Origin of the sequence: Thiopseudomonas alkaliphila (genome assembly GCF_001267175.1) — a bacterium.
Taxonomy (GTDB): Bacteria; Pseudomonadota; Gammaproteobacteria; order Pseudomonadales; family Pseudomonadaceae; genus Oblitimonas; species Oblitimonas alkaliphila.
In genome coordinates, this window is sequence record NZ_CP012358.1 from 468568 (window position 1) to 526238 (window position 57671).

44 protein-coding genes, 1 tRNA gene and 1 pseudogene (2 of these 46 only partly in view) are annotated in these 57671 nt (G+C 47.1%); 28 read left to right on the forward strand and 18 right to left on the reverse strand.

What is annotated here, in order from left to right:
* The 7 genes from AKN87_RS02340 to pdxH all read left to right on the forward strand — a co-directional run.
* Window positions 1-1317, forward strand: partial view of a heme lyase CcmF/NrfE family subunit gene (locus AKN87_RS02340; protein ID WP_053102331.1) — the 3' portion only. 678 nt of this gene lie to the left of the window's left edge; only the last 1317 of its 1995 coding nucleotides appear in the window; its start codon lies beyond the left edge, outside the window; the stop codon is at window positions 1315-1317.
* The gene (locus tag AKN87_RS02345; RefSeq protein WP_053102332.1) at window positions 1310-1849 is read left to right on the forward strand and encodes a DsbE family thiol:disulfide interchange protein; all 540 of its coding nucleotides are present in this window, start codon (window positions 1310-1312) and stop codon (window positions 1847-1849) included. Before AKN87_RS02340 ends, AKN87_RS02345 begins: the two co-directional genes overlap by 8 nt.
* Window positions 1846-2346: a cytochrome c-type biogenesis protein gene (locus tag AKN87_RS02350; protein ID WP_053102333.1), complete on the forward strand. Its 501-nt coding sequence runs from the start codon at window positions 1846-1848 to the stop codon at window positions 2344-2346. Before AKN87_RS02345 ends, AKN87_RS02350 begins: the two co-directional genes overlap by 4 nt.
* Window positions 2343-3587: a c-type cytochrome biogenesis protein CcmI gene (gene ccmI, locus AKN87_RS02355; RefSeq protein WP_053102334.1), complete on the forward strand. Its 1245-nt coding sequence runs from the start codon at window positions 2343-2345 to the stop codon at window positions 3585-3587. The genes AKN87_RS02350 and ccmI overlap by 4 nt, the downstream gene beginning before the upstream one ends.
* Window positions 3588-3606: 19 nt before the next feature.
* Window positions 3607-4566 (forward strand): putative 2-dehydropantoate 2-reductase, encoded by a 960-nt coding sequence (locus AKN87_RS02360; protein ID WP_053099483.1) that lies wholly within the window; start codon window positions 3607-3609, stop codon window positions 4564-4566.
* 199 nt (window positions 4567-4765) lie between these two features.
* Window positions 4766-5329 (forward strand): OmpA family protein, encoded by a 564-nt coding sequence (locus AKN87_RS02365; RefSeq protein ID WP_158487761.1) that lies wholly within the window; start codon window positions 4766-4768, stop codon window positions 5327-5329.
* A 34-nt stretch (window positions 5330-5363) separates the two neighbouring features.
* A complete protein-coding gene (gene pdxH / locus AKN87_RS02370; protein ID WP_053103605.1) occupies window positions 5364-5993 on the forward strand; it encodes a pyridoxamine 5'-phosphate oxidase in 630 nt (209 codons plus the stop codon).
* A 5-nt stretch (window positions 5994-5998) separates the two neighbouring features.
* On the opposite strand, the gene AKN87_RS02375 is transcribed toward pdxH, so the two are convergent.
* Window positions 5999-6259, reverse strand: coding sequence for a hypothetical protein (locus AKN87_RS02375; protein WP_053099485.1), 261 nt, complete (start codon window positions 6257-6259; stop codon window positions 5999-6001).
* A gap of 74 nt (window positions 6260-6333) precedes the next feature.
* Here AKN87_RS02375 and AKN87_RS02380 point away from each other — a divergent pair, with 74 nt between their 5' ends.
* Window positions 6334-6795: an outer membrane lipoprotein gene (locus tag AKN87_RS02380; RefSeq protein ID WP_053102336.1), complete on the forward strand. Its 462-nt coding sequence runs from the start codon at window positions 6334-6336 to the stop codon at window positions 6793-6795.
* A 78-nt stretch (window positions 6796-6873) separates the two neighbouring features.
* Here AKN87_RS02380 and AKN87_RS02385 read toward each other — a convergent pair whose 3' ends face one another.
* The gene (locus tag AKN87_RS02385; RefSeq protein ID WP_053099487.1) at window positions 6874-7794 is read right to left on the reverse strand and encodes a universal stress protein; all 921 of its coding nucleotides are present in this window, start codon (window positions 7792-7794) and stop codon (window positions 6874-6876) included.
* A gap of 226 nt (window positions 7795-8020) precedes the next feature.
* Here AKN87_RS02385 and AKN87_RS02390 point away from each other — a divergent pair, with 226 nt between their 5' ends.
* The 4 genes and pseudogenes from AKN87_RS02390 (at window position 8021) to AKN87_RS02400 (ending at window position 11046) form a co-directional block, all read left to right on the forward strand.
* Window positions 8021-8971 (forward strand): sulfurtransferase, encoded by a 951-nt coding sequence (locus tag AKN87_RS02390; RefSeq protein ID WP_053102337.1) that lies wholly within the window; start codon window positions 8021-8023, stop codon window positions 8969-8971.
* A complete protein-coding gene (locus AKN87_RS02395) occupies window positions 8968-10059 on the forward strand; it encodes a YeeE/YedE family protein (RefSeq protein WP_053102338.1) in 1092 nt (363 codons plus the stop codon). The genes AKN87_RS02390 and AKN87_RS02395 overlap by 4 nt, the downstream gene beginning before the upstream one ends.
* 184 nt (window positions 10060-10243) lie before the next feature.
* Window positions 10244-10561: pseudogene (gene tnpA / locus AKN87_RS12055) on the forward strand (IS200/IS605 family transposase); the annotation flags it as partial.
* A 215-nt stretch (window positions 10562-10776) separates the two neighbouring features.
* On the forward strand, window positions 10777-11046 hold the full coding sequence (locus AKN87_RS02400) for a DUF2789 domain-containing protein (RefSeq protein WP_053099490.1): 270 nt from the start codon (window positions 10777-10779) through the stop codon (window positions 11044-11046).
* Between the two features lie 62 nt (window positions 11047-11108).
* Here the strand turns inward: AKN87_RS02400 and metH are convergent, their stop codons facing one another.
* The gene (metH, locus tag AKN87_RS02405) at window positions 11109-14804 is read right to left on the reverse strand and encodes a methionine synthase (RefSeq protein WP_053102339.1); all 3696 of its coding nucleotides are present in this window, start codon (window positions 14802-14804) and stop codon (window positions 11109-11111) included.
* A gap of 134 nt (window positions 14805-14938) precedes the next feature.
* On the opposite strand from metH, the gene AKN87_RS02410 reads away from it, so the two are divergent.
* The 7 genes from AKN87_RS02410 to AKN87_RS02440 all read left to right on the forward strand — a co-directional run bounded on the left by AKN87_RS02410 (window position 14939) and on the right by AKN87_RS02440 (window position 26940).
* A complete protein-coding gene (locus AKN87_RS02410) occupies window positions 14939-17230 on the forward strand; it encodes a fatty acid cis/trans isomerase (protein ID WP_053103606.1) in 2292 nt (763 codons plus the stop codon).
* Entirely contained in the window at window positions 17231-17479 is a 249-nt protein-coding gene (locus tag AKN87_RS02415; protein WP_053099492.1) for a glutaredoxin family protein, read from the forward strand.
* Between the two features lie 87 nt (window positions 17480-17566).
* A complete protein-coding gene (locus tag AKN87_RS02420) occupies window positions 17567-18340 on the forward strand; it encodes a ferredoxin--NADP reductase (RefSeq protein WP_053099493.1) in 774 nt (257 codons plus the stop codon).
* A 166-nt stretch (window positions 18341-18506) separates the two neighbouring features.
* Window positions 18507-20882 carry an insulinase family protein gene (locus AKN87_RS02425; protein ID WP_158487775.1) on the forward strand — a complete coding sequence of 792 codons (2376 nt, stop codon included), beginning with the start codon at window positions 18507-18509 and terminating at the stop codon, window positions 20880-20882.
* A gap of 77 nt (window positions 20883-20959) precedes the next feature.
* Window positions 20960-23134 (forward strand): bifunctional 23S rRNA (guanine(2069)-N(7))-methyltransferase RlmK/23S rRNA (guanine(2445)-N(2))-methyltransferase RlmL, encoded by a 2175-nt coding sequence (rlmKL, locus tag AKN87_RS02430; RefSeq protein WP_053102341.1) that lies wholly within the window; start codon window positions 20960-20962, stop codon window positions 23132-23134.
* 182 nt (window positions 23135-23316) lie between these two features.
* Window positions 23317-24450 carry a 23S rRNA pseudouridine(2605) synthase RluB gene (gene rluB / locus AKN87_RS02435; protein ID WP_080995480.1) on the forward strand — a complete coding sequence of 378 codons (1134 nt, stop codon included), beginning with the start codon at window positions 23317-23319 and terminating at the stop codon, window positions 24448-24450.
* A 159-nt stretch (window positions 24451-24609) separates the two neighbouring features.
* Entirely contained in the window at window positions 24610-26940 is a 2331-nt protein-coding gene (locus tag AKN87_RS02440) for a membrane-bound PQQ-dependent dehydrogenase, glucose/quinate/shikimate family (protein WP_173568169.1), read from the forward strand.
* Between the two features lie 66 nt (window positions 26941-27006).
* Here AKN87_RS02440 and acnB read toward each other — a convergent pair whose 3' ends face one another.
* From acnB to AKN87_RS02490, 9 genes are all read right to left on the reverse strand, one after another.
* Window positions 27007-29616 (reverse strand): bifunctional aconitate hydratase 2/2-methylisocitrate dehydratase, encoded by a 2610-nt coding sequence (acnB, locus tag AKN87_RS02445; RefSeq protein ID WP_053102342.1) that lies wholly within the window; start codon window positions 29614-29616, stop codon window positions 27007-27009.
* 286 nt (window positions 29617-29902) lie between these two features.
* The gene (locus AKN87_RS02450; RefSeq protein WP_158487638.1) at window positions 29903-30463 is read right to left on the reverse strand and encodes a 4'-phosphopantetheinyl transferase family protein; all 561 of its coding nucleotides are present in this window, start codon (window positions 30461-30463) and stop codon (window positions 29903-29905) included.
* A 221-nt stretch (window positions 30464-30684) separates the two neighbouring features.
* Window positions 30685-31656, reverse strand: coding sequence for a tRNA dihydrouridine(20/20a) synthase DusA (dusA, locus tag AKN87_RS02455; RefSeq protein WP_053102344.1), 972 nt, complete (start codon window positions 31654-31656; stop codon window positions 30685-30687).
* A gap of 136 nt (window positions 31657-31792) precedes the next feature.
* Window positions 31793-32955, reverse strand: a protein-coding gene (locus AKN87_RS02460; protein WP_096334862.1) for an IS3 family transposase whose coding sequence is annotated in 2 segments (ribosomal slippage) — window positions 31793-32700 and window positions 32700-32955 — 1164 coding nt in all. Because the reading frame shifts where the segments join, the coding sequence is not laid out codon by codon here.
* Window positions 32956-33592: 637 nt separating this feature from the next.
* On the reverse strand, window positions 33593-33979 hold the full coding sequence (locus tag AKN87_RS02470; RefSeq protein ID WP_231692557.1) for a S16 family serine protease: 387 nt from the start codon (window positions 33977-33979) through the stop codon (window positions 33593-33595).
* Between the two features lie 477 nt (window positions 33980-34456).
* Window positions 34457-34546, reverse strand: a tRNA-Ser gene (locus AKN87_RS02475).
* Between the two features lie 62 nt (window positions 34547-34608).
* A complete protein-coding gene (locus tag AKN87_RS02480) occupies window positions 34609-35001 on the reverse strand; it encodes a hypothetical protein (protein ID WP_053099502.1) in 393 nt (130 codons plus the stop codon).
* The gene (locus tag AKN87_RS02485; RefSeq protein WP_053102346.1) at window positions 34998-35369 is read right to left on the reverse strand and encodes a phage holin family protein; all 372 of its coding nucleotides are present in this window, start codon (window positions 35367-35369) and stop codon (window positions 34998-35000) included. Before AKN87_RS02485 ends, AKN87_RS02480 begins: the two co-directional genes overlap by 4 nt.
* A 2-nt stretch (window positions 35370-35371) precedes the next feature.
* The gene (locus AKN87_RS02490; RefSeq protein WP_053099504.1) at window positions 35372-35686 is read right to left on the reverse strand and encodes a DUF883 family protein; all 315 of its coding nucleotides are present in this window, start codon (window positions 35684-35686) and stop codon (window positions 35372-35374) included.
* 150 nt (window positions 35687-35836) lie between these two features.
* On the opposite strand from AKN87_RS02490, the gene recC reads away from it, so the two are divergent.
* From recC to AKN87_RS02515, 5 genes are all read left to right on the forward strand, one after another.
* The gene (gene recC / locus AKN87_RS02495; RefSeq protein ID WP_053103607.1) at window positions 35837-39298 is read left to right on the forward strand and encodes an exodeoxyribonuclease V subunit gamma; all 3462 of its coding nucleotides are present in this window, start codon (window positions 35837-35839) and stop codon (window positions 39296-39298) included.
* A gap of 1 nt (window position 39299) precedes the next feature.
* On the forward strand, window positions 39300-43040 hold the full coding sequence (recB, locus tag AKN87_RS02500; protein ID WP_053102347.1) for an exodeoxyribonuclease V subunit beta: 3741 nt from the start codon (window positions 39300-39302) through the stop codon (window positions 43038-43040).
* A gap of 5 nt (window positions 43041-43045) precedes the next feature.
* Window positions 43046-45115 carry an exodeoxyribonuclease V subunit alpha gene (recD, locus tag AKN87_RS02505; protein ID WP_080995481.1) on the forward strand — a complete coding sequence of 690 codons (2070 nt, stop codon included), beginning with the start codon at window positions 43046-43048 and terminating at the stop codon, window positions 45113-45115.
* A 100-nt stretch (window positions 45116-45215) separates the two neighbouring features.
* Window positions 45216-45536, forward strand: coding sequence for a heavy metal-binding domain-containing protein (locus AKN87_RS02510; RefSeq protein WP_053099506.1), 321 nt, complete (start codon window positions 45216-45218; stop codon window positions 45534-45536).
* A 76-nt stretch (window positions 45537-45612) separates the two neighbouring features.
* Window positions 45613-45888 (forward strand): GNAT family N-acetyltransferase, encoded by a 276-nt coding sequence (locus tag AKN87_RS02515; RefSeq protein WP_053102348.1) that lies wholly within the window; start codon window positions 45613-45615, stop codon window positions 45886-45888.
* 44 nt (window positions 45889-45932) lie between these two features.
* Here AKN87_RS02515 and tal read toward each other — a convergent pair whose 3' ends face one another.
* Together tal and ygfZ are read right to left on the reverse strand one after the other, a co-directional pair.
* Window positions 45933-46850, reverse strand: a complete 918-nt coding sequence (gene tal, locus AKN87_RS02520; protein ID WP_053102349.1) for a transaldolase — start codon at window positions 46848-46850, stop codon at window positions 45933-45935.
* A gap of 97 nt (window positions 46851-46947) precedes the next feature.
* Window positions 46948-47895, reverse strand: coding sequence for a CAF17-like 4Fe-4S cluster assembly/insertion protein YgfZ (gene ygfZ, locus AKN87_RS02525; RefSeq protein ID WP_053099509.1), 948 nt, complete (start codon window positions 47893-47895; stop codon window positions 46948-46950).
* A 121-nt stretch (window positions 47896-48016) separates the two neighbouring features.
* Between ygfZ and AKN87_RS02530 the strand changes: the two genes are divergently transcribed.
* Together AKN87_RS02530 and AKN87_RS02535 are read left to right on the forward strand one after the other, a co-directional pair.
* Window positions 48017-48286 carry an FAD assembly factor SdhE gene (locus tag AKN87_RS02530; RefSeq protein ID WP_053099510.1) on the forward strand — a complete coding sequence of 90 codons (270 nt, stop codon included), beginning with the start codon at window positions 48017-48019 and terminating at the stop codon, window positions 48284-48286.
* Window positions 48270-48704: a protein YgfX gene (locus AKN87_RS02535; protein WP_331454210.1), complete on the forward strand. Its 435-nt coding sequence runs from the start codon at window positions 48270-48272 to the stop codon at window positions 48702-48704. The genes AKN87_RS02530 and AKN87_RS02535 overlap by 17 nt, the downstream gene beginning before the upstream one ends.
* Here AKN87_RS02535 and nadB read toward each other — a convergent pair.
* Window positions 48691-50331 (reverse strand): L-aspartate oxidase, encoded by a 1641-nt coding sequence (gene nadB, locus AKN87_RS02540; RefSeq protein ID WP_053102351.1) that lies wholly within the window; start codon window positions 50329-50331, stop codon window positions 48691-48693. The two genes, AKN87_RS02535 and nadB, sit on opposite strands and share 14 nt — an antisense overlap.
* 77 nt (window positions 50332-50408) lie before the next feature.
* On the reverse strand, window positions 50409-51197 hold the full coding sequence (locus AKN87_RS02545; protein WP_053102352.1) for an enoyl-CoA hydratase: 789 nt from the start codon (window positions 51195-51197) through the stop codon (window positions 50409-50411).
* 157 nt (window positions 51198-51354) lie between these two features.
* Here AKN87_RS02545 and AKN87_RS02550 point away from each other — a divergent pair, with 157 nt between their 5' ends.
* Window positions 51355-52254: a GNAT family N-acetyltransferase gene (locus AKN87_RS02550; protein ID WP_053102353.1), complete on the forward strand. Its 900-nt coding sequence runs from the start codon at window positions 51355-51357 to the stop codon at window positions 52252-52254.
* A 9-nt stretch (window positions 52255-52263) separates the two neighbouring features.
* Entirely contained in the window at window positions 52264-53694 is a 1431-nt protein-coding gene (locus AKN87_RS02555) for a PIG-L deacetylase family protein (RefSeq protein ID WP_053102354.1), read from the forward strand.
* Window positions 53695-53703: 9 nt separating this feature from the next.
* Here the strand turns inward: AKN87_RS02555 and AKN87_RS02560 are convergent, their stop codons facing one another.
* Together AKN87_RS02560 and AKN87_RS02565 are read right to left on the reverse strand one after the other, a co-directional pair.
* Entirely contained in the window at window positions 53704-55077 is a 1374-nt protein-coding gene (locus AKN87_RS02560) for a sigma-54-dependent transcriptional regulator (RefSeq protein ID WP_053102355.1), read from the reverse strand.
* Window positions 55078-55086: 9 nt separating this feature from the next.
* Window positions 55087-57671, reverse strand: the 3' portion of a protein-coding gene (locus tag AKN87_RS02565; protein ID WP_053102356.1) for a sensor histidine kinase. The gene runs 403 nt beyond the window's last position; the window shows 2585 of its 2988 coding nt (coding positions 404-2988); its start codon lies beyond the right edge, outside the window; it ends in the stop codon at window positions 55087-55089.

The window sequence follows — 57671 nt, forward strand, 5'->3', positions numbered from 1 at the left end:
ATAGGGATTGCATTAGGCTCTTGGTGGGCTTACTACGAACTGGGTTGGGGCGGCTGGTGGTTCTGGGATCCAGTAGAGAATGCGTCCTTTATGCCTTGGCTAGTAGGCACAGCCTTAATTCACTCTTTGGCAGTTACCGAAAAACGCGGCGTGTTTAAGAGTTGGACAGTATTACTGGCGATTGCCGCGTTCTCCTTGAGCTTACTGGGAACCTTTTTAGTCCGTTCGGGCGTATTAACTTCGGTGCATGCATTTGCTGCTGACCCTGAGCGCGGTGTCTTTATTTTAGTTTTCTTATTAGTGGTGGTAGGGGCATCTTTAACGCTATTTGCCTTACGTGCCCCCGTTGTTAAAAGCCATATCGGCTTTGGTTTATGGTCACGGGAAACCCTGCTGCTAATTAACAACATCATTTTAGTGGTTGCAACCACTATGGTGTTAATGGGTACTTTGTATCCTTTAGTTTTAGATTCTCTAACTGGCGCCAAACTATCCGTAGGTCCGCCGTACTTTAATGCGCTCTTTGTGCCATTAATGGGCATCTTGATGCTGGCACTGAGTGTTGGGGTACTGTTGCGTTGGAAAGACACTCCAGTGAAATGGATTAGCAAAATGCTGCTACCAGTTTTATTGCTCAGCGGCATAGCGGCTCTAGGTTTAGGCTATTTCACCGCAGACTTTAATTGGGCGGTGGTAGCGGTTTACTTCTTAAGCTTTTGGATTGCCTTTGCTGTAGTGCGAGATGTGCTGGATAAAACCCGTCATCGTGGCCTTTGGAGTGGCATGCGTAAGCTGACTCGCAGCTACTGGGGAATGCACTTAGCACATATTGGCTTAGCCGTTTGTGCCATTGGTGCAGTGCTCTCTACTCAGTTTAGCTCTGAGCGTGACCTAAAAATGGAAATCGGCGATAAGCTGAGTATGGGCGGCTATGAGTTTGTATTTGATGGTGCTAAGCACTTTGAAGGCCCTAACTATATTTCCGATAAGGGCACGATTCGGGTGTTTAAAGACAATAAGCAAATTGCCAAACTACACCCAGAAAAACGCTTATACATTGTGCAGCAAATGCCAATGACTGAGGCAGGTATTGATCCTGGTTTTACCCGTGACCTCTACGTAGCTTTAGGTGAGCCATTAGATAATGGAGCTTGGGCTGTTCGTGTTCATATTAAGCCTTTTGTACGTTGGATTTGGCTAGGTGGTTTTTTAACGGGTTTTGGTGGCTTACTTGCTGCTGCTGATCGACGCTATCGAGTTAAAGTTAAACGTAAAGTGCGTGAGGCTTTAGCAACAGGAGAAACAGCCAATGTCTAAAGGCCGTATAGCGGCAGTAGTCGCAATTTTATTAGGCGTGGCGGCCTTTGCTTGGGTAGCTATCTTTGGGATCCATAATGATCCATCAGAGCTGCCTTCAGCCTTAATTGATAAGCAGTTTCCTGCATTTGAGTTGCAGCAGGTGGATAATAGCCAAGTGCTAATTACTGAAAAAAGCATGCTAGGTAAACCGGCTTTAGTGAATGTTTGGGCAACCTGGTGCGCTGCTTGTAAAGATGAGCATCCGGTGCTGAATGACTTAGCTAAACAAGGCGTGGTAATCCATGGCGTGAACTACAAAGATGATAACGCCTCTGCACAAAAGTGGCTGCGTGACTTCCATAACCCTTATCAGCTGAATATTTTTGACCCTAAAGGTACCTTAGGTTTTGACTTAGGCGTGTATGGTGCGCCTGAAACCTTTATTGTTGATAAGGCAGGGAAGGTTCGTTACAAACTGGTAGGGGTAGTTACCAAGGAGGTTTGGCGTGAACGCTTAGCCCCGATTTATCAGGAGTTGCTAGACGAATGAGTAAGCGAATAAAAGCCTTAATTTTTGGCACCTCGCTTCTGGTTAGCAGTAGCTGGGCGGCAATTGATACGTTTGAGTTTGCGGATAAACAGCAAAATGAGCGTTTTCGAACCCTAACTGAAGAGCTGCGCTGCCCTAAGTGTCAGAATCAAAATATTGCCGACTCAGAGTCACCGATCGCTCTCGACATGCGGGCGGAGATTTATCAAATGCTGCAAGAGGGTAAAACCAATCAAGAAATTGAAGAGTTTTTGGTCGATCGCTTCGGTGAGTTTGTGCGCTATCGGCCACCGGTTACCAACAGCACATTGCTGCTATGGTATGGCCCAGCGGCTTTACTAGGCGCAGGATTTGTGATTCTTGGCGTAATTTTATACCGCCGTAAGCGTGCCAGCATTAAACAAGCCCAAGCCAATGCCGCTCATCTAAATAGCCAAGAGCAACAACAACTCGAGGCTTTGCTGCGTCAACAATCTCAAAATAAGAGTGAATCATGATAGGTTTTTATCTGGCGGCATTGAGCATGCTGCTTATTGCGCTACTGATATTTTTGCTGCCAGTGTTGCGGGTTCGCAAATATCAAGCAGAAGAAGATCGCACCGCATTGAACGTGGCGTTGTACCAAGAAAGTTTAGATGAGTTAGATAGCCAGTTTACCGCCGGAGCGTTATCCGCGGAACAGCTAGCTCAGGGGAAAGCTGAGGCTGCCCGCGTCTTACTGCAAGACACAGAAACCGGTACCCCAAAAAGTATTGGTGGTTTTGGTAAGGCACTGCCATTAATTGCTGCTTTACTGATTCCTATAGCAGGCTTTGGCCTGTATCAGCACTGGGGTGCCTATGACAATGTGAAGCTGGCGATGGATATGGCGGAGCCGCCAGAAAGTATGGCTGAAGTCATTGAGCGCTTACAAAAAGTAGTGGCAGTACAGCCTAAATCCTTAGATGCACTCTTTATGCTAGGCCGCACTTATATGAATGCTGAGCAGCCCCGTGAAGCTGCCCGCACCTTTAATGCAGCAATTGAGTTAGCTGGCCGCCAGCCAGAGCTACTGTCGCAGTGGGCACAAGCAGAGTATTTCGCTAATGGCAAACGCTGGAATGACGACTTGCAAGCAGCCGTTAATGAAGTACTGCAAGATAATCCTGATGAACCTACAGTACTGGGATTAATTGGGATTGCAGCCTTTGAGTCAGGCGACTTTCAGACCTCAATTAATGCATGGTCCCGTTTAGTGGCGAGCTTAAACACTGAAGACCCTTCAGTTGAGCCCATTATGATGGGTATTAAACAAGCCAGACAGGCACTTGATCAACAAGGCAGTACGCCACGTGGTCCGACCCCGGAATTTAAAGCGGATAGTGCCAATCAAGCAGTACAGGCCGTCAACCCTGAGTCAAAAGTAACCGTACAGGTGAGTTTAGGCAGTAAGTTGCAAGGTACCCTCGCAGCTGACGACAGTGTTTTTGTATTTGCCCGAGCTCAGCAAGGTCCGCCAATGCCGTTAGCGGTTAAGCGACTAACCGTAGCTGATTTGCCGGTGACCTTAGAGTTATCCGATGCCGATGCGATGCTAGATAACATGAAACTCTCTAGTTTTCCGAAGATCGCTCTGCAGGCTCGCATTTCAAAGCAAGGCAATCCAACAGAGGGTGAGTGGGAGAGTTTGCCACAGCCTGAAGAACTGCCAGTAACTGCTCCCGTGCAATTAGTGATTGATCAGGCGATTGAACCATAAAGCGTAGAAGGAAGAGGCAATGACTGCTCAGCAAGCAATTAAAGTCGGAATTATTGGCACTGGTGCTATTGGTGGGTTTTATGGAGTCATGCTGGCTAAGGCCGGTTATGAAGTGCATTATCTGTTACGCAGCGAATACCCAGCAGTTAAGCAAAATGGCTTAATGATTCAAAGTGATGTCTATGGCGAAATACATCAAGCGCAAGCCAATGCTTGGAATGATGCCAGCCAAATGCCTAAGTGTGATTGGTTATTAGTAGGTGCTAAAACCACTAGTAATCCAAGCTTAGTGCCTTTGATTGAGGCAGCTGCAGCGGATAATGCTAAAGTGGTGCTAATGCAAAATGGCTTTGGTGTAGAAGACGAGCTGCGGCCTTTGCTGTCAGATAAACTGCACTTATTGGGCGGCTTATGCTTTATTTGTGTGCACCGCGGTGCGCCTGGAATTATTTATCACCAGGCCTATGGCGGAGTGAATCTAGGCTATCACAGTGGTCCAGCTACTGCAGAGCAAGCGCTTGCGATCACCGAAGAGGGCGCTAGCCTGTTCCGTAACGCTGGTTTGGACTCCAAAGCCATGGCCAATATTGAGCAAGCGCGCTGGCAGAAACTGGTATGGAACATTCCTTACAATGGTTTATCCGTGTTATTAGACGCCACTACCGGCGAAATGATGAACAATCCTGATGCCCGCGCTTTAATTGCTGATTTGATGCAAGAAACCATTGATGCGGCGACGGCTTGTGGTCATCAGTTGCCCGACAACTTTGTACAAACCATGCTGAAAGCCACGGACAAAATGCCGGACTATCATCCGAGCATGTACCATGACTTTACCCACCAGCGGCCACTGGAATTAAAAGGAATTTATGCCGCCCCTTTAGCAGCCGCTAAGGAGGCAGGCTGCTCAATGCCTAAAGTGGAAATGCTGCTACAGAGTTTAGCCTTTAAAGTAAATCAACCAATTGCCGAACTATAAGTTAAACTATCTACCTAAGTAAGTCGCTGGCTTACTTAGGGAATATATTTTATTCGCAAGCCCTTTTAAAAAATATTGGGAAGAGTAGGCTAGTAGCTATTCATTTTGTTCACCCCTTTGACGATTTTTTGGGAAGACTATGCGCTTACATAAAGTTTTATGCGTTGCCTCTTTAGCTTTGCTATCCGCCTGCAGCTTTATGCAGAAAAAAGAAGAGCCAAAACCTTTAGTTAAAATGAAAACTGAATTGACGGCTGAAGAATATGCCGCATGGATGGCTGAGTATGAGCCTAAGCTTACCCAAGCCATTGCCGGCACACCGTTAGAGTTAACCCGTAACGCGCGCAGCTTTATGGTAACCCTGCCAGTCGATCAGGCGTTTAATAAAGATCGTCCAAAAATGTTAATGCCCGCGATGTTGGGGCCTATCACTAAAGTCACTAAGCTGCTTGAAAGTGATGCTAAAACTGGGGTAATTATTTTAGGTCACTCAGATATCAGTGGAAATACTGCATTAAATGCTCAGCTAAGCCAAGATCGTGCTAAAGCCGTCGCGGCGATTTTTAACTTAGGCGGCATCCGTCATGACCGTTTATTGTTACTAGGCATGGGCGAAGATAAGCCGCGTGCAGGACAAGCAACCGCTGCGCAACGTGCGCTCAACCGCCGGGTAGAGTTAATTATTACCCCCAAAGGCACCTTAACTAATACATTAGCTCAGTATCGTAGCGCACCTTATGGTGTACTTGCGGCGAATAAATAAGGCCTAATCTGTGTCTATTGAACACGTAGCTGCTATGCGCCGTAATTATCTGCGCGATGGATTACTTGAACACTCGGCGCCAATGGATCCTTTTGTCTTATTTGAGCAATGGTTTAATCAGGCGGTTGCTACTGAGCAAGCACCGATTGAGCCTAACGCTATGATGCTGGCGAGTGTTGATGCCAGTGGTCAGCCGCACTGTCGGGTGCTATTGCTTAAAGGAGTGACCGCTGAAGGCTTTATCTTCTTTACTAATTACGACAGTGCTAAAGGGCAGCAGCTTAGTGTTCAGCCTAAGGCAGCCATGACTTTTTTCTGGCCAACCTTAGAGCGCCAGGTACGTATTGAGGGTCAGGTAAAACAGGTGGAGCCTGCTGTATCTGATGCTTACTATGCTCAGCGTCCGTTAGGTAGCCGTTTGGGCGCTTGGGCTTCTGAGCAGAGTCAGCCGATTGCTAGTCGTGAGGTGTTAGAGCAAGCCATGCAGCAAGTAGAGCAGCGTTTTGCTGACAGTGAACCAACTCGACCCGCGCACTGGGGCGGTTTTTGTCTTGAGCCGCAGCGCATTGAGTTTTGGCAGGGAAGAACTTGCAGGCTGCATGACCGGTTAAATTTTGTGCGTGAAGCACAGGGCAGTTGGCGTCGAGAACGCCTAGCCCCTTAAGCACTTTAGCCGTTGCTTTGCTCCTGATCAAAGTCTTGGGCCGCTTGTTCTAGCCACTTAGGCAGCTGTTTATGAGCAACTTTTTGTTGCTGTGCTAACTCTAATTGTTTCAGCATGTAGTCACGCTTTAGCTGCTGCTGAGGGTGCTCATGGTCGACAAAGGAGAGCGCTAGGTCACGGTTAGACCAGCGCTTAATGCGCACATACAGCCACCAGTGAAAGTACAAGCCTGATAAAGTAGCAATAGCGATAATAAAGTAATCCATAATTTCCTCGTTGTGAGCAACTTATTTGATTCCGCGTGGTCTAATAGGCCAAGCAAAATTTAGGAGTAAAAAATATGCGTAAGTCTATTGTGCTTGCCGCTTCATTAACAGCAATTTCTTTATTGACCGGTTGTGCTTCAAGCTTAACGGGTGATAGTTATTCCCGTGCCGATGCACGTCAGGTACAAACAGTACGTATGGGCTCTATTGTTTCTTTACGTCCAGTTAAAATTGAAGGAACTAAAACCCCTGTTGGTGCAGGTGCCGGTACTGTTATTGGTGGAATCGCTGGAAGTGGTGTAGGTGGTGGACGTGGTAGCGCTGTGGCTGCTGTGATCGGTGCGGTCGCTGGTGGTTTAGCCGGTGCTGCTGCTGAGGAAGGCCTAACACGCACCCAAGGTGTTGAAATTACCGTACGTGAAGATGACGGCTCTACTCGCGCTTATGTTCAAGCAGTACAAAAGAATGAAATTTTCCGTGTCGGTGAGCGTGTGCGCATCGTTACGGTTAATGGTCAAAGTCGTGTGACGCACTGACAGTAATGCTGTATCGTTAAAAAGCCCCGCCAGTTTAAATAACTGGCGGGGCTTTTTGTTGCTTTTATTACTTAAATACTAAGCAAAGCGCTGATTTGGATGGCGCATAATTAATAGATCACAGTTGGCTTCTTCAAGTACTCGTTCAGCAGTATGGCCAATCAGCGCAGTTTCTAGGCTGCCACGGGCAATCGCGCCCATCACCAGCAAATCAACCTCTTCTTGCTCTACAAACTCTGGAATTGCATTTTCAGCAAAGCCTTCAATCAGATGTTTGCGCTCGTCAGCGACGTTGTAATTACTAAAGAGCTCGGCAAAGCGTTGTTTATGTTGGCTAATACCGGCGCTCACTTGCTGATCATAGGTAGCGGCCAGAGTAGCATCAAAAATTAAGGATTTAGGGAAGGGGGCATAGGTATGCAGATAATTGGCTTCCAACTTAAGGGTTTGCTCAAAATATTGAGCCACTTGAATTAAGTGGTGATCCAGTTCATTTTTCGTATCGTTTAAATGCCCTGGGTCTACCGCTGCACAAAGTTTCTTGCCGCGCCATTCAGAGTCACGAGATAGCCATAAAGGCACTGGGCAGTGGCGAATTAGCTGCCAGCTGGTGTTATTTAAAAATAAGCGTTCCAATAAACTATGGGTGGTGGCATCACGAAAAACAATATCTGGCTGTAGCTCTTTTACCCGCTGAATGACCATTTTAGATAGCGGCTTGCCCCAGCGCGACTCACAATTTACGGTAAGGCCTTTTTCTTTTAGTGGTTCAGCCAGCTTTTCTAGCCATTTTTTTCGGTTGGCTAGCAAAGAGTTACGTGCCTTTTCTTGGGCTGGGCCATCAAAGAAAAAACCACCTTCTAAAGCAGGGTTGTGCTCACAAACAATCAGCTCTAGCGCGGCCCCTGAGCGTTCAGCAACCCAAGCAGCGCGCTCTAAAGAAGGCTGCTTGTCTTCATGGGTGGGATCCAAAACAACGAGTAACTGCTTTAATTCCATTCCTAACTCCTTAGGTATTGCTAAACATAAATAATAGGTTCAGTAAATCCTGAAATCTACCAGGGGGTGTTGATAAGCGTCATGCGAACGAGGTTACACCGCTACAGCGTAAGGTCAATAGATTAAATAACCATATAACAATTAGTTATTAAATCATCCTTGGAATCTATGCCACTATCGCGCCCTTGTTGAATTTCGGAAAAACTTAGGTAGTCGGGTGGCCCTTATGTACCCAGTACAGCTGTTTATTATTACGCTTTTGTTATTTTGCCGTTTAGTTGCGGCTGAAGGATTAACGCCACTAATTGAACCGGAGCAGTTAGCAGCTTACGTTGCCAGCAAGCAACCGCTGACGGTGCTGGATATTCGGACTAAGGATGAGTATCAGCAAGGTCATGTGCAGGGCGCTGTATCTGCACCCTATGCTTTGTGGCGCGGGCCAGCTAATAATCCTGGGCAGCTATTAACGCAAACCCAGTTACAAGGCCTAGCTCAACAACTGGGACTAGTTGAGCAGCCCATTGTGATCTATTCTTCAGGCAGTGATGAAACTGATTTTGGTGCGGCAGCGCGTGTGTATTGGACCTTAAAATACATGGGCTTTGAGCAGCTCAGTATTGTAAATGGGGGCTTAGCCTATTGGCAAAAGCAGGGCTATCCATTGGATCAGAAACCAGTTCAGCCTCAGCCATCCACCACAGCTATTCAATTGCGCCCAGAGCTCGTGATTTTACAGCCCGAATTACTGCAAAAAGTGCAACAACCTTCTGCGTTGATACAACTGCTTGATGCGCGGCCGCGGTTGTTTTATCAAGGCACAGTCAAAGCGCCTACCGCCAGCGTGCCAGGCACTATTGCTAGTGCTCAGAGCCTTGAGTTTAGTCAGTGGTTTAGTGGTAAAGATAACCGCTTAAAAAGCCCGAGCGAAATTAAGCAGCTGATTCAGCACAGTGGATTAATGGCCGCTCAAGAAACCGTGTCATTTTGTAATACAGGGCACTGGGCAGCTACCAACTGGTTTGTACTTTCAGAGATTGGCGGCTTAACACAGGTACGTTTGTATCCTGCTTCATTGGCTGAATGGACACAAAGTCAGCAAGCATTACCGATGGAAAATACCCCTACACGGTTAGAGCAAATACACAGTAAGTTTAAGCAGTTGGTAGAGGCATTATGAAAAATCGTGCGTTATTGATCGTGTTATTTACCCTGTTTACAGGGTTCTTGTTTTGGTTCGTATCGATTAGGCAAAGCTTGTTGTTTATTGTGGGTATAGGTTTAGGCTTAGCATTGGCTGGTGCTCGCTTTGGCTTCACCACGGGTTGGCGCAACCTGATTGAGCAGCGCGATGCTAGTGGCGTTTTAGCGCAACTAGTTTTACTGGCCATTGCCGCAGGTATATCCATCCCTTTATTGGCTAAGTTTCCCACCGAGCTTAGTGCAGCCTTAGGCCCACCAAGTATCAGCTTGTTGATTGGGGCTTTGGTTTTTGGGGCGGCGATGCAAATTGCCGATGGTTGCGGCTCAGGCACTTTGTATAAAGCAGGGTTAGGTATTCCTCTTAATATGGCTATTTTACCTGTCTTTGCCTTGGGCAGCTTTTTAGGCTCCGCACACTTGGGCTGGTGGCTAGAGCTGGGTCATCTACAGCCGGTTGGCTTAGTCACAGAGTTGGGTGCCAGTAAGGCACTGCTGGTGACCTATATAGGGTTATTGGTGCTGGGATTAGCTGCCTGGGCCTGGTCGAAAACTGCAGGGCCCACACGACAGTTATTTAATAAAACTTTATTAGTTGGGGCGGTGGTTATTGCTTTATTGGCCGTTTTAAATTTGCTGATTGCTGGTCAGCCATGGGGGGTAGTCTATGGATTTGGCTTATGGGCAGCGAAAATAGCCCAAGCCACTCAATTATTTGATCCAACGCTCAATACTTTTTGGAGTCAGCCGGTGAATGCGGCAGCGTTAGAGCAGTCAATCTTTTTAGACCTGACCTCAATTACTAACCTAGGTATTTTAGCAGGAGCGTTATGGGTCTTTTCTCGTAGGTCGGGTCAAGCATCTCAGCGCTTAACTGCTAAGCAGTGGATGGTCGGGATTATTGCCGGTTTTCTATTGGGCTACAGTTCGCGGTTAGCCTTTGGCTGTAATGTGGGGGCCATGGTCAGCGGTATTTCAACTGGCAGTTTGCATGGCTGGATTTGGGTTGCGATGGCCTTTATCGGTTCCTTATTTGGCGTACGTATACGCCGATATTTCGGATACTAATACTATGAACATTCAAGGATCACTTCGTGTGGCTGTTTTTTGGATTGCTTTGCTTGGCTTTTTGAGTTGGGACTGGCTGCAGAGTCCGCCTGTCAATTTGCGCTTAGAGGCACCCATTATTGCTATAGGTTCTGGGCAGGCGCCTTCTGGAGGGCACTGCGCTACTTTTTAAGATGCACGTCCAGCGAAGTATCGCCGTAGAGTGTTCGATAGCGGGCTGCGTCCTCTCTTCATTAAGAGCAGTGCCGATTTCGAGGCGCAACTGATCGAGATAAATGGTGAGGACGACCATGTTCACCTGTTAGTGGAGTATCCGCCAACAGATGGCTATCTCCAACCTCGTGAACAGCCTGAAAGGTGTATCCAGCCGCTTGCTGCGTAAAGAGCGGCCAGGCATCTAGAGAAAGGCGTGCTGTAGTCGCTGTCCTGCTTCGCATCAAGCTGTGACGGGGCGCCGATCTCCATCGTGTGCCAGTACATTGAGCAGCAGATGCCACTCTGAAAACCGAAGACAAGGACGGCTACACCGTCCGCGCTATCTTTCCCCATCCTGAGCGGCGGGGCTTGCCGCACACCGGGTCAATTAGCTCTCTAGTAAAAAATTTGTGCGAGACAGTATGAGTAAAAACACTTGTGTTGTAGGTGAAAGCAAACTCTTTATGAAATGTTATGTCTTAAGTTCAACTAGTTTGTTATACCCAGTAAGGAGCACTAAGCATGAATACAGTGACTGAGCCGCGCATGACCACGCTTTTTTCCCAGCTAGGGCTTGAGGACTCGCCTGAGGGGATTAAAAACTTTATAGCAACCCATCAACTGCCCGCAGAAGTTAAACTTACAGAGGCGCCGTATTGGTCAGAAGCCCAGCGTCAGCTTCTTAAAGAGCTATTAGAAGAAGATAGTGAGTGGGCGCTGGTGGTAGATCAACTGAATGAAGCATTGCACAAAGGTGATATGGGCTTTTTAGAGGGACTGAGTATTTTCTGATTGTTCAAGCCTGTTTATCAAAGTCCCAGCGGTTATTGCCGCTGGGACTTTTTAGTGGTTGCTTATTCAGGATCATAGGCTAGGTTAGGCATTAACCAGCGTTCGGTTTGTTCAAGGTTTTGTTGCTTACGTGCAGCATAATGTTCCACCTGGTCTTTTTCTATTTTTCCTACCGCAAAATACTTGGCTTCTGGGTGAGCAAAGTACCAGCCACTGACAGCCGCTGTGGGGAACATCGCATAGTGCTCAGTCAGCCAAACAGCGCAGTTACCTTCTGGGTCTAGTAATTTAAATAAAGGACCTTTTTCAGTGTGATCAGGGCAGGCGGGGTAACCTGGCGCTGGACGAATTCCAGTATATTTCTCCCGAATCAGCGCTTCATTATCTAACGTTTCGTCAGGTGCGTAGGCCCAATACTGGGTGCGTACTTGTTGATGCAGCCATTCAGCACAGGCTTCCGCTAAGCGGTCGGCTAAGGCCTGGACCATGATGGCATTATAGTCATCGCCTTGGGCTTGATATTGCTTACATAGCTCATCCACACCGATACCGGCGGTGACAATAAAGCCACCAATATAATCGCTAATACCACTTGCTTTAGGCGCTACATAATCCGCCAAACAGCGATTTGGCCCTTGATCACGGATAATTGACTGCTGGCGTAAGTGATGCAGGCGCGAAAGTACGTTTCCCTCCGCGTCATACACTTCTAAATCATCGTAATCCACTTGGTTGGCGGGCCAAAAGCCAAATAGCGCTTGAGCTTGAATTAGCTGCTCGTTGATTAGTTTGTCGAGTAATATCTGGGCGTCATTAAATAATGACTGAGCCGCCTCGCCGACCACTTCATCTTGGAAAATGCGGGGGTATTTACCCACTAAGTTCCAAGAAATAAAGAACGGAGTCCAGTCGATGTACTCACGCAGCACATTTAAATCAATGTTATTTAACAGTTTGGTGCCAGTAAATGTAGGCGCAGGCGCTTGATAATTACTCCAATCAAGTTGCAGGCGATTATCAATGGCTTGCTGATAGGTTAAATAGTCTGTTTTAGCACCGCGATTAGCGGTTCTTTCACGCACCTTGGCGTATTCCTCACGAATACCCTGTACATAAGCAGGCTTTAACTCTTTAGATAACAGGCTAGTAGCTACCCCTACCGCGCGTGAAGCATCGGTGACATAGACTACGGCGTCATTGGTATAGTGAGGATCAATTTTGACTGCCGTATGCGCTTTAGAAGTGGTAGCACCACCAATTAATAGCGGTAGATGAAAATCTTGGCGCTGCATTTCTTTAGCCACATGCACCATTTCATCCAAAGAAGGGGTGATTAATCCGGATAAGCCAATAATGTCGCACTTTTCTTCAATTGCGGTTTTCAGAATTTTATCTGCCGGTACCATAACGCCTAAGTCAACAATATCGTAGCCGTTACAACCCAAGACTACGCCAACAATATTCTTACCAATATCGTGTACATCGCCTTTAACCGTGGCCATCAGGATTTTACCTTTAGCTTCAGGTGTATCGCCTTTTTCAGCTTCAATAAAAGGAATTAGGTGAGCAACCGCTTGTTTCATGACTCGCGCTGATTTCACCACCTGTGGTAAGAACATTTTGCCGCTACCAAATAAGTCGCCCACCACGTTCATTCCTGACATGAGCGGACCTTCGATGACTTCAATTGGACGGTTCATGCCTTGGCGGCACTCTTCAGTGTCTTCCACAATATAGGTGGTAATACCTTTAACCAATGCATGCTCTAAGCGCTTATCGACTGGCAGTGAGCGCCACTCTTCGTTTTCGACTTCTTTTTTGCTGCCATCACCGCGGTACTCTTCGGCAATTTCCAGCAGTGCTTCGGTGGCATGGGGGCTACGGTTGAGAATGACGTCTTCAACTTTATTCCGTAAGGCTAAAGGAATTTGGTCATAAATCTCTAGCTGGCCGGCATTTACAATGCCCATATTGAGACCATTTTGAATGGCATAATATAAAAACACAGAGTGAATCGCTTCGCGCACCGGGTTGTTCCCACGGAACGAAAACGACACGTTCGAGACGCCGCCAGAGGTTAATGCATGGGGCAGGTTATCGCGGATCCAAGCACAGGCATTTATGAAGTCTTGGGCATAATTGTTGTGCTCTTCAATTCCTGTGGCGACGGCAAAAATATTGGCATCAAAAATAATGTCTTCAGCAGGAAAACCTGCTTTATTGACCAATACATCGTAAGAGCGGGCGCAGATTTCAATTTTACGCTCAGCAGTATCTGCTTGACCTTGCTCATCAAAGGCCATGACCACAATGGCTGCACCGTAACGCCGGCAAAGTTTGGCATGCTCAATAAAAGCTTGTTCACCTTCTTTCATCGAAATGGAGTTAACAATGCCTTTACCTTGAATACATTTTAAACCTGCTTCTATGATTTCCCATTTGGATGAGTCAATCATGATCGGCACGCGAGAAATATCGGGTTCGCCGGCAATTAGGTTTAAAAAGGTTATCATGGCTTGCTTGGAGTCAAGCATGCCTTCATCCATATTGATATCAATGACTTGGGCGCCAGCTTCCACCTGTTGCAAGGCCACTTCAAGTGCTTCGGTGTAGTTTTCTTCGCGAATTAACCGTGCAAAGCGCGCTGAACCGGTAATGTTGGTCCGCTCACCGACGTTAACAAAAAGAGAATTACGGTCAATAGTAAAGGGCTCAAGTCCTGATAAACGACAGGCTTTGGGAATATCCGGAATATTACGGGGCGGATACTTGGCCACTACTTTTGCTATCGCTGCAATATGCTCTGGCGTCGTACCACAGCAGCCACCAACAATATTTAAAAAGCCGGAAGCAGCAAAGTCTTCAATTTGTGCGGCAGTTTGCTCTGGAGTTTCATCGTATTCACCAAAGGCATTAGGTAAGCCAGCATTAGGGTGTGCCGAAACGAAGGTGTCAGCTTTGGTTGATAGTTCTTGAAGGTAAGGACGTAACTCTTTAGCGCCTAGTGCGCAGTTTAAGCCAACTGAAAGAGGTTTACAGTGGCGGATTGAGTTCCAAAAAGCTTCGGTAGTTTGGCCTGATAAAGTACGTCCTGAGGCGTCAGTAATGGTGCCTGAAATCATGATCGGTAAAGTCACGCCTAACTCTTCAAATACGCCTTCAACGGCAAAGATGGCGGCTTTAGCGTTGAGTGTATCAAAGATGGTTTCAATCATGATGATGTCGGCACCGCCTTGGATTAAGCCGCGGGTCGCTTCGCTGTAGTTCTCAACCAAAATATCAAAGGTGACATTGCGGTAGCCTGGGTTGTTGACATCCGGTGACAATGAACAGGTACGGCTGGTAGGGCCAAGCACTCCGGCAACAAAACGAGGCTTATCAGGGGTTTCTAAGGTTTTCCCATCGGCCACTTCACGGGCAATGCGGGCGCCCTCAAAGTTTAGCTCATAGGCCAGTGCTTGCATGCCATAATCGGCTTGAGAAATACGCGTTGAGTTAAAGGTATTGGTTTCAATAATATCGGCGCCAGCATCAAGATAGGCCCGCTCAATTTTCTGAATTAACTGCGGCTGAGTTAGAATCAACAGGTCATTGTTGCCCTTAACATCCTGACTCCAGTCAGCAAAACGTTCACCTCTAAATTGCTCTTCAGAAAGCTGCTCATTTTGAATCATGGTGCCCATTGCGCCATCAAGTAATAAAATGCGTTGCGTTAATGCATGCAATAGAGCCTGATGGCGATCGCTTGGAGTGGACATGATAAAGGCTTCCTAAACAGACAAATCAACAAAAAGGTCATAGCATAGCAAAAGCGATGCCAAAGCGCCTTGAACCACTTATTCGTTTTATTTATATGAAATGGCGAAATTCGCCTTATTTTGAGCAAGGATTTATGCGAGTACTTTTTTCTTTGATCTTAAGCACGTTGCTTGTGTTGTTAGCGCGGGGAGCAACCGCTGAGGTCATTTCTTATCAGCAACAGATTCAGCCGATTTTTAATCAAAAATGTATTGCGTGCCATGCATGTTACGACTCGCCATGTCAGCTTAATTTAGGTAGCAGTGAAGGCGCTAGCCGTGGCGCACACAAAGACAGCGTATATAACGGCACTCGCTTAAAAGCTCAGGCTACCACACGAATATTTGTGGATGCGTTTGGCGCTGAGCAGTGGCGTGACAAAGGTTTTTACGATGTTTTGGCTAAAAATAATCAGCAAGCTGCGTTAATGCAGCAGATTATTGACTTGGGCGCCAAAAACAACCAATGGCAGCCTAATCAGTTATTACCGAAAAATTTGGACATTGGTATTTATCGCGCTAACCAGTGCGCCACACAAGCTGAATTTGCCAGTTATGCAGCAAAAAATCCCCATGGCGGAATGCCCTTTGCCGTCACGGGTTTAACAGCAGAAGAGCGGCAAATCCTTAGCCAGTGGTTGAATCAAGGAGCGCCTATGGATTGGCAGGATTGGCAACCCACAGCGATCGAGCAGCAACAAATTCTACAGTGGGAAAATTTGCTCAATGGCCGCTCACTGAAACAGCAACTGGTAGGGCGTTGGCTGTATGAGCACTTATTTTTAGCCCATATTTATTTTCCCGAAGGCGAGACCTCGCATTTTTTTCAGTGGGTACGTTCGCGCACGCCCAGCGGTGAGCCGATTGATTTGATTGCTACCCGTAGTCCAAACGAAGCAGTAGGTACGGATTTTTATTATCGTTTACGTCCGGTGGCGGATGTGTTGGTGCATAAAACCCATATTACCTTTGAGCTTTCTGCGGCTAAGTTAGCACGTACCCAAACATTATTTTTTACCCCGCAGTGGGAGGTTACGCAGCTACCTGGTTATGGTGCTTACCACCGCAGTAATCCGTTTGCCGCCTTTGAGGCAATTCCAGCTGAGGCGCGTTATCGCTTTATGCTAGAAAACGCTGAGTATTTTGTCCGTAACTTTATCCGCGGGCCAGTGTGCCGGGGGCAGATAGCGACCGATGTGATTCGCGATCAGTTTTGGGCGATGTTCCAAGCACCCGAGCATGATCTTTATATCACTTACCCAGAGTATCGGCAGCAGGTAACAGCGTTACTCGATATGCCGGGCCAACAAGATGAACTACTTGATTTGCTTGGCTTATGGAAGGTGTATAAGAAAAAGCGCAATGCCTATGAAGAGTTGCGAAAAAAAGCCTATGCGGAATCTGAGTTACCTGATTGGTCGCATATTTGGCAGGGCAATGACAATGCCTTGCTGACAATTTTTCGTCAACATGACAGCGCCTCAGTGCGTAAGGGTTTAATCGGCGATATTCCGCAAACCCTGTGGCTGATGGATTATCCTTTACTTGAGCGGACCTATTATCAGTTAGTGGTGAATTTTGATGTGTTTGGTAACGTCGCGCATCAAGCGCAGACTCGACTGTACTTTGATCTGATTCGCAATGGTGCAGAAGTTAACTTTTTGCGCTTATTACCGCCAAAGTCACGCAAAAAACTGCTGCATGGCTGGTACCAAAAAAGTGGCAAATTAAAGATGCTGATGGACTATACCCAAGTCGATAGCCATACCGAAACCAGGTTAGATTTGCCCAAAAAACAGGCAAAAGATGCATTTGCTGAGCAATTACTTGTGCGCTTGAGTGCACTGAATGCCAGACCTGATCGATTAAATCGTTGCCCAGATGGACAGCCCTGTTATCGCGAGAATGTGTCAATGGCTCAGCAACAAACGGATCAATTATTGAGTCAGTTAGCCAGTCGTCAGGCCGCGGACTTACCACTGATTAACTTTTTACCGGAAGCGACCTTACTGCGAGTAGCGTACAGTGACCAGCCGCGCGAAACCTATAGCCTGTTAAGAAACCGTGCCCATTCCAATGTAGCCTTTATGATGGGCGAGTCGTTGCGCTATCAACCGAAGCTAGACACATTAACCTTATACCCTGAAGTTCTTAGTAGTTATCCGAACTTTATCTTTAATATACCAGCCAACGAGATTGCTGACTTTGTAGTACAGGCCCAGCAAGTAAAGACTCAAAACGACTTCAGCCAATTAACTGAGCGTTGGGGTATACGCCGTACGCATCCAGACTTTTGGTACTATTTTCATGATGCTGCCGAGCAAATTAAACAGCAGCAGCCACGAGAATATGGCTTATTGGATATGAACCGTTATGAGAATTTATAAATGAATGAAGTTGTTGACTATCTATTTTATGCCACTGAAGGCTGTCATTTGTGTGAGGTTGCTGAACAACTTATCGCGCAAGTGATGACGCCCCGTGAAAGCATTGAATATGTAGAAATTGCACAATCTGATGCCTTAGTGGCGAAGTACGGATTAACCATTCCGGTTTTGCAATGCGTGCGTACGCAGCAGCAACTGATGTGGCCTTTTACTGCTGAGCAAGTGCAGTCGTTATTTACCGAGAGTTAAATTTCGTAATAGATTGCTTAATGAGAAAGCTTCTCAATAAGAGGGCTTTATTCTAAGCTGTAGACTCTGTTGTTTTAAAGGTGGCCCATGAGTAAGTTTTATCAAGAGAAAGTGACTGCTATCCATCATTGGACGGATCACTTATTTAGCTTTACCGCAACCCGTGACCCGGGCCTACGTTTTCGTAGTGGCCAATTTGTCATGTTAGGTTTGGAGGTTGATGGCCGACCGCTAATGCGCGCCTACAGTGTGGCGAGTCCGCACTATGCTGACGAGATTGAGTTTTTCAGTATTAAAGTGCCCGATGGCCCTTTAACGTCTCGCTTACAACATTTAAATGTGGGCGATGAAGTGCTAATTAGTCGTAAGCCGACCGGAACCTTAGTGCTGGATGATTTGCTGCCAGGTAAGCGACTATTTTTGTTTAGTACCGGTACAGGGTTAGCGCCTTTTATTAGCTTGTTACAAGACCCTGAAACCTATGAGCGTTTTGAGCAAGTGATCTTATTACATGGCGTGCGCTATGAAAAAGATTTGGCCTACCGAGAGTTTTTTACCCAAGAATTACCCAATAATGAATTTCTGGGTGAATTAGTTCAGCAACAGTTGGTGTATTACCCCTGTGTTTCACGCGAGCCTTTTAAGCATCAAGGGCGAATTACGAGCCTGATTGAAAACGAGCAGTTTTACCGTGATACGGGGCTGGAGCCACTAAACCCAGCCACTGACCGCGCGATGATATGTGGTAGTACCGCTATGTTGCATGACATTAAAGACATGCTTGAGGCGCGTAACTTTAAAATCTCACCGCGGATGGGTGAGATGGGTGACTTTGTAATTGAGCGTGCCTTTGCCGATTAAGTCCTCTAGAAACCTTGTTAGCCGACAGCACATCTAAGCAAGTGCTGTCGGTTTTTTGTGCTTAAACTAATCGAAACGATGAGTAATCTAGGTCCAAAGATGGGTTGTGCCACGTGCTTGTTTAGCTGATGATGCCAAAATCCTGACCAGCTAAGAAGCTATGGCTATGCCGGAAAACATTACATTAATTGAACAGCTAACTCTCGCCGCCAACGTGCAATTGAGTGTGTTAGAAGCTAATCAGTGTGAGCAAGCTGCACTAGTTATAGTCTGTGGCAGTGGTAGCCATCAAGAGCCTAAGGCTTGGCTAGGTCTGGCCCATTTTCTAGAGCACCTTGTGTTTCGTGGCAGTCAGCAGTACCCCGAGACCGACGGTTTAATGGCTTATGTGCAGCGGGTTGGAGGTAAAGTTAATGCACAAACCCAAGCCAATCTCACTTCATTTCACTTTGAGCTGGCGCCCGCATCACTACTACCGGCTACTGCACGCTTAGTTGATTTATTAGTGCATCCCTTGCTGCAGCCGACAGCTATTACTTCTGAGCGTGAAGTGATTGAGCAGGAATATCAGCTATATGCTCAGCAACCTGGCGCCTTGCAACAGGCAGCAGTGGGATTAGCATTAGCCGCCGAGCATCCGCTACAGCTATTTCGTTGTGGTAATCGGCGCAGTTTGGCACTTGAGCAGCCTGAGTTTATACGCCAGTTAAAAGCCTTTCATCAACACGCCTATCTGCAAAGTCCGCTGCGTATAGTGCTCTGCTGTACTGCTGATGATTGGCAGTTGCAAAAGTCAGCATGGCTGAGCCTACTCACGCCTTTGTTAACCTTGAGGCGACAGGCAAAACAGCCACCAACAAAGATTCAGTTATTGCCTAAGGCAGTTATTAGGCAGCATATTACTCAGCAAGCGCTGCCCCAGTTGGCCTTGTATGTGCCGATCGAGCCTGCATTACCCGATGGGCTGTGGTTAACCCAGGTATTTCAGCAGCAACTAGATCCTGCGCAGTTTTCATCAATCCAAGGTGTATGCCAAGCGGTGAGCGTGCAGCTGTTTTATCAGCAAGCCGGTCAAAGTATAGTGCTGATTAATTTAACCTTTAGTACCTTAGCAGTTGATGATCTAAGCGCGCTGTATCAACATTGCCAGCAGCAATTACAGCATGCCATACTTGTGCTTAGCGGTACTGCCGCTCGGCATGATCAGCAAGTGGCGAAGCGGCGACGGGCGTTAACGGCCAGTGCTATGCAGCAGGCGCTACAGTACAGTCAGCAAACGCAACCAGTGGATTATTTTTCCGCCATTGTGCAGCCATTACAAAAGCTACAGCAGCAGCTAGCAGAACAACAGTGCCTCGTGCAGTTAGTTAATCTGGGGCCAGTAACTGCTACTGTGGATGTAGGTTTAACACTGCATGCTGAAGTCAGCTATCAAAACTTAACCCAAGCCTCAGGGCTGCATCGGTTGCCGCAACCCGCCTCAGCAGAACAATCAGTACCCAGCTCTTCACTGGCGCCGCAGCTTAAAAGCTTGTTGCAGCCATTGACTTCAAGAGCTGTGGCACAGACGTTAGTCACGGCTTATCTTGGCTGGTCGTTAACCTCATTATCCATTTCGCCTTATTGGGCTTTACGCCATGCTGAGCAGACATTACAGTCCTTAGTGGCTAGTTTGGCCTATCAAGGGGCGAAAGTTCGTTGTTTAGTGGCTAATCAGCAGCTATTTGTGCAGCTAACGACACCGGCTGATTATTTAATGCAGGCGCTTGCCATAGTGGAATGGCAGCTTGCGAAATTTGATCAACTGAAGTTGACCAATAAGCCACTGAAAGCGGCGGGACTTAGGGCCTATTTGGCGCAACTTGAGATGCGGCTGTTAACTGAGGCCTCTTCAGTCGCGCCGAGCTTAACCTTAGCTATGCCGCCCGATCATTGGTTGCTGTTTGGGCTTAACCTTAAAACTCAACAAAGAGTCGAATTAGCCAGTGCTTCGCCGATAATGACTGCACCACTGTTGCCGGTCATCCAAGGGCACACACCGTCATTTAACTGCGGTTATTTAGCGCTAGTCATTCCGCTGAGAGTGTCAGAGCTTGGTTGTATTGCTGGGCAGCGGGTGGCGCAGTCCATCGCCAACGCATTACTGACAGTCTTACAGCAGCGCTTACGCGTAGAGTTAGGCTGCTGTTATGCCTTGACGTGCTACGCCGAAGTGCTGTTGCAGCAACCGATGTTAGTGATCGGGCTGCAGTCAGGCAGTGAGTTGGCGTATTTGCAACAACAACTCCAATTACTGTTACAGCAGTGGCTCGCAACGACTAATCCTAAAACTTTACTACTGCAGTTACAGTCAATGGCAAAGCAGCGCTTAGCGCCGGAAATGCTGCAAGACTTAGCGCTGAGCGCTTGGTTGCAACACCACTCGCTCAGTCAGCAGCTAGCCCGTGAGCGAAGTAGGTTACAGAGAGTAACCAAAGTTGAGCTGCAGCAATTGTTACTGCAGATGCAAGACAGCACGACCTGGTATTGGCTCAGTGAATAACAGCTAAAAATAAAGGCTCATCAATTTTAGTGGCTACGGCTATACTAGGCGCAGATTTTTTTTAGGCGTTGATTGAAATGAGCACATTGTACGAACTGCATTTAACTTGTCCCAAAAGCCTGGAAGGGCTGCTACTAGATGAGGCCCAAGGTTTAGGCTTAACCCATACTCGGGAGCGAGTGGCGGGGGTACAAGGGCAAGGCAGTTTAGAAACCGCCTATCGTTTGTGTTTATGGTCGCGGCTAGCTAACCGCGTGCTGTTGGTTTTACATCGTTTTCAAGCCAGCGATGCCGAAGCGCTCTATCAAGGCGTGCAAGCCATTGATTGGCAAGATCATTTATTGGCTAATGGTAGCCTAGCCATTGAGTTTAGTGGCCGTGGTGCGGGTGTCGATAACACTCACTTTGGTGCGCTGAAAGTTAAAGATGCGATTGTCGATTATTTGCGAGATAAATCTGGCAATCGTCCCAGTGTTGAGAAAAAAAATCCAGATGTGCGGATCCATGTGCATGTGCAGCGCAATGAGGTGACAGTTTCGCTGGACTTATCAGGAACCAGTTTGCACCAGCGTGGCTATCGTTTGCAGCAAGGCGCTGCGCCACTAAAAGAGAACCTTGCCGCGGCGATTTTAATTCGCGCCGGCTGGCCAGAGTTAGCGAAACAAGGCCAAGCGCTCTCGGATCCCATGTGTGGTGTGGGTACCTTTTTGATTGAAGCGGGTTTAATTGCAGCCGATATTGCACCTAACTTAAAGCGTGAGCACTGGGGCTTTAGCCAGTGGCTAGGGCATGTTCCGGCTTTGTGGGCACGTTTGCATGAAGAGGCGTGTGTGCGTGCCGAACAGGGGTTGGCGAAAACACCGAATTGGATTCGTGGCTATGAAGCAGATCCGCGCTTAATTCAGCCAGCGCGCAATAATATTGAGCGTGCAGGACTCAGTGAATGGGTCAAAGTGTATCAAGGCGAATTAGCCACTTTTGCTCCCAAACCCGATCAAGGCCAAACCGGCTTAGTGGTTTGTAACCCGCCGTATGGTGAGCGCTTAGGGGAAGAAGCTAGCTTAATTTATTTGTACCAAAACTTAGGCGAGCGCCTGCGTAGTCAGTGTGCTAACTGGCAGGCGGCTGTTTTTACTGGCGCGCCTGAGTTAGGTAAGCGCATGGGCATCCGTAGCTATAAAAATTATGCCCTGTGGAATGGCGCACTGGCTTGCCGTTTATTACTGTTTAAGGTGCAGCCGGATCAGTTTGTGCTTGGCGGTAATACTTTGGCTGCGGAGTCTGTAACAACGGAGCAAGAGTCTGCCGCGCGTTTAAGCGAAGGCGCGCAAATGTTTGCCAATCGGTTACAGAAAAATTTGCGCAACCTAGGCAAATGGGCGCGTAAAGAGAGCATTGAATGCTACCGTCTTTATGATGCCGATATGCCTGAGTATGCGGTAGCGATTGATCTGTACGGACAGCAAGTGCATGTACAAGAATATGCTGCGCCTAAATCGGTCGATGCCGCCAAAGCTCAGGCCCGATTTTTAGATGTGATTGCGGCGATTCCAAGTGTTTTGCCAGTCCGTCCTGAGCAAATTGCAATTAAGCGCCGCGAGCGGCAAGCGGGATTAAAACAGTATGAGCGGCAGGCGCAAAAAGGCGAGTTCTTTCAAGTCTCTGAGCAGGGCGTTAAGCTGTTGGTAAACTTGCATGACTACCTCGATACGGGGTTGTTTTTAGATCATCGTCCGATGCGCCGAAAAATTCAGCAGCAAGCCGCAGGTAAACGTTTTTTAAACTTGTTTTGCTACACAGCAGCAGTAACCGTGCATGCGGCTAAAGGCGGCGCTCGCACCACGACCAGTGTGGACTTATCTAAAACCTATCTCGATTGGGCGCGGCGTAACTTATCGTTAAATGGCTTTTCAGATAAGCATCGATTAGAGCAAGCGGATGTCATGCGTTGGTTGGAAAAAGAACAAGAAACCTATGACTTAATCTTTATTGATCCACCGACCTTTTCTAATTCGAAACGCATGACCGAAGTATTTGATGTGCAGCGTGATCAAGTCAAATTAATTTACTTAGCCATGCAGCGTTTAGCAGCTAATGGTGTGCTGTATTTCTCGAATAACTTCCGTAAGTTTGTCTTAGCCGATGAGTTAATGGTTCGTTATCGGGTGGAAGAAATTAGTGCGCAGACCCTGGATCCGGATTTTGCTCGTAATCCTAAAATCCATCGCGCATGGAAAATCCAGCACCTATAAGCTGAATGTTTTAGGCGTAAAGTGCGGGCTAAATAATTCACCATAAACGGATGCATAATGCAGTGGCTCAGCGTATGATGCGCCACTGCTGCAACGCTATTTCTCAGCGTTAATCTGCAGTCGATCTCAATCAAAAAATGCGCCCAGTCGCGCAGTGTCAAAAATACACCGGGAGGTGCCAGATGACCGACAATAATCAATTTTTAACTGAATCTGAGGCTATAGAAGACTCAGAATCGGCTGCGCCTACTGGCGAAAAGCTGCAAAAAGTATTAGCTCGTTTAGGCTTAGGTTCACGCCGTACCCTTGAGCAGTGGATCAAAGAAGGTCGCATTAGCATTAATGGCCAGGTGGCTCATTTAGGGGCGCGGGTCGAAGCGCGGGACAGTATCAGTGTTGATGGTCGTCCTGTAAAACGTGAAGAGCTAGAGCAAGATATTCGCCGGGTGCTAATTTATAACAAGCCAGAAGGTGAAGTCTGTACGCGTAAAGATCCTGAAGGACGGCCAACAGTATTTGATCGTTTACCACGACCTAAAGCTGGACGCTGGATCAATATTGGTCGCCTAGATATTAATACCTCGGGCTTATTGCTTTTTACCACAGACGGTGAGCTGGCCAATCGGATGATGCACCCATCGTTTGAAATGGACCGCGAATACGCGGTGCGGGTGCGCGGTGAAGTAACCGATGAAATGATCGAAACCTTAAAAGAAGGGGTTATGTTGGAAGACGGTAAAGCAAATTTTACTGACATTCAGCGTGCGCCGGGTGGTGAAGGTTTTAACCGCTGGTTCCACTGCGTAGTGATGGAAGGTCGTAACCGTGAGGTTAGACGTTTATGGGAGTCGCAAGGCGTAGTGGTGAGCCGCTTGAAGCGGGTACGCTTTGGGCCGGTATTTTTAACCTCTGAAATCAAACAAGGACGCTGGCGTGAGCTCACCCAAGCAGAGCTGAATATCCTCAGTGCTGAAGTAGGCTTAGAGGCCGTACAGTTGCCTGAGGTCAGTGTTAAAGATAAAGCACGACAAGAGCGTCAAGAGCGAAAAGTTAGCCGTCCTGTACATCGTGCACGCGGCACTCGTCGCCCTGAAGACGAGCGTGAAGTTAAGCGCAATACTTTAGAGCGCGGCCGCAAAGGCAAAGAGGGCAACGCCCGTCCTCAGCCTGCTGAGCGTAAAAACCGTGCTGATCGTGGTGAGCGCAAAGGTGAGTTTAGCGCAAATCAGCGCTATACAATTGAACCTCAGCGCCGTTTACGTCCAGAAAGCGAAGCCGATGTAACTCCAATTCGTCGTCCTAAAACGCGTCGCTAAATCTGTTGCTTTAAGTGATGAATTAGCCCAGCTGTTGCTGGGCTTTTTTATGCATTTTATTAGCGCTTTAGCCTAGTGTTTAACAGGCTGGCTGAACTAATTGCGGGCTCTTCTTCTCCTAACAGAGGTGCACAGAACTTCTAACGAGAGGGATGCAAGATGATCACATTAACAGCGGCGGTGATTGCACTGCTGGGCGCTTTTTTGCTCCTGGCGGGTGGCTATTTAACGTGGTTAGGGGGGAGTTGGTTTTATTTGGCCTGTGGCGCGGGCTTATTGCTAGCAGCCTGTGGTATTTATCAGCGGCGTAACTGGGGACGATTAGTTTATCTTGGCGTGCTGGTGCTGACCTTAATTTGGGCGGTCATTGAAACTGGCTTTAGTTGGTGGCCAATGGCTTCACGCTTAGGTTTGTTGATCGTACTGGGGTTATGGTTAGTTAGTCCTTGGATGGAACGTCATTTTCAAGCAGCTGCCACAGCGCGCTTACGCTTAAATTATGGGCTAGCAGGAGTCGTGGTGGCAGTAGGCCTGATTACATTTGCTAGCACCCTTAAAAGTACGGCAATTGTTACTGGCGTAGTGGCTGATACTGTAAATCCTTCAGCTGATTTAGGGCCTGAAATGCCGGTTGGTGAATGGCATGCCTACGGTGGAAACAATTATGGTCAACGTTATTCGCCCTTAGCTCAAATCACCACTGACAACGTACAGCACTTAGCCGTTGCTTGGCAGATCCAGACCGGTGATGTTCGGCTTGAAACCGATGTGACGGAAACCACTTATGAGGCTACGCCACTAAAAGTGGGTGATACCTTATATTTATGTACGCCGCATAATTGGGCTATGGCTTTGAACGCCGATACTGGCGAAACACGCTGGAAGTTTGTACCCAATGTAGGCGTTGATCAGCAGCGCCAGCACCAAACCTGTCGTGGCTTGGCGTTATATCAGCCAGCAAGCGTGACAGAGGGGCAGTGTCAACAGCAGTTATTTCTCCCGACTTCAGATGCCAAGTTGTACGCGCTAGATGCGCAAACGGGGGAGCTATGCACTGATTTTGCAGAGCGTGGTCAACTCGATTTATTGCATAACATGCCATTTCAGCAGTCAGGGTATTACTACTCGACCTCGCCACCGTTAGTGGTCGGTGATACCGTTATTGTCGCTGGGGCGGTGAATGATAACTATGACATAAACTCACCATCAGGCGTGATCCGTGCATATCACGCAAAAACGGGGCAGCTCCTTTGGAATTGGGACTCAGGCCATCCTTTTGATACTTCGCCCTTAGATCCAAATGATCCCAGTCAAACCTATGCGGTGAGCTCTCCTAATAGTTGGGCAGTAGCCAGTGCCGATGAGCAGTTAGGTTTAGCCTATTTTTCTATGGGTAACCGTACGCCTGATCAGTTAGGCAGCTATCGCAATGAGTCAGAAGAAAAATATGCCTCCTCGGTGGTAGCACTGGATATTAAAACCGGTGAGGCCAAGTGGGTGCAGCAATTTGTGCACCATGATCTTTGGGATATGGATACGCCATCGCAACCAAGTTTGCTGGACCTTGATACCGCAGAAGGTAAACAGCCAGCTTTAGTTGTGCCGACTAAGCAAGGGGATGTGTATGTACTGAATCGAGAAACTGGAGCACCGATTTTACCTATTACTGAACACCCTGCGCCTAAGGGTTTAATGGTACAAGATGAGTTTACTGCAGAGACACAACCGGCTTCGGCTTTAACTTTTAACCCTCCAGAGCTAACAGAGTCCGATATGTGGGGTGGAACTTTAATTGATCAGCTTCTATGCCGTATTCAGTTTAAGCAGTTGAATTACCAAGGCCGTTATACACCACCATCCGAGCAAGGAACAATTGTGTATCCAGGCAATTTTGGGGTGTTTAACTGGGGTAGTGTGGCCGTTGATCCTAAGCGACAAATTATGTTTGGTATGCCGCTGCGCTTAGCCTTTATTTCGCGCATGGTACACAAAGATAATCTTGATCATTCGACTGAGTTTAATACCGGTGAACAGGGGGTTAATTTCAACCAAGGTGCTGATTATGCGGTGGAGTTAAAACCCTTTTTATCACCACTTGGGGTGCCTTGTCAGCAACCACCTTGGGGGACTATTGCCGCAGCCGATTTAGTAACAGGAAAAACCATTTATCAATATGTAAATGGCAGTGTCCGCGACCTTACGCCTTTGCCTTTAGATTTTGAGATGGGAGTACCAGGCATTGGTGGCCCTATCATTACGGCGGGTAATCTGGCCTTTTTAGCAGCGACTGTTGAAAACAGCTTTAAAGCCTATGATTTGGTTAGCGGAGAAGTGTTATGGAAGACTCGCTTACCTGCAGGAGGGCAAGCCACTCCGATGACTTACTTAAATAGCCAAGGAGAACAAATGGTTGTTCTAGTGGTAGGAGGGCATGGCTCAATTGGCACTCAAGCAGGGGATTATGTGATTGCTTATAAACTTAAACCGTAATTAGTCTTAACAATAAAAAACGCCTCGCATTTGCGAGGCGTTTTCATTACTTCAGTTAACAGTCACTTAGGCTTGGATTACAGGAATCTCAGCATTAGCGGCTGCTTCTTTATAGGAAGCAATTTGGTCGAAGCTGAGGTAGCGGTAAATATCGGCAGCCATGCTATCGATGTTTTTCGCGTACTCCATATACTCTTCAACGGTTGGTAACTTACCGAGGATCGAAGAAACGGCAGCTAACTCAGCAGAAGCTAAGAATACGTCCGTGTTATCACCTAAACGGTTTGGGAAGTTACGGGTAGAAGTAGAAACTACCGTTGCACCAGTCTGAACACGTGCTTGGTTACCCATGCACAGTGAGCAGCCTGGCATTTCCATACGAGCACCGGCTTTACCGTAGATGCCATAGTAGCCTTCTTCGGTTAACTGGTACTGATCCATACGGGTTGGTGGCGCTAACCATAAACGGGTAGGAATACCGCCTTTTACTTTCTCCAGCAGTTTACCTGCTGCACGGAAGTGACCAATGTTGGTCATGCACGAACCGATGAATACTTCATCAATGGTGCGACCAGCAACTTCTGATAATAAACGAGCATCATCTGGGTCGTTCGGTGCACAGAGAATCGGCTGGTTAATTTCAGCTAGATCAATTTCGATCACAGCTGCGTACTCAGCGTCTTTGTCTGCTTCTAAGAGTTCAGGCTTAGCTAACCATGCTTCCATCGCTTGAGCGCGGCGCTCAAGGGTGCGTGCATCACCGTAACCTTCACCGATCATCCAGCGTAACATGGTGATGTTGGACTTCAGGTACTCAGCAATGGCTTCTTCAGGTAGCTTAATGGTGCAACCTGCGGCTGAACGCTCGGCTGAGGCATCTGATAATTCAAACGCTTGCTCAACGGTTAAATCGTTCAAGCCTTCGATTTCTAAGATGCGGCCAGAGAAGATGTTTTTCTTACCTTTCTTCTCAACGGTCAGTAAACCTTCTTGGATCGCGTAGTAAGGAATAGCATGAACCAGGTCACGTAAGGTGATACCAGGGTTCATTTTACCCTTGAAGCGTACCAGTACTGACTCAGGCATATCCAACGGCATAACACCGGTAGCAGCAGCAAAGGCAACTAGGCCCGAACCGGCTGGGAAAGAAATACCCATAGGGAAGCGGGTGTGTGAGTCACCACCGGTACCAACGGTATCAGGTAGTAACATACGGTTTAACCAGCTGTGGATGATACCGTCACCAGGACGCAGGGAAACACCGCCACGGTTACGGATGAAATCCGGTAGGGTGTGGTGGGTTGTTACGTCGATTGGTTTTGGGTAAGCCGCTGTGTGACAGAATGACTGCATTACTAAGTCAGCAGAGAAACCTAAGCAGGCTAAGTCTTTTAGCTCGTCACGGGTCATAGGACCGGTGGTGTCTTGCGAACCTACAGTAGTCATTTTTGGCTCACAGTAGGTGCCAGGACGAACGCCTTGACCTTCTGCTAGACCGCAAGCGCGACCAACCATTTTTTGCGCTAGAGTAAAGCCTTTACCGCTGTCTGCAGGGGCTTCAGGCTTTTTGAATAGGTCAGATGGGCCCATGCCTAACTCAGCACGTGCACGCTCGGTTAAACCGCGACCGATGATTAACGGAATACGACCACCAGCACGTACTTCGTCTAGCAGTACGTCAGTTTTCAGTTCAAAGGTGGTCACTAGCTCGTCTGAACCGTGACGACGTACTTCACCTTTGTATGGGTAAACGTCGATCACATCGCCCATTGCTAGGTCAGTGCAATCAAATTCGATGGGCAGGGCGCCTGCGTCTTCCATGGTGTTATAGAAGATAGGTGCAATTTTGGTACCAAAGCAGAAACCACCAGCACGCTTGTTAGGAACGTTCGGAATATCATCACCGAAGAACCATAGTACCGAGTTAGTTGCTGATTTACGTGAAGAGCCCGTACCAACAACGTCACCCACGTAAGCAACTGGGTAACCTTTGGCTTTAAGCTCTTCCATTTGCTTGATCGGACCGACTGAACCTGGAACATCAGGCTTAATGCCTTCACGCTCCATTTTTAGCATCGCTAACGCGTGCAGTGGGATATCCGGACGTGACCAAGCATCAGGTGCAGGAGACAGGTCATCGGTGTTGGTTTCGCCAACGACTTTAAATACGCTTAGCGTGATTTTTTCTTCAAGTGCTGGACGGTTTTTGAACCACTCGCCCTCAGCCCATGATTCTAAGACGGCTTTAGCGTGTGCGTTACCGGCTTTCGCTTTTTCAGCCACATCATGGAACGCATCAAACATCAATAAGGTGTGCTTGAGTTGTTCTGCAGCAGTTTCAGCTAGCTCGGCGTCATCTAGCAGCTCAACTAGGGTAGCGATGTTGTAGCCACCTTGCATGGTGCCTAACAGTTTAACTGCATGCGCCTTGTCAATGAGCGGAGAAGTGGCTTCACCTTTGGCTACAGCTGATAAAAAGCCAGCTTTAACATAAGCGGCTTCGTCTACCCCTGGTGGCACACGATCAGTAATTAGCTCGAGCAGGAAAGATTCTTCGCCTGCAGGTGGATTTTTCAGCAGCTCAACTAAACCAGCGGTTTGTTCAGCATTTAACGGCTGAGGCACAACGCCTTGTTCAGCGCGTTCAGCTACGTGTTTACGATAGGCTTCAAGCACAGTTTTACCCTCATCAGTGGCCCCTGTATTATGGCGGGGCGCTTATCCAGAAGCTGTTTTCAAAGTTTTACGAAGGTACTTAAACGGCTAATAATGGTAGGGCTTAGCTAACCGAATTAAGCCCTAACTGTGCGTGACGCTTTGAAAACAGCTTCGGTTCAGATACGGAATGCCTTTAAAAGGCGCCACTATTCTAAGGGAGATACGCAATAAAGTTAAGTCACATTAGCAGAAAGACTAAAACCTGTATCACAGTGAAGGTATAGCTTTACTTTATAGCGAGCCGTTAAGTCGGCACCTGGACTAAACTCAGCACATGCTGCTCAAGTAATACGCACTCGCAAAAAAACTCGTGTCCAGCTTGCCAGCGCGAGTCTAGGTTAATCAGCAGCTTAATCGCACTAATGATTAAAGGTTGTTGCGGGTTGATTACAACTTCAGCCGCCTGAAAACCGAAGAATACGAGCGATAACGGGTAAAGCGCTTTATAGAGGCTTTCTTTAATCGAAAACACTTGGGTTACAAAGAGAGCTTGCTCGACGGGGGAGAGCTGATCTAGTACTCGTTGTTCATTGGCGGTCAGAATGTGTGGCGCTAAGCGCAAGGCTTTAGTTACAGCTAAATAAGCTTCTGCATCGAGGCCAATGCCTTGAAACGAAGTTAGTGGTGCGACAATGGCTGCGGCGAACCCTTGGCTATGGGTAATAGCGCCACAGCTGCCAGTAGGCCAGAGGGCAAAGCCATGTTCTGGGTGTTTGTTAAGGCGCGCTGTTTGGTTGGGCTGCAATATCTGTAGTGCTTGCCGTGCACAGGCACGGCCAGCGTAAAACTCTGCTTTTCGTTTCACTGAACGACCGCTAGGTGCTGAAATACCCAAATAAAGCCAATCTTTATGATCTGGGGTAAAGTCTTTAAATGTTGTGCAGGTTATAACGCATTTATCTTGTAATGCTTTAAATGGCCAGTAAGAGTTAAGAGATAAATAAGACATAAATTTGGTTGTAACGTCTATTAGACAGCGTGATCAATATGTGTAAATTGTTTATCTACCTGCACTTACAACTAAAATTAGTGCCCATTTAATGCCAAAATCGCTTGCTCATATACCTTGATTGGTGTTTCGCTGCGATAAATATCTGACGACAGTAATTGCCTAAAGCGTCTAGCGCCAGGAAAGCCTTGAGCAATTCCCAGTACATGGCGAGTCACATGCTGCGGCGCTTCACCTTGCTCAAGGTGTGCTACAAAATAAGGCAATAACTTTTCTAATAGCTCAGTCCGAGTCTGTACTTTAGGGGCAGTAGCGGCAAATAACTGCTGATCAACTTGCGCGAGCATCCAGCCGTTGTAGTAGGCTTCACGGCCTAGCATGACTCCAGCAAACCGCTGTAAATGTTGTTGGCATTGGTCAAAGGTTTTAATTCCACCATTGAGAATAAATTCAGTCTGCGGGAAATCTTCTAGCAGGCGGGCAGCGGTCTCATACTGGAGTGGCGGCACTTCACGGTTCGCTTTAGGCGATAACCCCTCAAGAATGGCTATGCGCGCATGCACAGTAAAACTTTGGCAGCCGGCTTGGTGGATTGTTGCCACAAAATCATGCAGGTCCTCATAGCGTTCGCGGCCATTAATACCGATACGGTGCTTGATCGTAATAGGTATCGACACCGCGTCCTGCATCGCCTTAAAACAGTCGGCTACCAACTCAGGGTGCGCCATTAAACAGGCACCAATCATATTATTTTGCACCCGATCACTGGGGCAGCCCACATTAAGATTCACCTCATCATAGCCAGCCTGTTCGGCTAATTTCGCGCACTGAGCTAAGTCGTGCGGATTGCTGCCGCCCAATTGCAAAGCAATAGGGTGCTCAGTCTGGTGGTAACGCAAAAAACGCTCCGTTTGCCCATGTAGCAGTGCGCCAGTAGTAATCATTTCAGTGTAGAGCAGGGCATGCTCACTCATTAAGCGGGCGATATAGCGAAAATGACGGTCGGTTAAGTCCATCATCGGAGCGATGGAGAATCTTCTTGAAAGCATGGTATTTAGCTGAAGTTAAAAGAAAGAGAGTGTAGCAAAACTTGCTCAATAAGGCTGTTAGATTAACTGCTGTTATCAGCGCAAAGGTATCTACTAGGTATGAAGTCTAGAATTGACATCCTCCCCGATGTAGTGGTCAAATAATTCCAGACACTTTGTTAAGAATTTCTTCCGCTGCTAGCGGAGTCAAGCCACGATTAAATGTATGTGGTCGTTGCTGATTATAATATTTCATCAGGTAACCACTGATATCTTTTTGAGCAGCCATAAAACTGTTATACCCAAACATTGGTACCCACTCTGTTTTTAAGCTACGAAATAGTCGCTCCACCGGTGCATTATCCCAGCAGTTACCTCGGCGACTCATACTTTGAACCATGCGATATTGCCATAGACGCTGACGAAACTGATAGCTAGCGTACTGTGAGCCTTGATCTGAGTGAAATAACACACCTTGCGGACGACCGCGCTGCTCCCATGCATGCTCTAACGATTTTACGATTAAGCTGGCATCAGCTGTTTCAGACATAGACCAACCAACTACCCGTCGAGCATAAAGATCCAAAACAACTGCTAGGTAACTCCAGCGCTGACCTGTCCAGATGTAAGTAATATCCCCGCACCAAACTTGATTAGGTCGTGTTACAGCAAACTTCCTGTCTAAACGGTTCGGTATATCAAGTCGTTCAAGCGTGGCTTGTTTGTACACGTGCGAGCCTGGCTGCTTACATGATAGACCGAGTTCGTTCATCATCTTACGCACCTTAAAACGACCTATAGTGACACCTTGTTTACTCAGCATACATTGCAAAGTGCGACTGCCCGCTGAGTAGCGACTCTTGTTAAATAATTGACTTACCAGCGCTCTTAGCTTGATGTGCTCGACATCTACTCGTCGCGATCTTTTTCGATACTCATAGTAACAAGAGCGATTAACCTCAAAGGTCGCACACACGATTTCAACAGGGGCATACTCTCTTAACTTCTCAATTAGCGTGTATGTTTCCAATCGTCCGACATTAAGAGAGCTGTAGCCTTTTTTAATATGGATTTCTCCATCTCAAGCCGTCTGCAGCGCTCTTCAAGCTCTTGAATGCGCTGTTGTTCTTGGGTTATTGCTTTACCTTTTGGAGTGATACCTTGACGCTCTTCTGAGAGCTGTTTAACCCATCGGTGCAAGGCCGACTTACTCACACCTAATGATGTGCAGGCTTGGGCAAGACTGTAGCCTTGATCAAGCACCAAGCTAGCGGCTTCTTGTTTGAATTCTGGAGTAAAAGTACGTTGTTTGTTTATCATAGAGCACCTCTTTATGGCGAACATTATCGCCTAAGTAGATGTCTGGTTTCATTAGACCACTACACGCTCCTATTTCAGTGATTAGACAATACATTGAGCAAGAAGCCCGACCGCATTAAGGGAGGCTAACGCCCCCCCCCAGCGCTATCCTTCCCCGCACTAGAAGCACGGGGCTTGTCACGCATTTTGGTCACGTCAAATTAGTACTCGAATATACAGTCGTTGAGCAAGGTAACTTCTGATATGGCCACAGGGTGTGGCCTGTGTGTCTATGAGTGCATCACTCTGTGTCTTTTTTATCTTTTTTATCTATATCAATGAAAAGAAACAGGATGATAGAGCAAAAGAAGGTGATTATAATTATTAGGTAAAAATTTATGAATTTCATATTTTACTTTCTTTTTTAAGTGTGGGATCTTTATATATGATGCCTGATCCTTCTAATAATTCAATGGTTTTTAATGTTTAACGAAAGACGCATTAAGACTTTTATTGTCTTAGGTATTGGTTTTTAGTATCTGTTATTTTGAGTATAAGTAGTTCTAATTGATTACGTAACTATTAAGTATCTATATCAAATTATGCTTTACCTTATTTATTGGTGGCTAAACAATCAGGCACCATTTAGCTGAGCCTCTTAGTTATGTTTTAGATGTGTCATGAGTGTAAGAACAATCACTCCCAATGCCTTCACCACAGCATCTACTGGATCTGCGTAGAAGCTCGTCTGGAACTTGGTAAACAGCTCAGCCGGGATGTTAGGAATATCTATCGCGCTAGCCATTGGTAGTGCGACACGTTTTCCTCCAGCATCAAAAGCTACCTGTAGACATTCGGTGATGCTTTCCACAGTAATGATATTACCGCCAAGGCTCATATACCCCAGAATAACCATCTTATTTTGAGTTGGACGGCCAAGTAGGCCGGAGGCAAAAGCGACTAAACAGCCTAATGACATATCATTGAGTAATCCGGTACTTTGCAGATGCACTGATGCAGTTAGCATTTGCTTTAAAATAGTCAAAAGCGATTTTTTACTTGCACACGAGCACTACTTGAATTCCATAGCCCAGGCGTAGCCAGTTTACCGGTCCCTTTGGTTGCTTGGATTTCAATACGGTACAAACCTGGCATACCTTTGCTGCTAAGACCGATGGTATGAATAAAGCTGGGTTTGCTTGGACTGATAAGGCCTGACTTTATGAAAATACTTTTATAAATAAAAATATTTTTTCTATAAAATTCAGCTAGGAGAAGCCTGTAACTTAAAAATAGCTACCTGTGAATGCACATTACTCAGGTGTAAAGAATAAGCGTATGCTGAGGGAGGAGGACAGAAACACTTCAAAGGTTCAGGATCAGTATTCTTACGGGCAGGATTTTTTCTGCTTGTCCTGATGCGATCGTTTGAGTTTAAAATCAGCTAACTATGTCTGGGGTGTCTACTCACTTTTCAGGCATAAAAAAACCCTTGATTAATCAAGGGTTTATCTTATAAAACTGGCGGTGAAGGAGAGATTCGAACTCTCGATACGGTCTCCCGTATACCCGCTTTCCAGGCGAGCTCCTTCAGCCACTCGGACACTTCACCGCAAATGCTCTGTAAAGAACAGCGCGTATCATACAGGTAATTTATAGAAAAGCAACCTGTAGCTAATACAAATGAAAGGGATCTTTTTTAGCTTTGCTGTTTTTGCGCTGGGTAAGATCACGGGACTTATATAAGCCATACACGGCGCCAGCAATCGGCACCAGTGCTTTCACCGCAGTAAACCATTTATTACTAGAAGCTACTGGCTGCTTAACTGGGGCTGCAGTGGGTGTTTGCCGTTTAAACATTAGGCTAGTGAAGGCCGTGCCGATAAGGCCAATTAAGGGCAGGTAGCTATTACTTAGTTTTTCATAGCCAGCTTGCAGCTTAACTACAGGTTCGGCCACTCGCAGTACTTCTTTACGCATTTGTTGGCGCCTAAGCTCCATCCGCATACGAATTAAGGTTTTACGATCTGGGGGGAGTTGGCCACCCGCTAACAAGTCACGATTCATGATAACAATTGCTCCCTTGCTCGTTTTAGCTCAGCTAAAGAGCTCTCAAAAGGAGTGTGCTCTGACTTTAGGGTGCTTCTTAATCTTAATAAGCTAGCCGCGAAGATTACAAAGTATAACAAGCATACTCCACCAATCGCCCAGTAACGGTGAGTATCCCAAAATGCAATCACCACCCAAGTACTCAAGCCAACAATTAGCAATAAACCCGAAATTAGGGCAAAGCCGATCAGCAACAGTAACTGTGAACTACGCTCTTTTTGCTCTTGCAGCTCAATGCTGAATAATTCGACATGATCATGCAATAAGCCTAAAGCGGCAGCGCCGAAGCGCTTGCCGGATTGAGATAAAGTATGCTCGTTAGACATAATTAACGTTTACCAATCAACATGCCAAGTAAGAAGCCAACTCCGGCACAGACAGCCATGGATTTGAAGGGATGATCTTGCACATAGGTTTCACCTTGATCAAGCGCTTCTTTACCTTTGGCAACCACTGCTTGTTCAGTGTTGACTAAAGCTTCGCGAGCACGTTGTAAACTGTCAGAAATTTGCTGACGCATTTCATCAGCTTTTTCTCCAGCTAACTCGCCTGAGTGCTCAAGTAATTGCTCGGTATCACTCACGAGTGCTTGAAAATCCGCTAGGAGATCGTTTTTATCTTGTGCAATTTTACGTTTAGCCATGATTAGGTAACCTCATTGTCCGTGTATGATGTTTTATTAACTACGGTTAAGTAGAGTGATAGTGCTAAATAATAGTTCCAAGAATGTTGTTTAGAGTATTGGTTTTTTGGAGGTGAGGTGATTAGTCAGTCAGTGGTAAAGCCAGGGTTTATGGTGATCCATAGTAATCAATTGGAAGATTTGCGTGCGTTAGTGGTGCACTGGCTGAAAACGCATCCTTTGCTGCCCTTAGAAAATGAGATCTTTCTGGTGCAAAGCAATGGTATTGCGCAGTGGTTAAAGTTAGCGCTAGCCAGTGATCAGCAGATGCAAATTGCAGCAGCGACAGAAATTGCCTTGCCTGGACGTTTTTTATGGAAAATTTACCGCAATGTCTTAGGCACTGAAACTATTGCAAAGCAGTCGGCGCTAGATAAAGCGCCCTTAACTTGGCGCCTTATGCGTTTATTACCCACGGTGTTAGATAACCCGCTGTACGCACCGTTAAAACGTTTTTTAGCCGATGATGAAAGTCTGCGTAAACGCTATCAGCTAGCCGAACGTTTGGCGGATTTGTACGATCAATACCAAGTCTACCGTGCAGACTGGTTAGAAGATTGGGAGCAACAACAGGCGCAACTGCGAATTAATGCCAATCAACTAAAAAAGCTTACCGCCGCGCAGCAGCAAATCGTAGACTGGCAAGCAGACTTATGGCGAGTGATGCTTGAGGATGTAGGGCAAGAGGCGATTAATAGTAGTCGGGCAGGTGTACACCAACACTTTATGCAGCGCATGGAGCAGTTAAGCCAAGCCCCACAAGGTCTGCCGCGGCGGGTGATTATTTTTGGTATTTCATCATTACCAGCACAAACAGTTGAGGCCTTAGCGGCTATTTCACGCTTTACCCAGGTATTACTCTGCGTACACAACCCGTGCCAGCATCACTGGGGTGATATTGTTGAAGACCGGCACTTGCTTAACCACCAATACAAACGCCATGCAACTAAGCAGGGGATGCCTAGCGAAGTTGATTTAGAAACCTTGCACCAACATGCCCAGCCTTTATTAGCTGCTTGGGGCAAGCAAGGCCGTGATTACATTAACTTGCTTGATCAGCATGATGACCCGGAACACTACCTAGAGCGCTTTAAGGCGATTAATCAACGAATTGACTTATTCGACCCTATGCCTACCAGCCACTTATTAGGGCAATTACAGGACGATATTCTACAGCTGCGCTCACTAAGTGAAACCCAGCAACAGTGGCCGGCAATTAATCCAGAGCAAGATCAGTCGATTCAGTTTTCGATTTGTCACAGCGCATTACGCGAAATAGAAGTGCTGCACGACCACTTACTCAAGTGTTTTAACCAAGACAGCACATTACGTCCGCGGGATGTAATTGTAATGGTGCCCAACATTGATCAATACGCGCCCTTAATTCAGGCGGTATTTGGCCAGTATGCCTTGCAGGACGAACGCTTTATTCCTTTCACCCTGAGTGATCAAACCCAGCGTGGCAATGATCCACTGATGATTGCGGTAGAGCGATTGTTACATCTGCCGGAGCTTAGAATCACCGCCAATGAAGTGCTGGAGTGGTTAGATGTGCCGGCGATTCGTGAGCACTTTTCGATTAGCCAAGCCCAATTACCCTTATTGCAGCGCTGGCTGCAAGGCGCTGGTGTACGCTGGGGCTTAAATCAAGCCCATCGTCAGCAACTGGGTTTAAGTGCAATTGATGCACAAAACAGCTGGTTATTTGGCCTGCGTCGCATGTTAATGGGCTATGCCGCCGGTGACAGTGAGCGCTTGTTAGGCATTGAGCCTTATGCTGAAGTGGCAGGATTAGAAGCTGCGTTATTAGGCCCATTGTATGAGATGCTACAAGCGCTTGAGCAGCTATTAGGCGAAATGTACCAAGAACAGACTGCAGCGCAATGGGCAAGCGTGTTCGCCAACTTATTAAGCCGGTTTTTCACTGCCAGCAATGAGCGCGAGGCCGTCTTGCTGCAGCGTTTACAGCAAGGCTTAGAGCAGTGGTTGAGTTTATGTGAGGACGCAGCATTTGATCAGCCATTGCCTTTAATGGTGGCCCGCGAGGCTTGGTTAACCCAGGTTGAAACTGATCGTTTGAGCCAGCGCTTTTTAGCCGGAGCCGTTAACTTCTGTACCTTAATGCCAATGCGTGCGATACCCTTTAAAACAGTATGTTTACTGGGAATGAATGATGCGGATTATCCTCGGGCACCGACCCCGTTGGATTTTGACTTAATGGCTAATGATTATCGACCAGGCGATCGTTCGCGCCGTGAAGATGACCGGTATTTATTGCTCGAGGCCTTATTATCAGCTAGAGAACAGTTATATATCAGCTGGGTAGGGCGTAGTGTGCGCGATAATACTGAGCTGCCGCCGTCGGTGTTGGTTGGGCAGTTGCGCGAACACCTAAATGCTGGCTGGCAAGCAACTACGCAGCAGCCACTGGTTAACGCATTAACCACAGAGCATGCGCTACAGCCTTTTAGTTCTCGTTATTTTGCGGCAGATAGTGGGTACTTTACTTACGCTAAAGAGTGGGCGCAGAACTTTATGTCTGATACTGATCGCTTACCAAGTCCCTCATATCCGACCTATCGGACAGCTGCACTTGAGCCACAAACTGTTTCATTGGCCCAATTCCAGCGTTTTATGCGCAATCCAGTAGAGAGCTTTTTGCACGAACAGTTACAGGTTAACTTACGCCGTTATGCCAATGAATTAGAAGACACAGAGCCCTTTGCATTAGATGCGTTACAAGTGTTTTCAATTAAGCGCCAAGTGCTTAATCAAGCAACTGCTAGGTTATCGCCAGAACACTCAGCAGAGCAGTATGTGCAAGCTGAACTGCAGCGTTTACAAGGTCAGGGGATTTTGCCATTGGCAGGTTTTGCTGAGCACTGCATCTTGCAAATGCAGGCAGGATTAGTCGAACAGCTAACGAGTTATCAGCAGCTCATTAAAGAATGGCCCTATCTGAATCAGCAGCCTAAGCCCTTAAGCTATCAGTATCGATCAACTGAATTAACCGGATGGTTGGGGGGCTTACGTCAAAAAGCAGCTAATTCATCTGAGTTGGCGGCCATTTATCTGGAGCCCAATGTGCTAAAGAAAGGTAATAATTGGCGTGCCCACCGTTTACTTAATGCCTATATCACTCATGTCTTAGCTGCCGCTAACGGCATTAATTTGACCAGTATTATTCAAAGTGAAGGGATGCAAGTCATTTTTCAGCCTGAACCGCAATTACCAGCCCAGCAGCAAGTGCAGGAGTGGTTAGAAATCTGGGAGCAGCACCTATTAGAGCCGTTGCCGATTGCGCAAAAAACGGCTTTTGTATTTCTGGAAGCCTTAGCTAAAGGGCCATTAGAGGCATCGACTGAGCAAGCCCAACAGCAGGCGAAAAAAACCTATGAAGGCGATGACTACCAGGTAACCGGCGAAGTACAGCAGTCCCCGGCGCTGGCTCGCTTTTACCCTGACTTTACAGCGCTTAGCGCTGATCAACGTTTTTTTCAATTGGCCCATGTACTGTATGCCGCACTGCATCGTTCGCTGACTTTAGCTGGCGTGAAACAGGAGGACAACTAACATGAGCCAAACACCTTTAGCTTTACAGTTACCTTTACAGGGCAGTCAGTTAATTGAAGCCAGTGCCGGAACAGGTAAAACCTATACTATTTCTGCCGTGTATTTACGTTTAGTCCTTGGGCATGGTACCGAGCAAACTGCTTTTGCTCGTCCTTTATTACCCCCAGAAATTTTGGTGGTAACCTTTACCGATGCAGCCACTGCAGAGCTTAAAGACCGTATTCGCCAGCGTTTAATTGAGGCAGCTAAGGTTTTTCGTTTACCCGCTACTTCAGCAGAACTGGTGTCGGTTGATCCGCTATTAATTGCACTACGTGATGATTTTGCTGAACAGGCATGGAGTAGTTGTGCCTATAAGCTGGAGCTAGCTGCGCAATGGATGGATCAGGCGGCCATTTCCACCATTCATGCCTGGTGTCAGCGTATGCTCCATGAACATGCATTTGATAGCGGCTACCTATTTAAGCAAACCTTAGAAACCGATTTTTCAGAGCTAGAGCAACAAGTAGCAGAAGATTACTGGCGTGAGTTTTGTTATCCGCTCACGGGTGATTTACTAGAGCAAGTGATTGCGCAGTGGCAATCTCCTGCTATTTTGCTAAAACAAGTGCGCCCATTATTAGGGCGTATTGCTACGCAAGCAAAGCCTGTAACCAGTGCTTTAACAGCGGTTAAGCAGCAGGCTGAGTTACAGGCTAAGCAGCAGTTACACCAGTTGAAAACCCAGTGGCAACAGGCTTTAGAGGCATACTGGCCAACCTTAGAAGCTGCTGTTCAGGCCAAACACTTACCGAAAAAACACTTAGAATGGTTAGGCTTTGTACAAAGCTGGGCGCTTGATCCGCAGCAGGCAACCTTTAAAAGCACGTCAGCCTCCAAGCGCGATCTAGCTTGGGAGGGCTTTCAAGCAGCCTGGAAAGGTGCTGCCGAACAGTGCCCAGCGCCCAGCTTTTTAGTGGAAAATTGGTATGCTGCTACGCTCGAGCAGCTCGACCGGCTAACAAGCCAATTGCCAGAGCAACTGCTTAAACATGCCGCAACTTGGATTGCCCAGCGGTTTGAACAGGAGAAGCAACAGCGCTCGCTCATGGGCTTTGATGACATGCTCAATCGCCTAGACACTGCATTACAAGGCGAAGATGCGCAGCGTTTAGCGGAGACGATTCGCCAGCAATTTCCGGTAGCGATGATTGATGAGTTTCAGGACACCGACCCAGTTCAGTACCGAATTTTTAATCAAGTCTATGCCATTGAAAGCAATCAGCCAGAAACCGCCATTTTGCTGATTGGTGACCCTAAGCAAGCTATTTATAGTTTTAGGGGCGCGGATATCTATACCTATTTGCAAGCGCGCCGCGCCACAGAAGGTCGGCATCACACCTTAGACACTAACTATCGCTCTAGTCAGGCGATGGTAGATGCAGTTAATTATTTATTTGCACAGGCTGAGCAGCGGGAAGCTAAGGGCGCCTTTTTATTTGATAAAAGTCAGCATGCCTTGCCATTTCACACCGTACAAGCCAAAGGTCGTGCTGCAAAATGGACAGTTAATGGTGAGGCTGCCCCAGCCTTAACTTGCTGGCTAAATGAAAACTTAACCGTAAATAGCGAGCATTATCTTGCCGAAATGGCCGCTAGCTGCGCCACTGAAATTACTCGCTTACTGACGTTGGGCCAAACTCAGCAAGCGGGGTTTGTGACGGATGAAACTTTCCACGGGCTAAAGCCAGGTGACATTGCAATTTTGGTACGCAGTTTTAATGAGGCAGAAGCTGTACGTCGTGAGCTAGCTGAACGCAAGGTGCGTAGTGTCTACTTATCTGATCGCGATTCGGTATTCAGTACCAGTGCAGCCCAGGATTTATGGCACTGGCTTAATGGCTTTTTGCATCCACAAGATGATCGTTTGATTCGAGCAGCGTTGACCACCTGCAGCTTAAATTTGTCATTGCCACAGCTGCACTCCTTTGTTGAGGACGAGGTGCTGTGGGAACAGCAAGTGCTAAAATTTCGTCGTTATTACGAACTTTGGCAAAAGATCGGTGTTTTGCCGGCCATTCGCCAGTTTATCCACGACTACCAATTGCCAGAACAGCTAGCCAATGACCCACAGCGCGAGCGCAAACTGACCGATATTTTACACCTAGCAGAAGTGCTACAGCGTGCCAGCAGCGAGTTAGACAGTGAATGGGCTTTGCTGCGCTTTTTAGAAGGCTTGATTGATGGCGATCAGCGTGCTGCAGATGATTATATAGTGCGCTTAGAAAGTGATGCCGAACTGGTAAAGGTGGTTACTATCCACAAATCTAAGGGGCTCGAATATCCGTTAGTGTTTTTGCCCTTTATTTGTCGAACGCGCCAGCTAAAAAAAGGTGAGCCTTACAGCTATTTTGATGGCCAAGCTCGGCAGTATTGCATCCATCATGACGAAGAAAGCTTTGCGCTAGCAGAGCAAGATCGACAAGCCGAAGACCTACGCTTACTGTACGTCGCATTAACCCGTGCACAATATGCATGCTGGTTGGGTATGGCAGATGTTTCTTATTACAAAAAATCAGTATTTCACGCTTCTGGCATTGGCTACTTACTCAATGGATTAACGCCTTTAGCGCAGGCTGAATCACTGGAAACAGTACTGACTCAACATCAGCAACAGTTTACTGCGATGCAAGTACTGCCTGCTCCGACTGCAACTGCAAGAGTTTATGCCGGTGATGAAACAGCGCAACAGCAGCCGATATGGCTAACGCCGCAGCGCACAGTAAAAGAGCATTGGTGGATTGCCTCCTACAGTGCGCTTAAATTGGGCACGCAGCTGACTGAATTAGTGAACCTACCAGAACCTATCGAGCCTGAAACCACTCACTTTAATTACCAAGATAAATCCGCCCAAGCCGGTAGCGAAGACAGCTTAGTCACCGAGCTAGCCGATCAGCATGAAGCCTTAGCCCCCTTTGATGATCAGCTAGCCGTAACTTTAGATAAAACCATTCACCAGTTTCCTAAAGGACCAACGCCTGGGACTTTTTTACATAATTTATTTGAAATTGCCGGCGAACACAGCTTTGGCTATTTGTTGGAGCGCCCTGGCGAATTAGTGCAACTGCTTGAACGTCGCTGCGCTGCCTTTGATTGGCAAGACTGGGTGCCTACGCTAACTGCTTGGTTAAGCAAAGCTCTTAGTTGTAATTTACCCATTACTGCTGAGGGGGGCTTGCGCTTAAAAGATTTAACTCAGTATCAAGTAGAAATGGAATTTTGGTTTGAAGCACAGCGGGTGAATGTCTTGGCGTTAGATCGCTTAGTACAGCAGTATGAGTTTGCTGGTGAGCTTCGTTTGCCTTTAGAGCCTGATCGTTTGCATGGTATGTTTAAAGGATTTATTGACTTAACATTCGAGCATCAAGGCCAATATTACGTTGCTGATTATAAGTCTAATTGGTTGGGGGAAGATGACACTGCCTACACCCAAGCCGCCATGCAGTCGGCTATTTTACAGCACCGCTATGATTTGCAGTATGTGCTGTATTTGCTGGCTTTGCATCGCCTGCTAAAACTACGCTTGCCCAATTATGACTATGATCAGCATATTGGCGGTGCTGTGTATTGGTTTGTGCGGGGCATTGATGCTGATAGTCGAGGCGTTTTCAGTCGTAAACCTCCTAGGCAGCTTATCGAGCAACTTGATGCTTTGTTTAAAGGCAAGGCGCCTGAGCAGTTATTAACTAAGGAGCTGGACTAATAGGTATGCAGCAGTTAGATATTTTTCAGTCCGTGTCGCCAGATCCTAGCGAGCCTTTCGATTATTTGGCCAGCCATGAATCGGTGTTTAGACTATTGCAGCATTGGCAAGCACTGGATTGGTTGCGCTCGCTAGATAATGTGTTTGCTCAGTTTATTTCCAGTTTATACCCTAGCGCCTCGCCGTTATTTGTTTTGGCCGCCGCTTTGGTCAGTCATCAACAAGGGCGTGGGCATGTCTGTTTGCTGCTGGACGAAACCTTGAGTCATCCCGACTTTGCTTTGTCTTTACCGCCTGAAGGCAATGGACGAATAATTCAGCCATTATTACCATCCACCGTGCTGCGCCAAGTTACTCTGGAGCAATGGCTGCAGCAAATTGAACAGGCATTGGCATTCTCTACGCAGCAGCCGTTACATTTAAATGGCACTCGTCTGTATACCCAGCGCTTTTGGCAGTACGAGCAGCAGTTAGCCGCCAGTTTGAAGCAGCGTATGGGGCAGGCAAAAACTCAACCAGAGAATTTAACCGAGTTATTACATCGCTTATTCTCCGTAAAGAGTGTCATCAACGGGCAACCCGTGGTGGACTGGCAAAAAATCGCCTGCGCCTTAGCCAGTCAGCAATTTTTCACCTTGATTACTGGCGGTCCGGGAACTGGCAAAACCACCACAGTGGTGCGTTTGCTGGCACTATTGCAACAGGTGGCGTTACAACATAATCCAAAGCAACCCTTAAGAATTCAATTAGCGGCGCCAACCGGTAAAGCCGCGGCTCGGTTAACAGAATCTATTGGCGCTCAAATTGAGCAATTGCCGATTGCGGCAGAGGTTAAGCAACAAATTCCGAAAGAAGTACTGACTCTGCACCGGTTGCTGGGTAGTCAACCTGAAAGCCGAGCCTTTAGGCACAATCAAGATAACTTACTAATGCTAGATGTGTTGGTGATTGATGAAGCCTCAATGATTGATTTAGAGATGATGTATAACGTGCTACAAGCGCTTCCAGTGCATGCCCAGCTGATCCTGCTAGGCGATAAAAATCAGCTGGCTTCAGTTGAGGCGGGTGCAGTGCTGGGGGATCTCTGTCACTTTGCTGAGCAAGGTTATTATGCGCCAGAGTTAATCGAGCAACTGTCGGCTACTACAGGGGAGTCAATCGCCAGTGAAGGCTTGGTTTCAGGCCTGCACTTACTGGCGCAGCATACCGTGATGTTGCGTCATTCACGGCGTTTTTTTGCTGACTCTGAAATTGGTCAGTTAGCCACTGCGGTTAATCAAGCGGAAGCAACTCAGGCTGAACAGCTATTCATTAGACCAAGCAATCAAGAGTTGTTGCATTTATCAGCGATCAGCAGCAATGAACTGCTGAAGTTTGTCATTAACGGCGTTGCTTCAGGTAACTCTCAGCGTTTGGGTTATGCGTATTATTTAGAGCAGCTAAAAGCTAAACGTCCTGACAAAGCCTGTTCCGATGTGAATCAATGGCAACAGTGGAGTGCAGAGATCTTAAACGACTTTAGCCAGTTTCAACTATTGGCAGCGGTGCGTAAGGGCGAATACGGCGTTGAGCAACTCAATCAGCGCATTGCTGAACGTTTGGCCAAAATGCAGCTTATTCATCAGCCGTATGGTTGGTACGAAGGCCGACCGGTGCTGATCACTCAAAATGACTATAGCTTGGGCCTGATGAATGGCGATGTGGGCATAGCACTCTACGTGCCGACCTTTACCCAGCAAGGCCGAGTCAGTGAAGGGCTGAGCTTAAGGGTAGCCTTTGCTAAAAATGATGGCAGTGGCGCAGTGCGCTGGTTGCTACCCAGTCGTTTAAGTGCAGTGGAAACGGTATTTGCTATGACCGTACATAAATCCCAAGGCTCGGAATTTACCCATACCGCACTGATCTTGCCTGAGCAATTAAACCCAGTGTTAACTAAAGAACTGGTCTATACCGCCATTACTCGGGCGAAACAAAAATTCAGCTTAATTGAGCCAGTCCGCGGAGTGTTTTCTCAAGCAATACAGCGTTCAGTCAAGCGTAACAGTGGATTGTTAGAGGCTATTCTTAATGATTAGCCACAAAACCAGCAGGGAATAAATTATTGGTTTGATGGTCAAACCAATAATCGCTGGTTGCGAAGCCAGGTAAATAAAGCAAGTCACAGGAGTAACGAAAATGATTGTGACCACAACGCAATCGGTAGAGGGTCAACGCATTACTCGTTATCACGGTATTGTGGTGGGTGAGGCTATTTTAGGCGCCAATCTATTTAAAGACTTGTTTGCCAGTGTCCGAGATATTGTCGGTGGCCGCTCAGCTACCTACGAAAAAGAGCTACAAAAAGCGCGCAGTATTGCTTTGCAAGAGCTAGAGCAGCGCGCTGCAGCACTTGGTGCTAATGCAGTGGTTGGCGTTGATTTAGACTTTGAAGTGCTAGGTCAAAATAACGGCATGCTCATGGTCTCAGCCAGTGGAACTGCAGTAACCATTGAGTAATTAGTCGTCTTGCATTCACCTAGGGCCTTAGCAAATACTGAGCCTATTCATTTGATCAATTAATAGCGGAGTTTTTATGAGTGATATTAATAACGTAAGTCATAATGCAGACAAGCTTTGCTTTGAAACTACAGTAGATGGGCATAGAGCCCATTTAGATTATCGAACCATCGATGAGGATACCTTAGATTTTCATCATACCTTTGTACCAGATGAATTAAGAGGGCGTGGCGTGGCCGCAGATTTGACCGAAGCGGCTTTAGCTTATGCAGAAGAGCAGGGGTTCAAGGTGCACCCCAGTTGCTCCTACGTTGAAACCTTTATGAAGCGTAAGGGAATTCCTGCCGCTTAAATTAAAGGCTCTGCCGTTGAGTTAGCGGCAGAGCCTTTTTAGCTTTAACTAAACAACGCTTCGAGCTTGATTTGATCTTGGGCGAACTGGCGAATGCCTTCAGCTAATTTTTCGGTTGCCATAGCATCTTCATTATGAGCCCAACGAAATGCGGCTTCGGTCATTGCTGGTGGTCGCTCTTGCAAGCTCGGCACAGTTAATTGAGGTGTCAATTCACCACATTGTGCAGCTAACTGCTCAATTAACTCAGGACTAATAGTTAAACGATCGCAACCGACCAGTTGTTCGATTTGTCCGATATTTCTAAAGCTAGCGCCCATCACAATGGTGGGGTATTGGTGCTGCTTATAATATTGATAAATTCGGCTTACCGATTGCACGCCTGGGTCTTCAGCACCCTGATAATCAATTCCTGAACGTTTTTTATGCCAGTCATAAATGCGTCCAACAAACGGGGAGATTAGATAAACTCCTGCTTCAGCACAGGCAATTGCCTGTGCCATCGAAAATATTAAGGTGAGGTTGGTCTGAATACCTTGCTGTTCTAAGCGCTCCGCCGCTTTAACTCCCTCCCAAGTGGCGGCAATCTTAATTAAGACGCGCGCTTTTTCTACTCCAGCAGCTTGATAAGCAGCAATCAAGCGTAATGCTGCCTGATAGGTTGCTTCGGTATCAAATGAAAGGCGTGCATCCACTTCGGTTGAAATGCGCCCAGGAATTTGTTGCACAATTTCACTGCCCACCGCGACCGCAAAGGCTTCAGTGGCTGCCTGTAGATCAGTAGCATGCTTTTGCTTAATCGACTCGATTAAGGCCTGATAAGGCTCAAGTGCTGCTGCTTTTAGTAATAATGATGGGTTAGTAGTAGCATCTTGTGGCTGCAAGCGTTGAATCGCATGTAAATCACCGGTATCAGCCACAATGACGGTATGTTGCTTTAGTTGTTCAAGTTTAGAGGACATAATGCTATCTTCGTCAGGAGTTCTAAGTGTCAGCAGCGGCTTAGCGCGCTAGTTGGCGTTAGTGTTACGCTGTTTTAGTCAGGCTAACGTCGCTGTATTACCTTTTAATTTCTTCTTCAGGGTTATTAGCATAGGGTAACGGTAACAGCAGCAGTTCTGGTCCATCAATAGCTCCTAAGCGTACGCTACCTTGCAGTGCCGACTCTTCTAGTGCGACTGCTAATAATTCAACCACTGATTCTGCCGGATTAAGTGCTGCGATAATGACCTCGCCAATGGCATTGTTTTTGTCCACTGAAAATACCTGGGTGCCCGCTGCAGGCAAGTCCTCACTGTTGAGGGCAAAGCGAAATAAATGACGCTTTAATTTGCCTAGGTATTGCATTCTTGCCACAATTTCTTGGCCGCTATAGCAGCCTTTTCTAAAGCTGACTGCGTCCAATGCAGGTAAGTTAAAAATTTGTGGAATAAAGCTGTCGCTGGTTGCTTCAGTAATATAAGCAATACCTGCACTGATTAACCCCAAATGCCATATATTAGTGTCGCTTTCAGTTGCACCGTGACTGATTAAGCGCTTGGTTAAACAACTGGCTTCATCTGCAGGGCACCATAATTCGATAAGGCTAGGACTCACGCGTACTGCTGTTAGGTGATTTAAATGCACTACGCTATTACTTTCATAAGGCAGCTCTAGGCCTAACGCTTGAAGTATGGCCTCAGCATCGACTAAACCAAAGCGAGCCCATTCTGCAGAAACATTGCTTAAGCTCGATTTAGAAAAAAGCGCGTATTTTTTTAACTCTTCAATTTGCAGGTCAACTAAAGAGTGATCCATGGCTAATAAATAACCTTCTGCGACTTGCAGCACGCGAAAGTTTGAGATCATGCGTCCCTTAGGATTGCATCTCGCGCCTAAGCTGGATCGGTTATCATGTACATAGTCGAGATTACAGGTGATCTGACCTTGTAAAAACTTTTTGGCATCACTGCCTTTGACCGATAAAACACCTTGTTCAGAAAGCAGGGTAAAATATGCTTGGCTCATTACTCAAATCTCACTTAATAAGTTCTGCTGATTTTCACTCATCATACTCGCTATTTTAGTAGCGAGTGCGCTTAGGCACGTTGTCGCCTATACTTAGCTCATTCGCTAAGGGGAGTTACTTATGGATTCAAATACAAAGGTTTCACAAACTGAATTAAATCGCCTGTTTTGGCATAGTCGCCGCGGCATGCTTGAGCTAGATGTGCTGCTAGTACCTTTTGTTAAAGAGGTCTATCCAGAGCTATCTGCTGAAGATCAAGCGCGCTATCGCAAGCTGTTAAGCTGTGAAGATCAGGATATGTTCGGTTGGTTCATGCGACGCAATTCTCCTGAAGATAGCGATTTAAAATATATGGTTGATATGATTTTAACGCGTGCCCAAAACCCATAACACTTTCAGTATAACCCTACAGCCTTCTAAGTGTAGAAGGCTATTGGGCATTTGTAGTCTAGTACTGCTTTTAATGAGCAGTTTTTTACTGCAATGGTCATGGAGTTTGTTCGGGGTATATGTCGCAGCACTACTAGCCAGCATCTGGGAAATGCAGTTAGCCCGCTCAACAGGTAAAACCCTCAGTTATTCTGCTCACCAATGGCATCTTGCTACGGCGCAAAATCCTGCGCTTAGTCACCCAATTCAAGTCTACGGTGAAACGGTGGTCACGCCTTGGTTGGTAGTTGTACTGTACCGGCTGCCTAATCAATACTTTAAGCGTGCGCTGGTTATTCCTGCCGATTCACTAAACTCCCAACAGCACCGCCAATTAAGAGTCAGGCTCCGTTTTTCGCGAGCGGTTATTCATCATTAAGGCTATGATCACTAAGCTTATAGTTATCTGGCGTAAGCAGTGTAGGGATCGCTTTGGCTAATGTATCAGGATAATCAAGAGTGTAATGTAAGCCGCGACTTTCTTTGCGGGCAAGGGCGCAGTTAATGATTAACTCAGCCACAATGGCTAAGTTTCTTAGCTCCAGCAAATCTTTACTGACTTTGTAGTTCGAGTAAAAATCTTGGATCTCACTTTGCAGCAACTTGATCCGATGTTGCGCGCGTAAAATTCGTTTATCGGTACGCACAATACCAATGTAGTTCCACATAAAACGGCGTAACTCATCCCAGTTATGGGCGATGATAATGTCTTCATCAGAATCAGTTACTTGTGAGGCATCCCAAGCGGGAATGGGGTAAGGCGTAGCAACGGGGTGCTGAATAATATGTTGAGCCGCCGAGCGAGCATAGACAAAGCACTCAAGCAAGGAGTTGCTGGCCATCCGATTGGCTCCGTGCAAACCGGTAAAACTAGTTTCACCAATGGCATACAGCCCTGCAAGATCGGTTTGTCCATGCTGATTCACCCAGACTCCACCACAGGTGTAGTGGGCTGCTGGCACTACTGGAATGGGTTGCTTAGTAATATCAATGTCAAAGTCTAAACAACGCTGATAAATCGTCGGGAAGTGGGCTTTAATAAAGTTCGCCGGTTGATGCGAAATATCGAGGTAAACGGAGTCTAGCCCCCGTTTTTTCATTTCATGGTCAATGGCTCTGGCCACAATATCACGGGGCGCAAGCTCGGCCTTAGGATGATACTGCGGCATAAAGCGCTCACCTGATGGCAGCTTTAGATAAGCGCCTTCACCGCGTAAAGCTTCAGATATTAAAAAATTCTTGGCATGCGGATGATATAAGCAGGTAGGGTGAAACTGATTAAATTCTAAGTTGCCCACCCGACAACCGGCACGCCAAGCCATCGCGATACCATCGCCAGTCGCACTATCTGGGTTACTGGTATATAAGTACACCTTAGCTGCGCCACCTGTGGCCAAAATCACTTGTTTGGCGGCGTAAGTGGCTACTTGATTGTTGCTGGCATCTAGCACATAGGCACCGACGCAACGTTTGGCTGAAGGGTTAACGCTACATGGTTGAGTAATAAGATCAATCGCTACTTGATGCTCAAAGAAATCAATATTTGCCTGTTGTTTTGCATTAGTCAGTAAGGTGGTAAAGATAGCCGCGCCGGTTGCATCAGCGGCGTGAATAATTCGTCGCTGGCTATGTCCGCCTTCTTGGGTGAGGTGAAAGTCTAAAATAGAACGACTATCTAAGGGGGCACCATCATTTTTAGTAAAGGGCACGCCCTGATCAATTAACCACTGAATAGCCGCGCGACTATTTTCCACGGTAAAGCGCACCGCGTCTTCATCGCACAAACCAGCGCCTGCAACTAAAGTATCTTGAATATGCGACTCTACCGTATCGCCTTCATCCAGTACCGCAGCAACGCCGCCTTGGGCCCAGTAAGTAGAACCTGCATGCAATGAGCCTTTACTGAGAATGGCAATGCTATAGCTAGCCGGTAAATTGAGCGCTGCAGTTAAACCAGCGGCACCACTACCGATAATTAACACATCATAGGAATAGTGAAGGCTCATAACAGGGTATCGATTCTAAGCAATAAAAGAAGCTAGCCAATGTAAACCCGATAGGTGTTTTTGGCTAGCCGTTAGTTCTATTGTTTAGCTTGCCATTGGGCAGGGCGTTTAGCGATAAAGGCATCAATCCCTTCCATTGCATCGGCCTGAGTTAAGTTATCAACCATCACTTGTCCTGTATAACGATAGGCCTCAGCTAACGGCATGTTCAGTTGCTGGTAAAAAGCGTGCTTACCTAGCTTTAAGGTGGCGGGTGATTTGCTGGCAATTTTTTCAGCTAAGGCCACGGTAAAGTCTGCAAGCGCGGAGTTATCCACGGCATGATTAATCAACCCCATTGCAACGGCTTGCGTTGCACTAATCATCTCGCCAGTTAGCAGCATTTCTAGTGCATGCTTAGGACTAACTACCCGTGATAAGGCTACCATCGGCGTTGAGCAAAATAAGCCGATATTCACTCCAGGAGTGGCAAAGCGCGCACTCTCAGCGGCAACTGCTAGATCACAAGAAGCCACAAGCTGACAACCTGCCGCGGTAGCAACGCCTGACACCTCGGCAATCACTGGTAAGTCTAAGTTCACTACTTGTTGCATGACTTTGCTGCACTGATCAAATAGCGCTTGATGCTGCTTTGGGTCACCAAAAGCTTGCTGGATTTCCTTAAGGTTATGTCCTGCACTAAAGGCTGGACCTTTGGCTCTAATAATGAGTACATGGATCGCTGGATGCTGTTCAGCTTCTAGTAATCGTTGCTCTAACTCTTGCAACATAGCCAGTGATAGGCTATTGCGTGACGATTGATTATCAAGGGTAATAACCCCGACATGATTGGCTAGAATCTCTAGGGTAATAGGCTCGGTCGACATAATGAATATCCTAAAAAATAATCGGTTAAGCCTAACTGAGTTCGAATCTAGAGAGTTACCGACTAAAGCAGGGGGCGCTGCAGGGATGAAAAAAACAACCTGCGGTGGCTGTGTTAGAATTTGTGGCTTTTAATCGTAACGTACTGGAATACAACTCATGTTAGGAATGTTTCGTGCATATCGCGAGCGCGGCTGGCGAGAAATTAGCCCTGCCGAATATGCCCATTGCTGGGAACAATGGGGCGGCAGTGTGATCACTCATCCGCGTATTGTTGAGCGCTTAGCTTTGCTGGCCGAAATTCCGGTACGTTATTTAGGCTGGCCGGCCACTGGACAGCTGCAGGCGGCGATTCCAACATGGGGGCAGCATTTGGCGTTAGCTAAAGCGGTGCTCAAGCGTAAAGGCAAGCGTGGCTTATATGATTTAGGCAACGCCGAAGTCATTTTACCTATGGCCGCTAATGCTCAGATTGACTTGCGCTTTAAGGCAGAAAACTTGTCAGAGCGCAGTGCAGCGCAGATTAAACAAGCGCAGGCTCATCCCTTTGGTTTAGCGCTGGCTCGAGCGCCTGAAGATTACAGTAAAAAATTTCGCTATAACCAGCGCCGTGAACTGCGTCTACTAGAAGAAGCCGGCGGGCAAATCCGTGACATACAGCAGCTCACTCCGGTCGAGCGGGCCACTATTTATAGCCAGCTATTTGAACAGCGTTGGTCTTTTGATGTGCCCGGTAAACAGCACCTCAGTGAAGTATTTACTTTGTTGGATGAGTTTATGGCTGGATCGGTGTTGTATTTAGCGGAGCAACCGATTGCGATTCAAATTCTATACAAGGTGCAGTCACCTCAGTGGATCAGTGTTGAGTACGTCAATGGCGGCGTTGCGCCAGATCATAAGGACTTCAGTCCAGGCAGCGTGTTGAGCTTTATCAATACCCAAGCCGAGTGGCAATTAGCCAAGGCAGCCGGTAAAACGCTGCGCTATTCTTTTGGCCGTGATGAGCAAGCCTATAAGCAGCGTTGGTGCCATTCTTCAGCTATTTATTTCACCCGCTAAGGTGGTGTTATGTCGAGTAAAAAACAACAGTTACTCCAGCAGTTTCGGCGTAAAAAACGCCTTAGTTTGTTATTGGTGCTGACAGTTTTAGTACTACTCAGTGCGTTCTATAGCCTGTGGTTGCTGCCGTTAGCTTTAGTACTGACGTGGGTCATCCATGAGGCTTGGTTTGCCGATCACTTGTTTTACTCGCCGCGCAGTGATTATCACTACCAGTTTCCAGAGTATAGTCAGCAACTGGCCTGTCAGTTACAAGATGGCAGACTGCAGTTAGCACAGGCGTTGCCCGAGTCAATTGGGGCAGGCAGTACTTTGGTACTTGCAGTTCATTTACGCAGCAGCTGGTTAGGTCGCCTATTTGATCCAGTGCTAACTGTGGGCTGCGATCGACAAACGTTTGAGCGGGGAGCCTGTGGGGTGCGCTATTTGAACTTAACAGGACAGCTCTTTGAGCTGGTTGAGAAAGGCTTGCCGCTGAGTACGCGTTTTTGTCAGGTACAGCAGCATGGACCTATCGTGGCTTGGCCTGCTCGAAGTTTTAAGCCACGCCGGATCATGCTGATTGCCCCCCATGCCGATGATGCCGAACTGGCTGCCTTTGGCTTATACAGTCAAGCCGCAGATGTTTCGTTGGTGACTTTAACTCAAGGTGAGATAGAGGCAGAAACCTATCAGCAATTGGGTTTAGCTCCTGAAGCAGCTGCTAAACTCAAAGGGCGCTTGCGTAGCTGGGATAGCATGGCCATTCCTCTATGGGGTGGAGTACCCACCAGTCATTGTGTACAGCTGGGCTATTATTGCTTGCAGTTACAAGCAATGCAGCAGCAGCCAAGCCAAGCATTTGGCTCTAAAGAGTCTGGCGAGGCAGATACCCGTAGCGTACGCCAGATGAATGCCTGCCGATTACCAAGCGATGCAAACGGGGTGCCCAGTTGGGAAAACTTGATTGCCGATCTTACACAGCTTATCGCTGATTTTAAGCCAGAGCTTATTGTTACCCCACACCCAGAGCTAGATCCCCATGGCGACCATATTGCTGCGACTGCTGCCGTGCAAGAGGCGCTAGCTCAGCAAGCTCATTCGGTACAGGCCTTACTGCTATATGCTAACCATTTAGCTGACAATGATCGCTGGCCGATGGGCAATGCAGGAGAAGGTGTTGCCTTGCCGCCAGTAACCGATGCAGCGTTACCCGCCGATGAGCTCTGGAGCTATGTACTAAGCGTGGAACAACAGCTAGATAAAGCATTGGCACTAGCGATGCAGCATGATTTGCAAGGGTCATTGCCGTTGAAAAAACGTCTGCGTCGAAACCTGCAAAAGCTATTGCTGGGTCGTCGTTGGCCTGTTACTGGTGATAATGAGTTTTTTCGTAAAGCTGTACGGCGGCACGAACTGTTTTGGGTGAGGCCGTTACAGCAAACAAGTCCGCATGATTAAACACGCTGCTTATTTTTGCCGCGGAATACCATAACGCTGTCGCCGTTCCCACAAGCACTTACGACTAATACCGAGTTGTTTAGCTAACTCGGTTTCGGTCATTTGTTGCTGATTATTGATTACAAACTGATAAAAGTAATCGTCTAGGGATAAGTTGTCAGCAGGAGACGGTTCAGATGTGGCACTTGCCTCAAGATTGCCAGCTTTAGCTGGGGGTGACCACTCGATACCCAGTAAATCAGGAGTAATCTGTGGCTCATCACATAGAATGACTGCTCGCTCAATAGCATTTTCTAGTTCGCGCACATTGCCAGGCCATGGATAGTTTTGTAACAGCTGCAATGCCTCAGGGCTGAAGCTTAAGGCCGCTGCATCGGTTTTAGCTAGCTGCTGCTGCAATAGCTTTTCTGCCAGTTCGATCACATCTGACCCGCGTTCGCGTAGTGCAGGAATATGCAGCGCAATCACATGCAAGCGGTAATACAAGTCTTCACGAAAGCTTCCCGCTTGAGCCCGCGACTTAAGATCGCGGTGAGTGGCAGCCATAAAGCGGACATCGACCTTAATTGAGTTAACCGAACCAACGCGCCGCACTTCTCCTTCTTGAATTGCACGTAATAACCGTGCTTGAGCTTCTAACGGTAACTCACCAATTTCATCCAAAAATAAAGTGCCGCCATTGGCTGCCTCAATCAATCCGGCACGGGCTTGATTAGCACCAGTAAAGGCGCCTTTTTCATGGCCAAACAGCTCTGACTCAATCAAAGACTCGGGAATAGCTGCGCAGTTGACATTAATTAATGGCCCCTGAGCGCGTTTGGAGTGTTCGTGGATGGCTCTGGCAACAAGCTCTTTACCAGTGCCTGACTCACCTAAAATCAAAACATTGGAATCAGTTGGTGCCACTTTCATGATTTTGTTAAACAGTGCCTGCATCACCGCACTGCTGCCAATAATGTTCAGTTTACTGGCAAGGCTGGAGTTTGCTGTTTCAGGGGAAGTCGTGAGGCGGTCTTGAGTTTTTACTGGGCTATTGGCTTCTTGTAAAATACGCGCAACAGTACTGAGCATATCGTCATGGTCAAAGGGCTTAGCAATGTAATCGACCGCTCCTTGGCGCATTGAGTCAACCGCTGAGCGTAAACTAGCGTAGCTAGTCATAATCAATACCGGCAGATCTTTTGCAATCTCAATTAAATCAGTGCCTGGCGCGCCAGGTAAACGCAAGTCGGTAATAATTAATTGCACAGTCTGAGTATTAAGCAGCGCTTGAGCTTCAGCCACGGTACCTGCTTCAAGAACGGAGTAATGATTTCGCTCCAAGAGCCGCTTTAGCGCCCGCCGAATAATGGCTTCATCTTCAACAATTAAAATAGACTGCATCACAACACTTTATACCTCAAAATTCACCGCCTGAGTAACAGGCAGTAATGGACTCGCGGTTAAGGCCGCAGGCAACTGAATGATAATTCGTGTGCCTTTTTGCTGCTCGGGTAGAGCAGGACTGATAATGTCAATTTTACCTTGGTGCTGCTCAATAATCGAAAACACCATTGCCATACCTAACCCTGTGCCTTGGCCAGGATCTTTGGTCGTAAAAAATGGCTCAAAAATTCGTTTAAGGTGCGCCTGCTCAATACCATGCCCCTGGTCCTCAACCTGCAATTCAATATAAGAGCCCTTCAGGCGCGAGCACAAGGTAATCCCCCCAAGAACAGGACTTGCATCACGGGCATTGCTTAACAGGTTAACCATAACCTGGACTAAACGTTGCTGATCACCCAAGACATTATGTTCAGTTGCACATAGATTAACAAAGTGCACCTCCTTGGCTGCTTTATTCAATTCCAATAGGCTAATGGCTTGCTGGCAAACCGCTCTAATAGAGCACGCGGCATAGGGCGTGATGGCATGTTGCTCACCGGCATGGGAGAAGTTCATCAAAGATTGCACAATAGCCGTTATACGCTGGGTCTGCTCTAAGATAGCCTGGCTGTTTTCTAGAATTTCTGGGTCATTGGCATAATCGGCCAGCTGGTTTTGGGCTAAGCAGGCAATGCCGGTAACCGGGTTACCAATTTCATGGGCCACTCCAGCAGCTAAGCGCCCGATAGAGGCTAAACGCTCCGCATGCTCTAAATAACTTTCTAGGCGCTGGGTTTCAGTGGTGTCTTCAATCAGGAGTACCACGGCCTTGGCTTGATAGTGCTGGTTGGGCGAATCATCAATCGCTGCTTTGTGTAAATTTAACCAACGGGACTCATAGTTACTTTTAAGCGGATATTTATACCAATGAGCTTCTTGGCTGAGATAAAAGTTTAGCAAAATACTGCGCCATGGCTCATCTAGAGCGTCTAAGCGTGAGCCTATCACCCGTGAAGCGGCTATTCCGGTCATGACCTCAAGGGCTTTATTCCAAATAAAAATTTCCTGATCTTTAGCCAGTGAGCAAACACCCAAAGGCAAATCTTGCAAGGTTTGTCGGTGAAAGCGACGTAAGGTATCAAGTTCTGCAGCTAAACCGGTTAGGCGTGACTGGTAGTCTTCTAAGCGTGATTCAATTAGATGCAGGTCTTCACTACGAAAGCTGTGGGCTTGTTTTTTATAGGGAATAAAACTGCTAATAATTTCTTGTGCAATACTGGGGCCCATCAAGCTAGATAGATTCACTTGCAATTGCTGGCGTAAGCGGCGTAAGGCAAAAGGACGTTGTTCATCGTAGCTGTATTCCAGCTCACGTAAGGCCTGCTCCAGCTCTCGTTGAGCGGTGACCGCACCTAAGGGTTTGGCCAGTGCGGTGGCAAAGTCTTGTGCAGAGCTTGCCTCTAATTCGCTATGCAAATGCTGGCGCGCCTGATTGATGCAACAGGTTTCGGCCGCTAGCGTTTCTTCAACGCTACGACTGCTAAATAACGAGACGCCGGCAAAGGTTAGGGTATTAACCAGCAAGGCAAAAATAGCAGCTAGGTGCCAGCTATTGCCGGTAATAGAATCCGAAAAATTAAAATGACCTAAGCCTAGTTGTTCTAAAGGAATAAAGGTAGGTAGCAGCAAACACACAAACCACGTGATTAAGCCTAAGGTCACTCCAGCAATAAAACCTTTTTTATTAGCCGCAGGCCAATACAGGACTGACAGAGCAGCGGGCAAGAACTGCAGGGAAGAGACGAATGAAATTAACCCCAACTGGGAAAGACTGTGTCTTGCTTGTAACAATAAATAAAATACAAAAGCCAGCATTAACAGCGCAATAATTAACCAGCGTCTTGCGCCACGCAACCAGCGATAAATATTAGTGGTGTGTTTAGGCTGATAAAGCGGCAGTAAAACATGGTTTAGCAACATGCCGGATAACGCTAAAGTTAGTACAATAATCAAGCCGCTCGCTGCCGACAAGCCGCCGGTGTAAGCCAATAAGGCCAGCATTGGTTGCTCTAAGTGAATTCCTACCGCCAAAGTAAAGTACTGTGGCTCAGCGGCTAAATTAAGTTTTAACCCTGCCCATAAAATAATCGGAATCGGTAAGCTCAGTAAGAGCAGTAACAAAGGGACGCCCCAGCTGGCAGTATTCATTGCCCGCGGATTTTTATTTTCGGTAAAAATCATGTGATACATGTGTGGCATCACAATTGCAGCGGCAAAAAATATCAACAATAAGGTGCGCCAAGGACCATCTTGTAATGGGGTATGTAGGGCGTTTAGTTGAGCTTGATGGGTGTGTAGCCAAGTCTCTAATCCAGAAAGCCCACCCAGTACTTGAAACAGCAAATAGCCGCCAATCAACAGTAAAGCGATGACTTTGAGTAAAGACTCAAAGGCCATAGCAAAGACTAAACCTTCATGTTTCTCCCCTGAAGCCACCTGCTTGGCACCGAACAAAATGGCAAATAAGCCAATTGCGATACAAAAAATTAACGCTGATGCCAAGGGTGGTAATTGTGGGCTTAGTAATTGAATGCTTTCAGCAACAGCTTGAA

Bases quoted from the DNA above. Each gene is read 5' to 3' on its own strand.
- AKN87_RS02350 (WP_053102333.1), top strand. From the start codon at position 1,846: ATGAGTAAGCGAATAAAAGCCTTAATTTTTGGCACCTCGCTTCTGGTT.
- AKN87_RS02515 (WP_053102348.1), top strand. From the start codon at position 45,613: ATGAGTGATATTAATAACGTAAGTCATAATGCAGACAAGCTTTGCTTT.
- AKN87_RS02440 (WP_173568169.1), top strand. From the start codon at position 24,610: ATGATCACATTAACAGCGGCGGTGATTGCACTGCTGGGCGCTTTTTTG.
- AKN87_RS02360 (WP_053099483.1), top strand. From the start codon at position 3,607: ATGACTGCTCAGCAAGCAATTAAAGTCGGAATTATTGGCACTGGTGCT.
- pdxH (WP_053103605.1), top strand. From the start codon at position 5,364: ATGCGCCGTAATTATCTGCGCGATGGATTACTTGAACACTCGGCGCCA.
- AKN87_RS02420 (WP_053099493.1), top strand. From the start codon at position 17,567: ATGAGTAAGTTTTATCAAGAGAAAGTGACTGCTATCCATCATTGGACG.
- ygfZ (WP_053099509.1), bottom strand. From the start codon at position 47,895: ATGAGCCAAGCATATTTTACCCTGCTTTCTGAACAAGGTGTTTTATCG.
- rlmKL (WP_053102341.1), top strand. From the start codon at position 20,960: ATGAGCACATTGTACGAACTGCATTTAACTTGTCCCAAAAGCCTGGAA.
- tal (WP_053102349.1), bottom strand. From the start codon at position 46,850: ATGTCCTCTAAACTTGAACAACTAAAGCAACATACCGTCATTGTGGCT.
- AKN87_RS02550 (WP_053102353.1), top strand. From the start codon at position 51,355: ATGTTAGGAATGTTTCGTGCATATCGCGAGCGCGGCTGGCGAGAAATT.
- AKN87_RS02490 (WP_053099504.1), bottom strand. From the start codon at position 35,686: ATGGCTAAACGTAAAATTGCACAAGATAAAAACGATCTCCTAGCGGAT.
- rluB (WP_080995480.1), top strand. From the start codon at position 23,317: ATGACCGACAATAATCAATTTTTAACTGAATCTGAGGCTATAGAAGAC.
- recC (WP_053103607.1), top strand. From the start codon at position 35,837: ATGGTGATCCATAGTAATCAATTGGAAGATTTGCGTGCGTTAGTGGTG.
- ccmI (WP_053102334.1), top strand. From the start codon at position 2,343: ATGATAGGTTTTTATCTGGCGGCATTGAGCATGCTGCTTATTGCGCTA.
- AKN87_RS02555 (WP_053102354.1), top strand. From the start codon at position 52,264: ATGTCGAGTAAAAAACAACAGTTACTCCAGCAGTTTCGGCGTAAAAAA.
- AKN87_RS02365 (WP_158487761.1), top strand. From the start codon at position 4,766: ATGCAGAAAAAAGAAGAGCCAAAACCTTTAGTTAAAATGAAAACTGAA.
- AKN87_RS02375 (WP_053099485.1), bottom strand. From the start codon at position 6,259: ATGGATTACTTTATTATCGCTATTGCTACTTTATCAGGCTTGTACTTT.
- recB (WP_053102347.1), top strand. From the start codon at position 39,300: ATGAGCCAAACACCTTTAGCTTTACAGTTACCTTTACAGGGCAGTCAG.
- AKN87_RS02485 (WP_053102346.1), bottom strand. From the start codon at position 35,369: ATGTCTAACGAGCATACTTTATCTCAATCCGGCAAGCGCTTCGGCGCT.
- AKN87_RS02380 (WP_053102336.1), top strand. From the start codon at position 6,334: ATGCGTAAGTCTATTGTGCTTGCCGCTTCATTAACAGCAATTTCTTTA.
- AKN87_RS02385 (WP_053099487.1), bottom strand. From the start codon at position 7,794: ATGGAATTAAAGCAGTTACTCGTTGTTTTGGATCCCACCCATGAAGAC.
- dusA (WP_053102344.1), bottom strand. From the start codon at position 31,656: ATGCTTTCAAGAAGATTCTCCATCGCTCCGATGATGGACTTAACCGAC.
- metH (WP_053102339.1), bottom strand. From the start codon at position 14,804: ATGTCCACTCCAAGCGATCGCCATCAGGCTCTATTGCATGCATTAACG.
- AKN87_RS02400 (WP_053099490.1), top strand. From the start codon at position 10,777: ATGAATACAGTGACTGAGCCGCGCATGACCACGCTTTTTTCCCAGCTA.
- nadB (WP_053102351.1), bottom strand. From the start codon at position 50,331: ATGAGCCTTCACTATTCCTATGATGTGTTAATTATCGGTAGTGGTGCC.
- AKN87_RS02395 (WP_053102338.1), top strand. From the start codon at position 8,968: ATGAAAAATCGTGCGTTATTGATCGTGTTATTTACCCTGTTTACAGGG.
- AKN87_RS02415 (WP_053099492.1), top strand. From the start codon at position 17,231: ATGAATGAAGTTGTTGACTATCTATTTTATGCCACTGAAGGCTGTCAT.
- AKN87_RS02390 (WP_053102337.1), top strand. From the start codon at position 8,021: ATGTACCCAGTACAGCTGTTTATTATTACGCTTTTGTTATTTTGCCGT.
- recD (WP_080995481.1), top strand. From the start codon at position 43,046: ATGCAGCAGTTAGATATTTTTCAGTCCGTGTCGCCAGATCCTAGCGAG.
- AKN87_RS02510 (WP_053099506.1), top strand. From the start codon at position 45,216: ATGATTGTGACCACAACGCAATCGGTAGAGGGTCAACGCATTACTCGT.
- AKN87_RS02545 (WP_053102352.1), bottom strand. From the start codon at position 51,197: ATGTCGACCGAGCCTATTACCCTAGAGATTCTAGCCAATCATGTCGGG.
- AKN87_RS02410 (WP_053103606.1), top strand. From the start codon at position 14,939: ATGCGAGTACTTTTTTCTTTGATCTTAAGCACGTTGCTTGTGTTGTTA.
- AKN87_RS02530 (WP_053099510.1), top strand. From the start codon at position 48,017: ATGGATTCAAATACAAAGGTTTCACAAACTGAATTAAATCGCCTGTTT.
- AKN87_RS02480 (WP_053099502.1), bottom strand. From the start codon at position 35,001: ATGAATCGTGACTTGTTAGCGGGTGGCCAACTCCCCCCAGATCGTAAA.
- AKN87_RS02425 (WP_158487775.1), top strand. From the start codon at position 18,507: ATGCCGGAAAACATTACATTAATTGAACAGCTAACTCTCGCCGCCAAC.
- AKN87_RS02560 (WP_053102355.1), bottom strand. From the start codon at position 55,077: ATGCAGTCTATTTTAATTGTTGAAGATGAAGCCATTATTCGGCGGGCG.
- AKN87_RS02345 (WP_053102332.1), top strand. From the start codon at position 1,310: ATGTCTAAAGGCCGTATAGCGGCAGTAGTCGCAATTTTATTAGGCGTG.